Annotated in this window: 39 protein-coding genes and 1 pseudogene (1 of these 40 running past the window's edge); 27 read left to right on the forward strand and 13 right to left on the reverse strand. The window is 51.7% G+C overall.

The features are described 5' to 3' along the window. Positions 1-277: 277 nt before the first annotated feature. Positions 278-1,570: a serine--tRNA ligase gene (gene serS, locus FYJ73_RS07715; protein WP_154534142.1), complete on the reverse strand. Its 1,293-nt coding sequence runs from the start codon at positions 1,568-1,570 to the stop codon at positions 278-280. Positions 1,571-1,768: 198 nt separating this feature from the next. Between serS and FYJ73_RS07720 the strand changes: the two genes are divergently transcribed. Further along, positions 1,769-4,276: a DUF3943 domain-containing protein gene (locus tag FYJ73_RS07720; RefSeq protein ID WP_154534143.1), complete on the forward strand. Its 2,508-nt coding sequence runs from the start codon at positions 1,769-1,771 to the stop codon at positions 4,274-4,276. Between the two features lie 128 nt (positions 4,277-4,404). Here the strand turns inward: FYJ73_RS07720 and FYJ73_RS07725 are convergent, their stop codons facing one another. Next, positions 4,405-5,697: a DUF3078 domain-containing protein gene (locus tag FYJ73_RS07725; RefSeq protein WP_154534144.1), complete on the reverse strand. Its 1,293-nt coding sequence runs from the start codon at positions 5,695-5,697 to the stop codon at positions 4,405-4,407. A 179-nt stretch (positions 5,698-5,876) separates the two neighbouring features. Between FYJ73_RS07725 and FYJ73_RS07730 the strand changes: the two genes are divergently transcribed. The 7 genes from FYJ73_RS07730 (at position 5,877) to FYJ73_RS07760 (ending at position 17,007) form a co-directional block, all read left to right on the forward strand. Next, positions 5,877-7,487 carry a CTP synthase gene (locus FYJ73_RS07730; protein ID WP_262280069.1) on the forward strand — a complete coding sequence of 537 codons (1,611 nt, stop codon included), beginning with the start codon at positions 5,877-5,879 and terminating at the stop codon, positions 7,485-7,487. A gap of 142 nt (positions 7,488-7,629) precedes the next feature. After that, positions 7,630-9,546 (forward strand): membrane protein insertase YidC, encoded by a 1,917-nt coding sequence (yidC, locus tag FYJ73_RS07735; RefSeq protein WP_154534146.1) that lies wholly within the window; start codon positions 7,630-7,632, stop codon positions 9,544-9,546. A gap of 159 nt (positions 9,547-9,705) precedes the next feature. Further along, positions 9,706-11,880 (forward strand): dipeptidyl-peptidase Dpp5, encoded by a 2,175-nt coding sequence (gene dpp5, locus FYJ73_RS07740; protein ID WP_154534147.1) that lies wholly within the window; start codon positions 9,706-9,708, stop codon positions 11,878-11,880. A 91-nt stretch (positions 11,881-11,971) separates the two neighbouring features. After that, on the forward strand, positions 11,972-13,369 hold the full coding sequence (locus FYJ73_RS07745) for an MFS transporter (RefSeq protein ID WP_154534148.1): 1,398 nt from the start codon (positions 11,972-11,974) through the stop codon (positions 13,367-13,369). A 235-nt stretch (positions 13,370-13,604) separates the two neighbouring features. Then, the gene (locus FYJ73_RS07750; protein WP_154534149.1) at positions 13,605-15,149 is read left to right on the forward strand and encodes an ATP-binding protein; all 1,545 of its coding nucleotides are present in this window, start codon (positions 13,605-13,607) and stop codon (positions 15,147-15,149) included. Between the two features lie 54 nt (positions 15,150-15,203). Continuing rightward, the gene (locus tag FYJ73_RS07755) at positions 15,204-16,145 is read left to right on the forward strand and encodes a patatin-like phospholipase family protein (protein WP_154534150.1); all 942 of its coding nucleotides are present in this window, start codon (positions 15,204-15,206) and stop codon (positions 16,143-16,145) included. 46 nt (positions 16,146-16,191) lie between these two features. Next, complete coding sequence (locus FYJ73_RS07760; RefSeq protein ID WP_154534151.1) at positions 16,192-17,007, forward strand: hypothetical protein; 816 nt, start codon at positions 16,192-16,194, stop codon at positions 17,005-17,007. Positions 17,008-17,108: 101 nt separating this feature from the next. Here FYJ73_RS07760 and FYJ73_RS07765 read toward each other — a convergent pair whose 3' ends face one another. The 3 genes from FYJ73_RS07765 to FYJ73_RS07775 all read right to left on the reverse strand — a co-directional run bounded on the left by FYJ73_RS07765 (position 17,109) and on the right by FYJ73_RS07775 (position 18,809). Continuing rightward, positions 17,109-17,558: a DUF4293 domain-containing protein gene (locus tag FYJ73_RS07765; RefSeq protein ID WP_154534152.1), complete on the reverse strand. Its 450-nt coding sequence runs from the start codon at positions 17,556-17,558 to the stop codon at positions 17,109-17,111. Then, positions 17,558-17,914: a DNA-directed RNA polymerase subunit omega gene (locus tag FYJ73_RS07770; protein ID WP_154534153.1), complete on the reverse strand. Its 357-nt coding sequence runs from the start codon at positions 17,912-17,914 to the stop codon at positions 17,558-17,560. Before FYJ73_RS07770 ends, FYJ73_RS07765 begins: the two co-directional genes overlap by 1 nt. Positions 17,915-17,975: 61 nt before the next feature. Then, on the reverse strand, positions 17,976-18,809 hold the full coding sequence (locus FYJ73_RS07775) for an outer membrane protein assembly factor BamD (protein ID WP_154534154.1): 834 nt from the start codon (positions 18,807-18,809) through the stop codon (positions 17,976-17,978). 113 nt (positions 18,810-18,922) lie between these two features. Between FYJ73_RS07775 and uvrB the strand changes: the two genes are divergently transcribed. The 8 genes and pseudogenes from uvrB to FYJ73_RS07815 all read left to right on the forward strand — a co-directional run bounded on the left by uvrB (position 18,923) and on the right by FYJ73_RS07815 (position 30,557). Next, on the forward strand, positions 18,923-20,962 hold the full coding sequence (gene uvrB / locus FYJ73_RS07780) for an excinuclease ABC subunit UvrB (protein ID WP_154534155.1): 2,040 nt from the start codon (positions 18,923-18,925) through the stop codon (positions 20,960-20,962). A gap of 255 nt (positions 20,963-21,217) precedes the next feature. Next, positions 21,218-21,883, forward strand: a complete 666-nt coding sequence (locus FYJ73_RS07785) for a DUF4468 domain-containing protein (protein ID WP_154534156.1) — start codon at positions 21,218-21,220, stop codon at positions 21,881-21,883. Between the two features lie 87 nt (positions 21,884-21,970). Beyond that, positions 21,971-22,192 carry a hypothetical protein gene (locus FYJ73_RS07790; RefSeq protein ID WP_154534157.1) on the forward strand — a complete coding sequence of 74 codons (222 nt, stop codon included), beginning with the start codon at positions 21,971-21,973 and terminating at the stop codon, positions 22,190-22,192. Beyond that, a complete protein-coding gene (locus FYJ73_RS07795) occupies positions 22,189-24,519 on the forward strand; it encodes a putative porin (protein WP_154534158.1) in 2,331 nt (776 codons plus the stop codon). Before FYJ73_RS07790 ends, FYJ73_RS07795 begins: the two co-directional genes overlap by 4 nt. 789 nt (positions 24,520-25,308) lie before the next feature. After that, positions 25,309-29,310, forward strand: coding sequence for a hybrid sensor histidine kinase/response regulator transcription factor (locus tag FYJ73_RS07800; RefSeq protein ID WP_154534159.1), 4,002 nt, complete (start codon positions 25,309-25,311; stop codon positions 29,308-29,310). Between the two features lie 211 nt (positions 29,311-29,521). After that, positions 29,522-29,710 (forward strand): hypothetical protein, encoded by a 189-nt coding sequence (locus FYJ73_RS07805; RefSeq protein WP_154534160.1) that lies wholly within the window; start codon positions 29,522-29,524, stop codon positions 29,708-29,710. Positions 29,711-29,728: 18 nt separating this feature from the next. Beyond that, positions 29,729-30,251 (forward strand): annotated as a pseudogene (locus tag FYJ73_RS07810) (IS110 family transposase); the annotation flags it as partial. Between the two features lie 126 nt (positions 30,252-30,377). Continuing rightward, positions 30,378-30,557, forward strand: a complete 180-nt coding sequence (locus FYJ73_RS07815) for a hypothetical protein (RefSeq protein ID WP_154534161.1) — start codon at positions 30,378-30,380, stop codon at positions 30,555-30,557. A gap of 121 nt (positions 30,558-30,678) precedes the next feature. Here the strand turns inward: FYJ73_RS07815 and FYJ73_RS07820 are convergent, their stop codons facing one another. After that, the gene (locus FYJ73_RS07820; RefSeq protein WP_154534162.1) at positions 30,679-32,295 is read right to left on the reverse strand and encodes a glycoside hydrolase family 43 protein; all 1,617 of its coding nucleotides are present in this window, start codon (positions 32,293-32,295) and stop codon (positions 30,679-30,681) included. Between the two features lie 236 nt (positions 32,296-32,531). Here FYJ73_RS07820 and FYJ73_RS07825 point away from each other — a divergent pair, with 236 nt between their 5' ends. Then, positions 32,532-33,809, forward strand: coding sequence for an IS1380 family transposase (locus FYJ73_RS07825; RefSeq protein ID WP_336509589.1), 1,278 nt, complete (start codon positions 32,532-32,534; stop codon positions 33,807-33,809). 380 nt (positions 33,810-34,189) lie between these two features. Here FYJ73_RS07825 and trxA read toward each other — a convergent pair whose 3' ends face one another. From trxA to dnaE, 3 genes are all read right to left on the reverse strand, one after another. Continuing rightward, complete coding sequence (gene trxA / locus FYJ73_RS07830; RefSeq protein ID WP_154534163.1) at positions 34,190-34,510, reverse strand: thioredoxin; 321 nt, start codon at positions 34,508-34,510, stop codon at positions 34,190-34,192. 259 nt (positions 34,511-34,769) lie between these two features. Then, positions 34,770-35,183, reverse strand: coding sequence for a tRNA (adenosine(37)-N6)-threonylcarbamoyltransferase complex ATPase subunit type 1 TsaE (gene tsaE / locus FYJ73_RS07835; protein ID WP_154534164.1), 414 nt, complete (start codon positions 35,181-35,183; stop codon positions 34,770-34,772). A 142-nt stretch (positions 35,184-35,325) separates the two neighbouring features. Next, positions 35,326-39,045: a DNA polymerase III subunit alpha gene (gene dnaE / locus FYJ73_RS07840; protein ID WP_154534165.1), complete on the reverse strand. Its 3,720-nt coding sequence runs from the start codon at positions 39,043-39,045 to the stop codon at positions 35,326-35,328. Between the two features lie 174 nt (positions 39,046-39,219). Between dnaE and FYJ73_RS07845 the strand changes: the two genes are divergently transcribed. The 9 genes from FYJ73_RS07845 to rbr all read left to right on the forward strand — a co-directional run bounded on the left by FYJ73_RS07845 (position 39,220) and on the right by rbr (position 47,738). Beyond that, on the forward strand, positions 39,220-39,912 hold the full coding sequence (locus FYJ73_RS07845; RefSeq protein ID WP_154534166.1) for a phosphatidylserine decarboxylase family protein: 693 nt from the start codon (positions 39,220-39,222) through the stop codon (positions 39,910-39,912). Between the two features lie 177 nt (positions 39,913-40,089). Further along, positions 40,090-40,806 (forward strand): CDP-alcohol phosphatidyltransferase family protein, encoded by a 717-nt coding sequence (locus FYJ73_RS07850; RefSeq protein ID WP_154534167.1) that lies wholly within the window; start codon positions 40,090-40,092, stop codon positions 40,804-40,806. A 12-nt stretch (positions 40,807-40,818) separates the two neighbouring features. After that, positions 40,819-41,190, forward strand: a complete 372-nt coding sequence (locus FYJ73_RS07855) for a DMT family protein (RefSeq protein WP_262280943.1) — start codon at positions 40,819-40,821, stop codon at positions 41,188-41,190. 48 nt (positions 41,191-41,238) lie between these two features. Next, complete coding sequence (locus FYJ73_RS07860) at positions 41,239-41,697, forward strand: peroxiredoxin (protein WP_154534169.1); 459 nt, start codon at positions 41,239-41,241, stop codon at positions 41,695-41,697. Between the two features lie 69 nt (positions 41,698-41,766). Beyond that, positions 41,767-42,309 (forward strand): hypothetical protein, encoded by a 543-nt coding sequence (locus FYJ73_RS07865; protein WP_154534170.1) that lies wholly within the window; start codon positions 41,767-41,769, stop codon positions 42,307-42,309. Between the two features lie 73 nt (positions 42,310-42,382). Then, the gene (locus FYJ73_RS07870; RefSeq protein WP_154534171.1) at positions 42,383-43,813 is read left to right on the forward strand and encodes a Na+/H+ antiporter NhaC family protein; all 1,431 of its coding nucleotides are present in this window, start codon (positions 42,383-42,385) and stop codon (positions 43,811-43,813) included. A gap of 63 nt (positions 43,814-43,876) precedes the next feature. Then, complete coding sequence (locus FYJ73_RS07875) at positions 43,877-44,842, forward strand: hypothetical protein (RefSeq protein WP_154534172.1); 966 nt, start codon at positions 43,877-43,879, stop codon at positions 44,840-44,842. Beyond that, positions 44,820-47,054, forward strand: coding sequence for a hypothetical protein (locus FYJ73_RS07880; protein ID WP_154534173.1), 2,235 nt, complete (start codon positions 44,820-44,822; stop codon positions 47,052-47,054). Before FYJ73_RS07875 ends, FYJ73_RS07880 begins: the two co-directional genes overlap by 23 nt. Before the next feature lie 141 nt (positions 47,055-47,195). Next, on the forward strand, positions 47,196-47,738 hold the full coding sequence (rbr, locus tag FYJ73_RS07885) for a rubrerythrin (RefSeq protein WP_154534174.1): 543 nt from the start codon (positions 47,196-47,198) through the stop codon (positions 47,736-47,738). A gap of 303 nt (positions 47,739-48,041) precedes the next feature. On the opposite strand, the gene ald is transcribed toward rbr, so the two are convergent. Beyond that, positions 48,042-49,145, reverse strand: coding sequence for an alanine dehydrogenase (ald, locus tag FYJ73_RS07890; protein ID WP_154534183.1), 1,104 nt, complete (start codon positions 49,143-49,145; stop codon positions 48,042-48,044). A gap of 818 nt (positions 49,146-49,963) precedes the next feature. Next, a complete protein-coding gene (locus tag FYJ73_RS07895) occupies positions 49,964-50,134 on the reverse strand; it encodes a hypothetical protein (protein ID WP_336509588.1) in 171 nt (56 codons plus the stop codon). Positions 50,135-50,958: 824 nt separating this feature from the next. Between FYJ73_RS07895 and FYJ73_RS07900 the strand changes: the two genes are divergently transcribed. After that, a complete protein-coding gene (locus tag FYJ73_RS07900; RefSeq protein ID WP_154534176.1) occupies positions 50,959-53,505 on the forward strand; it encodes a mechanosensitive ion channel family protein in 2,547 nt (848 codons plus the stop codon). A gap of 176 nt (positions 53,506-53,681) precedes the next feature. On the opposite strand, the gene FYJ73_RS07905 is transcribed toward FYJ73_RS07900, so the two are convergent. Both FYJ73_RS07905 and FYJ73_RS07910 read right to left on the reverse strand, forming a co-directional pair. Next, a complete protein-coding gene (locus FYJ73_RS07905; protein WP_154534177.1) occupies positions 53,682-56,630 on the reverse strand; it encodes a TIM-barrel domain-containing protein in 2,949 nt (982 codons plus the stop codon). Between the two features lie 49 nt (positions 56,631-56,679). Continuing rightward, positions 56,680-57,671: the 3' portion of a cellulase family glycosylhydrolase gene (locus tag FYJ73_RS07910; protein WP_154534178.1), read on the reverse strand. The gene runs 457 nt beyond the window's last position; 992 of the gene's 1,449 nt are visible here — the last part of the coding sequence; the start codon falls outside the window, past its right edge; the stop codon is at positions 56,680-56,682.

Below are 57,671 nucleotides of genomic sequence, written 5' to 3' on the forward strand. Positions count from 1 at the left end.
CGTTTCTTGTGTACGAACATGATGCAAAGATAGCTTGCGCCACCCAAAAATCCAAATACAAAGTGTCACTTTATTGATTTTTAATGATTTACGGCCGTTAACGGCTATTAACGTGGAAAACAGGAAAAAGATGACAGTGTAGGGGCGAGCCGTCCCTACACTGTCATCTACAAAACGGGTGTATTAGAATTGTTTATCCAGCATTTCACTCCCCCTCTCCCCTTGGAGAGGGGGTGAGGGGGGTGAGGCTGTAGTGTAAGCTGGTGAGCCTGTTCTTTTACTCGAAGTTCTTATCGTCGAGCATCTCAAAGCCGCAGTAAGGCACGAGTGCTTTCGGCACGCGGATGCCCTCGGGCGTCTGATTGTTCTCAATGATGGCGGCAACGATACGCGGCAGTGCCAAAGCAGAACCGTTGAGCGTGTGGCAGAGCTCCGTCTTCTTGGTGTCGGCACGACGGAAACGGCAGTGCAGACGGTTGGCCTGATAGCTCTCGAAGTTTGAAACAGAGCTGACCTCGAGCCAACGCTTCTGTGCGCCACTCCATACTTCAAAGTCGTAGCAGATAGAGGAAGTGAAACTCATGTCACCACCGCACAGGCGGAGGATGTGATAAGGCAGTTCGAGTTTCTGTACAAGACCCTCGACATGAGCGAGCATCTCGTCAAGACTCTGGTAAGAGTGCTCCGGCGTGTCGATGCGAACGATCTCAACCTTGTCGAACTGATGCAGGCGGTTCAAGCCACGAACATCCTTGCCATAGGAGCCAGCCTCACGGCGGAAGCAGGCAGAATAAGCGCAACGCTTGATAGGCAGATCCTTTTCGTCGAGGATCTCATCGCGGAAGATGTTGGTCACAGGCACTTCGGCAGTAGGAATGAGATAGAGGTTGTCGAGATTGCAGTGGTACATCTGTCCCTCCTTATCAGGCAGCTGACCCGTGCCGTAACCGGATGCCTCGTTGACAACATACGGCGGCTGGACCTCGAGATAGCCGGCCTTGCGGGCCTCATCGAGGAAGAAAGCCTCCAAAGCACGCTGGAAGCGGGCCATCTTGCCCACATAGATCGGGAAGCCGGCACCCGTGATCTTCACACCCATGTCGAAGTCTACAAGGTGATATTTCTTGAGCAGATCCCAGTGGCACAGTGCGTCGTCGCCGAGATTTGGCATTGGACCGCCCTCCTTGACGACAACATTGTCGTTGGCATCCTTGCCTTCAGGTACAAGATCGTTGGGGATATTTGGGATCTGGAGCAGTTCGTTGGTCATGTCGGCCTGAGCCTTGTCCATGATCTCCTGCAGTGCCTTGTCGGCAGCCTTGAGCTCAGCCACCTCTGCTTTGACCTTCTCGGCCTCGTCCTTCTTGCCTTCCATCATCAGGCCGCCGATCTGCTTTGACAGCTGATTCTGGTGCTGCTTGTTGCTGTCCAGCTTCTGCTGGCTCTCGCGGCGCAGCTTGTCATACTCCAATACTTTTTCAATAGCTTCGCGGGCTCCGGCGAAATGTTTCTTCTCCAAGCCCTTGATCACGCGTTCAGTTTCCTCACTGATGAGTTTAAGTGTAAGCATATAGCTGTTTATTGATTATATTTCCTTATTTGGGGCAAAAGTACAAAAAAAAACGCTCACGGCAAAATTTATACGAGAAAACGCTTGCAACACCCGTTGATTACAACAAAAAAACGTATCTTTGCAATGATACAATATTGAATATGGTAAGATTTGATGGTTTCGACATTTGTATTATAAGATAAAAGAATATAAGAGATGGATTACGGAAAAGAGAAAAAGCAACTGGTCCACCATGCGTTATGGGGACTTTTGTTGGCCATCGGATGGGTCTGGATCTGTCCCTCACAGGCTCAGACGCCCAAAGGTCACCGGCTGCCTAACGTGGCTGTCGGCATTCACCACCATCATCCCGACTCTACACTCTGCTCCCCGCTGAATATAGGACTTCTCAGCGAGGTCGACACGCTTCACGGTTTCCAATACGGCATGTTTCTCGGTGCTGTGCGCGGGCGGGCCGACGGTTTCATGCTCGCAACCCTTGCCAATGTGGCTCACGCCTTCAATGGGGTACAGATCGCCAGTTTCAACAACATCGTCTTCACGCCGATGAAAGGCATTCAGATCAGCCCCATCACCAACATCGCCATGGGCGTCAGACAAGGAATGCAGTTCTCTTCCATCGCAAACATCAGCTCCGGAAAGATGAGAGGACTGCAACTCAGCACCTATAACTATGCCGACACGCTGCGGGGAACGCAAATCGGTATCCTCAACGTGGCGCAGAGCCATCCGAGGGGCGTACAGATAGGACTGTTCAACTACACGCGAGACCCGGAAGCACGCAAGATCGGACTCATCAACATCAACCCACAGACACGCATCGACGTGATGCCGTATGTCGGAACCTCCACCCGTCTGAACCTCGCCCTGCGCTTCCGCAATCCCCACACCTACACGATGGTCGGCATAGGCTCTCACTTCCTGGGACTCGACGAGGACTTCTCGGGCGAGCTCTTCTACCGCATGGGACGATACTGGGGCATTGCACCACGATGGACACTCGGTGGAGACATAGGATTCGGACACGTGGAAACTTTTCAAAACAAAGGCGACACGCCACGGCGTATGTACTCGCTACAGGCACGCCTGACGGCCGACTATGCCATCAACGACAATCTCGGTGCCTTTGTCGCCGCCGGATACGGCACCACAAGACACTATGGATCGCACACCAACTTCCGTTCACGCCCGATCATCGAGGCAGGACTGGCACTGCGCTATCACCACGATCCCGACCATCAGGCTCTTTGGGACGAGGAAAGAAAGCGCGACCGGGAGTTTATGCTCGGCAAGCTGGCACTGACACCGGAAGACAGCCTCTACCGATGGAGCGACCCTGACTATACCAAGAAAAGATGGCTGCGCGCGGCGGCAGAGGCGGTTGGCATCAACGTCTTCGTGCATTGCTTCGACCGATTCGTCATGGACGAAGACTTTGCGCAGGTTACTTTCAAAAGCATCGCACACAACTGGCACCACGCCTTCGTGTGGGACAACGATCAGTTCTCGACGAACCTCTTTGCACATCCTTACCACGGCAACCTCTATTTCAACTCGGCTCGCAGCAACGGACTGAACTTCTGGCAGAGTGCGCCTTACGCTCTTGGAGGAAGTCTGATGTGGGAGTTCTGCGGTGAAGTGGAGCCACCGGCCATCAACGATGTGCTGGCTACCACCTTCGGCGGCATTTGCATCGGTGAAGTCATGCACCGCGTATCGGCACTCGTACTCAACGATCGCTCACGTGGCTTCCGTCGCTTCCTACGAGAGGCGGTTGCTTTCGTCACCAACCCCATGCAAGGGCTCAACAGAATCATCGACGGTGACGCGTGGAACGTGCGGCAGGACAAGTACATGTACCACGACTTCAGCCGCATCCCCGTGGAGTTTGCCATGACCGTCGGCGACCGCTATCTCGCTGACCAAGGCGGTATCTTCCGAGGAGAAAACCAGCCTTACCTGATGTTCGACCTGCACTATGGCGATGCCTTCGACGACAGCAACACGCAGCCCTACGACTTCTTCACCCTGAACGCCTGCGCGGGATTCACCGGCAATCAGCCGCTCATCAACAACCTTCACCTGCTCGGTAAACTCTGGAGCCACACCGTATATGACGGAAAACAAGGAAAGACGATCGTCGGAATATTTCAGCACTTCAACTATTACGACTCGAAACCCGTAAAAAACGGCAGCGACAAGACCCCTTACCGCATATCAGAAGCAGCTTCCTTCGGTCCCGGTATGATGTGGCAATTCCCGCAAGTGGGTAATCTCAAGCGGTTGGAACAGGCTGTCTTTGCCGATCTCATCCTACTCGGCGGTACGAAGAGCGACTACTACAACGTGATCGACCGCGACTATAACATGGGATCGGGATTCAGTCTCAAGTCCAAGACCCAAATGGTCTTCCCTCGCCTCGGCTACTTCTCGCTGCTTGTGGACTATTACCACATCTATACATGGAAAGGATATGAGGGTAAAGACCTGGAGCACACCAATCCTCTCTACCTCAACGCGCAAGGCGACAAAGGCGACGCGCAGTTGCTGGTCTTCAACCCTCGCTTTGTATTCCAACTGAGAAACAACTTCGGCATCGAGTGGCAAGGGGCTTACTATGGCAGATATACCTATTATAGCTATCACCCCAGCGTCAGGGCTCATACCTTCGAAACCAGACTGGGACTGCTCTACAGATTTTAGCAGAAGAGCAAAGGCCTGAAAACAAACATCGGGTGAGCCGCCATCATTGCTGCTCACCCGATGCTTATTGATAACGAAAGGGTAAAAGCCGACTGCTGCTTCAGCAAAGCATCCTTTCGATAAATCGATTAGAAATCATAGGAAAAGCCGAAGGACACAAACTCGTTGAGCATCCAATAGCCAAAACTCTTGTCGCGATTCACACCGTCGTCGAAGCGGGGATAGGCATAGACCTTGGCCGAGATATAGCGGTTGAACGAGAAGGTGAACGTGTTCTCCCACTCCAGCTCTGAACGCTTATACGTGGTATAGCCGTAGAGACGGGTCTGCCACATGAAGTTGTCCCAAATCTTCCACTTCAAGTCACACGTAAACTGCGAGCCATAGTCGTGAAGAGTGTGGTGCCCTTCCTCAAGTCCATTGGCCTGGGCAAGGCTTTGGCGACCTACATACTTGAGGTTATAAGCGATTGGAGCCAAGTGGATGGAACCCGTCAGACGGTTCTTCAAAGCACTGACATTATAGTCCATACCGAGCGAGACATTGAAGTTGAAAGGACTCATAAAGTCAGATTTCACCCTCGGAGAATTGGTATCGTACTTCCGCAGAAACTGTGTTGTGGCGATCACTTGGAAAGTATAGTACCAGTGCTTCGTGGCTTGCAAGCCGAGCTTACCGGTATATCGAAGAAGATCCTCTGTACTCTTGGCCTTGTGGAGCGAGTCTCCTTTAGTCGTCTGTATACCTAACTTCATCTCCAACTTATTGTCCCAACGCAACTTCTGCTTGTTGTCGTAATGTGCCTCAAGCGTCAGTGAGCCCACAGCGGAATAGTTTCCCTCGCCCCCTTTATACCAGTTGGGTGAGATATAGCTCTGAAGAAACTGTAAGTAATAATCGCCGCCGAAAGTCCAGAAATTGGGTTTAAACACCACCATATCCATGGGCACATACTCCGGTTCCTCCGGTTTGGTAGGCTTGACAACAGTTGCCGGATGCTCCGTAATCGTCGTGGGTCTGAGCACGGGACCTGTTTTTTCCAAGTCGCGCTGCGTTGTCTTCACCGCTCCCGGACGATGAAGATAAACCCAGAGCAGCGACGCGTCGGTAGGCGTCAGCGTCCCGTCGAGAGAGAAAGCGCGATGAGCAACACCTCGATAGAATGTCATCGGGAGAAACAACGGTGCAGTGGTGCTCTCATACAAGGGCCGCGAAGCCTTCACACTGTCGCGAAAGAGTGAGTCAGAAAACAAACGCAAAGAGTCCATATAGACCGTCACCAACTTGCCTCGACCCTGCAACAGCGCATGACGATAGGCCACTGAACGCGCAGCCGCCGGCATGGCAGACGACAGTATCAGAGCGATTATCAACAAGCAAACCGCCGGGCGGAACAGATTATGACTTTCTCTATGCGACATCGTTTCTTCAACTCCTTCTTTCTTTAATGATTCGTTATATTGTCTTAACGTTGCAAAGATAACAATAATTTTTGTTTTTGTTGTACATCTCATAAAAATATGCTAACTTTGCAACATCTTTTATAGATCGAGTAACTCTTTCGTATTCAACAATTAAATCCAACAAAATATTGACAATGGTGGCAGAAACAAAGTACATCTTCGTCACAGGCGGTGTGGTTTCCTCGTTAGGAAAAGGCATCATCTCGTCTTCAATAGGTAAGCTTCTACAAGCAAGAGGCTACAACATCACCATCCAGAAATTCGATCCTTACATCAACATCGACCCAGGTACGCTCAATCCCTATGAGCACGGCGAATGCTATGTGACTGTCGACGGTATGGAGACCGACCTCGACCTTGGACACTATGAGCGATTCACAGGCATTCAGACTACCAAGGCCAACTCTCTGACAACAGGGCGCATCTATAAGAGCGTCATCGACAAGGAGCGCCGCGGCGACTATCTTGGCAAAACCATCCAGGTCGTGCCACATATCACTGACGAGATCAAGCGCAATGTAAAGCTCCTCGGACAGAAAAACCACTACGACTTCGTCATTACCGAAATCGGAGGTACCATTGGTGACATCGAGAGCGCGCCATTCATGGAGGCTATCCGACAGTTGAAATGGGAACTCGGCAAGCGTGCCGTCTGCGTGCACCTTACTTACGTGCCCTACCTCAAAGCCGCCGGCGAGTTGAAGACCAAGCCGACACAGCACTCCGTCAAGGAACTCCAGAGCGTAGGTATCCAGCCCGACATCCTCGTGCTGCGCACTGAGAAACATCTGCCTGACCAGGTTCGCAAAAAGGTGGCTGCTTTTTGCAACGTCGACCTCGACTGCGTCATCCAGAGCGAAGATCTCCCCAGCATCTACGAGGTGCCGGTGAACATGCAGAACCAAGGCCTCGACGCTGCCATCCTGCGCAAAGTCGGTGAGCCCATCGGCGAGAAACCAGGACTCGGTCCCTGGCGTTCCTTCCTCGAGCGACGCAAGAAGGCCACAGAGGAAGTGCACATCGGACTCGTCGGAAAGTATGACTTGCAGGATGCTTATAAGAGTATCCGCGAGAGCCTATCACAGGCCGGTACCTACAACGACCATAAGACGGTCATCACCTTCATCAATTCGGAGTATATCACTTCCGACAATGTCGCTGAGAAACTGGCAGGACAGGACGGCATCGTCATCTGCCCGGGATTCGGACAGCGTGGTATTGAGGGTAAGATCGTGGCTGCCAAATACTGCCGTACCCATGATGTGCCGACATTCGGCATCTGCCTGGGTATGCAGATGATGGTCATCGAGTTTGCACGCAACGTGCTCGGCTATGCCGACGCCAACTCGCGCGAGATGGACGAAAAGACACCGCACAACGTCATTGACATCATGGAGGAGCAGAAAAACATCACCAATATGGGTGGTACTATGCGTCTCGGTGCCTACGACTGCGTGCTCCGCAAAGACTCGAAAGTATACTCTATCTACAAGCAGGAGAATATACGTGAGCGTCACCGCCACCGCTATGAGTTCAACAACGACTATCAGAAGGAATACGAAGACAAGGGAATGATGTGCGTGGGCCGTAACCCGGACAGCGATCTCGTCGAGATCGTGGAAATACCTAAGTTGAAATGGTATATCGGCACCCAGTTCCACCCCGAGTATCAGAGCACTGTGCTCAAGCCACATCCGCTCTTTGTCGACTTCGTCAAGACGGCCATCGCCAACCAAAAGAAGAAATAAGTACTGAGAAGAAGTGCGTGTAACACTTCATACATCAAGAATTAGAGAAGGAGAGAATCAGAAGATGGTTCTATAATTCTCTAATTCTTGATCTCCTTTTGAACTAAACATGATTCGGGTCAAAACCCGAGAGAATAGATTTATGGATAAGAACAACATTATCGGCTTCGTGCTCATCGCGCTTGTGCTTATCGGCTACAGCTGGTACGCGAAGCCATCTAAAGAGCAGGAGCGTGCACAATTTGTGCAAGACTCCATCGCACAGGCCAAGCGACAGCAGGCTGAGCAGAACGCCAAGACGGCTGCCTTCAACCGCCAGCAGGCTGCCAAGCAGAAGATCGCGGCGGACACCACAGCCCTCTTCCACGCTGCCCTGACCGGACAAGCCAAGGACATCGTGCTGAAAAACAGCAAAGTCGCTGTCACGCTGTCTACCAAAGGTGCCACTGTCACCAAGGCGATCATCAACAACTATAAGGACAACATCACTGAGGCAAACCACGTCACCCTCTTCCAGGGCAAGGATCAGAGCCTCACCTACACCATGGCTGCCAAGGAGATCAACATCTCCACTGCCGACCTCTACTTCGTGCCTTCCAATGTGACAGACTCTACTGTCACCTTCACAGCTACCGCTGCTCCAGGCAAGACCGTCACGCTGGCATACCGCCTCGGCAAAGACTATATGCTCCACATGCAGATGGCTGTCAAAGGCATGGAGGGACTCTTCGCGCCAGGCACCAGCACAATGGACGTGAACTGGAAAGACAAGTGCCGTCAGCAGGAGAAAGGCTTCAACTTCGAGAACCGCTACGCTACCCTCACCTACCATAATGTGGAAGGTGGTACCGACAAGCTGAGCGAGACATCGCAGAAGATCGACGAGGACATCGAGGACAGCATAGACTGGGTGGCCTTTAAAAATCAGTTCTTCTCCGCCGTGATGATTGCCAAGAACAACTTCCAGGGTCACTCCCTGATGACGTCCATCCCGCAGGAGAAAGGCTCTGGATACCTCAAGCAATACGAGGCTAAGATGAAGACTTTCTTCGACCCGAGTGGTAAGACACCGTCGGAGTTCGAGTTTTACTTCGGTCCTAACGACTTCCGCCTGCTGCAAAAGGTGGAGAAGGAAAGTACTTTTGGCCACGATCTGCAGATGCAGCGTCTCGTCTACTTGGGATGGCCGCTCTTCCGGATCATCAACCGCTGGTTCACAATCTACGTGTTCAGCTGGCTGAGCAAATGGTTCCCCATGGGCGTAGTGCTGATTCTCATCACCCTGCTCCTGAAGGTGATCACCTATCCGATGGTGAAAAAGAGCTATATGAGTTCCGCCAAGATGCGCGTGCTCAAGCCGAAGCTCGACGAGGCAACCAAGCAATACGATAAGCCCGAGGATGCTATGCAGAAGCAACAGGCTATGATGGCAGAGTACGCCAAGTACGGTGTATCCCCACTCTCCGGCTGTCTGCCGATGCTCATACAGATGCCGATCTGGATTGCAATGTTCAACTTTGTGCCTAACGCCATAGAGTTGCGTGGTCAGAGCTTCCTTTGGATGCACGACCTCTCGACGTATGACCCGATCATCCAATGGCACAGCAACATTTGGCTCATCGGCGATCACCTGAGTCTGACCTGTATTCTCTTCTGCGGTGCCCAGATCATCTACTCTTGGTTTACCATGCAGTTGCAGAAAGATCAGATGGTCGGTCAGCAAGCCGAACAGATGAAGGCCATGCAATGGATGATGTATCTCATGCCACTGATGTTCTTCTTTATGTTCAACGACTACTCTTCAGGTCTGAACTTCTACTATTTCGTCTCGCTGATCATGTCGGCCGGCATCATGTTCGTGCTGCGCAAGACCACCAACGACGAGAAGCTGCTGGCTATCCTTGAGGCTCGCTACAAAGAGAACCAGGCTAACCCACAGAAGAAGATGAAGGGTATGATGGCACGTATGCAGGCTCTCCAGGAAATGCAGCAAAAGCAGATGGAGGAGAACCGCCGCCGCCAGGAAGAACTGAAAAACAAAAGAAACGGAAAGAAATAGTGCCGCTATATATAATAATGAGTAACGAAGAAGATCCCGGCATGAGGCCGGCGTCCGATATCGTTACTCATTTTTCACGAAGCAGCCTGCTGCTTGGAAATCATATACTGACTTGAGAAAAGCAGGAAACTACTTCTTTCCTACATACAACTTACTCCCATGAATAAAGCAATAGCAATGGTGCTGGGTGCCATGCTTCTTGGTACCCCAACGATGAAAGCACAGACGATGATTGAGAAAAACAACATCACGCTCGCCAGCGACCAGATGACGCCAGAGGCCCTGTGGGCCATGGGGCGCATCGGTGCCTATGCTGTCTCGCCCGACGGCAAGACGCTGGTCTACCAGGTGAGCTACTATAGTGTCAAGGAAAACAAAAGCCATACGATGCTCTTCGTGCAGCCGCTGAAAGCCGGCAAGAGGATTGCCAAGGCAACAGCCCTGACCAAGGACAGCAAAAGCGAGACAGACGCCGCATGGATTGAGGGCGGAAAGAAGATCGCCTTCCTTCGCGACGGACAGCTGTGGAAGATGAACGCCGACGGTACCGACCGCGTGAAGATGACCGACAGCAAGATCGACATCGAGGGATTCCTTTTCTCGCCCGACGGCAGCAAGGTGATCCTCATCAAGAGTCTCCCTTATCACGGCAGCATCCAGAAGAATCCTGATGACCTGCCAAAGGCTACCGGGCGTCTCGTCACGGATCTGAACTATCGTCACTGGGATCACTACGTCGAGAGCATGCCGCATCCGTTCGTAGCCAACGTCAATGGCGACAAGGCTGACGACGGTGTTGACATCCTTGAGGGGCAGCCCTACGAGTGCCCAATGGCTCCTTTCGGCGGTATCGAGCAGTTGGCATGGAGCCCCGACTCCAAGCAGGTGGCCTACACCTGCCGTAAGAAAGAGGGTGTGGAATACGCCATCTCTACCGATGCCGACATATACCTATATAATATAGATACGCGCGCGACCCGCAACCTCTGCAAGCCGGAAGGATACAAAGAACCGAAGATCGACCCGACAAAGACCATGCGCAACCAAGCCGTCAACCATCAGACTGGTGATATGCAGGTAGGTTACGATGTCAACCCGAAGTTCTCTCCCGACGGCAAATACATTGCCTGGCAGAGCATGAAAAACGACGGCTATGAGAGCGACCGCAACCGTCTCTGTGTCATGGAACTTGCCACAGGCAAGAAAAGCTACGTCACGGAGAAGTTCGACTCCAATGTCGATGACTATATCTGGAACAGCGACAGCCGCACGCTCTACTTCCTGGGCTGCTGGCACGCCTGCGTGAATATCTATCAGACCGATCTCGGTGGCAACGTCAAGCAGCTCACTGACGGCTGGCACGACTTCGGCTCACTGAAACTCTTGGCTCCTGGTAAGCTCATCGCTACGCGTCACTCCATGGCAGACCCTGACGACATCTATCAGGTCAACATCAACAAGACTGAAAAGAAGAGCGTTGCGATCCGTCTCACTGCTGAGAACGATCACATCCTCGACCAGCTTGCCAAACCGACCATACAGCAGCGCTGGGTGAAGACAACCGACGGCAAACAGGAACTCGTTTGGATTATCCTGCCGCCACACTTCGACGCTACCAAGAAATATCCTACCCTGCTCTACTGCGAGGGCGGTCCTCAGAGTCCCGTCTCACAGTTCTGGAGCTATCGCTGGAACTTCTCCATTATGGCCGCTCACGGCTATGTCGTCGTAGCACCTAACCGCCGTGGCCTTCCCGGCTTCGGTTCTGAGTGGAACGAAGAGATTAGCGGCGACTGGACAGGCCAGTGTATGAACGACTATCTCAGCGCCATCGACGACGCAACAGCCAACTTGCCTTATGTCGACAAAGACCGTCTGGGCTGTGTAGGCGCCTCTTTCGGTGGCTTCTCCGTGTACTATCTTGCCGGTCATCACGACAAGCGCTTCAAGTGCTTCATCGCTCACGACGGTGCTTTCAACCTCGAGTCGATGTACACCGACACAGAGGAAGACTGGTTCTCCAACTGGGAGTATGACGACGCTTACTGGAATAAGGACATGACTGCCAACGCTAAGCGCACCTACGAAAACAGTCCGCATAAGTTCGTCGACAAGTGGGACACGCCGATTCTCTGCATCCATGGCGAGAAGGACTACCGCATCAATGCCAACCAAGGCATGGGAGCCTTCAACGCCGCACGCATGCGTGGCATTCCCGCCGAGCTACTCATCTTCCCCGACGAGAACCACTGGGTACTCAAACCACAGAATGGTATTTTGTGGCAACGCACCTTCTTCAACTGGCTCGACCGCTGGCTGAAAGACAAGAAATAAATCGCAATCAATTAAAAGACATATCAAACGACATCCGTGAGAGAAGCAAGGAGGGTTCTCTCACGGATTCAGAAACAGAGAGAATTCTATTATGACAGAGAAAATTCAACGTATCCTCAGCGACAGCAAGGGCGCCCGGTGGACAGCCCTGTTCATTGTCGCATTCACCATGATGACCGGTTACTTCATCACCGACGTGATGTCGCCACTGGAAGTACTTCTTGACAAGCCCGTAGCAGCCGGTGGTCTGGGATGGACCTCAGACGACTATGGCTTCTTCGCCGGCAGTTACGGTCTCATCAACGTATTCCTGCTCATGCTGTTCTTCGGCGGAATCATCCTTGACAAGATGGGTATCCGCTTCACAGGAATCATGGCTTGCGGTCTGATGGTGATTGGTGTTTTCATCAAATACTATGGTGTGACGGGTGACTTCGGCGACAGTCGCTTCACCCTGAGCTTTGTCAACTTCTCCCTGCCCATGTCTGCGGCAGTAGCCTCTCTGGGCTTTGCCATCTTTGGCGTGGGCTGCGAGATCTGCGGTATCACCGTGTCGAAGATCATCACCAAGTGGTTCACCGGTCACGAGCTTGCGCTCGCCATGGGCATTCAAGTAGCCCTCGCCCGATTGGGAACGGCGGGTGCCATGATGGGCGCACTGCCCTTTGCCAAAGCTTTCGGCGGTAAGGTTGGTGCTCCGGTGCTCCTCGGCCTAGTGCTGCTGGTGATCGGCTTCCTGTCCTTCATCGTTTACACGGTCATGGACAAGAAGCTTGACAAGAGCGTAGAGGAAGCCAAAGGTGAAAAAGAGTTCGAGAAAGAGAAAGAAACACTCGACGAGGAGACTGACGACGACTTCCACTTCCGCGATCTGAAGTACATCTTCTCCAACCCAGGCTTCTGGTGCATCTGTCTCCTCTGCCTGCTGTTCTACAGCGGTGTCTTCCCCTTCTTGAAGTTCGCAACCAAACTGATGATTGCCAACTACGGTGTTTCTGAGGATATGGCCGGTAGTATCCCGAGTCTGATTCCCTTCGGTACCCTCTTGCTTACACCGCTCTTCGGCTCACTCTACGACCGTATTGGCAAGGGCGCCACGCTGATGCTCATCGGCTCGGCCATGTTGGCTGCCGTGCACTTTATCTTTGCTATCCACATCCTGCCCTATGGTTGGTTTGCCGTGATCATCATGATCATCTTGGGTGTCGCCTTCTCCTTGGTGCCATCTGCCATGTGGCCGAGCGTGCCAAAGATCATCCCGATGAAGCTTTTGGGGTCTGCCTACGCCATCATCTTCTACATTCAGAACATTGGATTGGCTCTCGTACCTATGTTCATCGGTAAGGTCAACGGCGCAGATCCGAGCTACACCACGAGTATGAGCATCTTCTGCGGTTTCGGTGTGGCAGCTGTCGTCATCTCGCTCCTGCTGATCGCCGTAGACAAGAAGAAGCACTACGGACTACAGGACGCCAACATCAAGAAATAAACTTCGACCACACTCTATAAGGAGTCGTAAGTCATTCTATTAGAAGCATGGGACTTGCTGTCATCTGCAAGTTCCATGCTTTTTTATTCTCCGCTTATTCTTTTGGTGTATTTCATATTTGCCATCATTACTTTTATTATTCTAAAAGCAGTACGAAACGTTTGCTACATAAAATATTTTTTGTAGCTTTGCAAGGACGAGAATGTCTTGAGTCATCAACAAAGAGATTTAAACCATGAAATATCCCATAGGAATACAAGACTTTGAAAGCCTACGAAACAATGGATATGAGTATGTCGACAAGACAGAACTCATATACAAGCTCGTGCAAGAGGGGACTTATTATTTTCTAAGCCGTCCTCGCCGATTCGGGAAATCACTGCTCATGTCCACACTTGCAGCCTACTTTAGCGGCAAGCGGGAGTTGTTTCATGGTTTAGCTATCGATAAACTTGAGAAGGACTGGACGGTTTATCCTGTGCTGCATCTTGATCTCAACACCGACAAATATGATTCACAGGAAGTATTGGAAAGCCGTTTGAACCTCTTCCTCTCGCATTGGGAACAGCAATATGGAAGAAATCCCAATGAGGTCACGTTTGCCCAGCGCTTTGAAGGCATCATCAGCCGAGTAGCCACAAAAGAGGGGAAAGCAGTCGTGATCCTTGTCGATGAATATGACAAGCCTATGTTGCAGGCTATCAACAACGACAAGTTACAAACAGCCTATCGCAATACCTTGAAAGCCTTCTATGGCGCGCTGAAGACGCAGGACAGATACATCCGTTTCGCTCTTCTGACCGGAGTGACGAAGTTCGGAAAGGTCAGCGTGTTCTCAGACTTGAACAATCTGACCGACATCTCCATGGACGAGAGCTACGACACGCTCTGCGGAATCACCGAGGAAGAGATGCACCGCTATTTCGAAGAGGGCATTCAGAAGCTCGCCGACCGCTACGACATCAGCTACGAGGAGGCTTGCGCACGACTGAAAAAACGCTATGACGGCTATCATTTCGTAGAATATGGCACGGGCGTCTACAATCCCTTCAGTCTTCTGAGTACCTTCCGCGCCAATAAATTCGGCAGCTTTTGGTTTGAGACAGGCACGCCGACATTCCTCGTACAACTGTTGCAACGAGAGAATTTCTATCTTCCTGACCTCACGCAGCAACAGGTATCTGCGGACATGCTCAACTCCATCGATGCCATGGACCGCAATCCGATTCCAGTCATCTACCAAAGCGGCTACCTGACGATCAAGGATTACGACGAGGAGTTCAAGGTCTATACGCTCGGCTTTCCCAATGAAGAGGTGGAAGAGGGCTTCGCCAACTATCTCCTACCTTACTATGCTCATACCGGCAGCGAGGGAGCACCGATGTATGTCCGCAACTTTGTGCTTGCTCTGCGCAACGGCAAGCCTGAAGAATTTATGAAGCGCATGCAGGTGCTCTTCGCCGACACGGACTACAAGATCGTAGGCAACGCTGAACTGTATTTCCAAAATGCGTTCTACATCGTCACGAAGTTACTTGGCTTCTACACCGTGGTGGAGCGCACGATTTCCGACGGTCGCATCGACATGATCGTGAAAACAAAGGACTATATCTACATCTTCGAGTTCAAATACGACCAAAGTGCGGACACCGCCTTACAGCAGATTGAGGACAAAGGCTACGCCAAGCCCTTTGCCACCGATGGCCGCAAGATCGTGAAGATCGGTGTCAACTTCTCACGGGAGCACCGCTGTATCGATGAGTGGAAGATCAAGGAATAGAGTCAAACAAATGATTTGGGCACCATAAAGCCCCAAGAAGAAACAACAGAAAGCATGACAGAGAGTACAGAAAGCAGCAACCTGCTCAATTTATTCACAGAAGTGAAGGATACCGTCATCCGCCGCATACGTGGCCGGAAGAAGGATGTGGCACTTGTGCTCTCCAGTGGAGGCGCACGAGGACTGGCTCATATCGGTGCCATCGAAGAGCTTCTTGACCGCGGATACCACATCCGCTCCATTGCCGGGACGTCGATGGGTGCTCTCGTCGCCGGCATGTATGCGACCGGAAACCTCGAGACCTTCAGGGAATGGATGAAGAGTATAGACAAGCGGAAGATTCGGGAATTGACAGACTACTCCCCCAGCCTGGATCATCTGGTCAAAGGCAAACGCATCATCGACACGCTTAAAACCATTGTTCCCGACACCGACATCGACACACTGCCCATTCCTTATGCCGCCATCTCCACAGACTGGGAAAGCGGCCATGAGGTGGTCTTCCGCCACGGCTCCCTCTATGAGGCCATCCGTGCAAGCATCTCTCTGCCTGCTTATTTCGAGCCCATGCACCTTGGCAACAAGTTGCTCATCGACGGAGGCACGACCAATCCTCTGCCTCTCAACCGCGTGGAGCGACATAAAAGCGACCTGCTCGTGGCCGTCAACGTCTGCGGACATGACTATGAAGGGGAATTGGAACTGAAGCGCACCGCCGAACGCCAGCGCATGGCATCCTCCCGTACACTGCAACTGCTCAACCGTATCGTACCAGGAGGCTTGAAACTCGACTTCAACTACTTTACATTGTTGAACCGTACCGCCAGCATCATGATTCACCAAAACGCACAGCTCATGCTCAGACTTTGTCCGCCTGATATTCTCCTGGACATCCCCATGCGCAGGTTCAGCGGCTCCGACTATGACAAATCCGAGCGTCTCATCGCCATCGGACGTGCAAGGATGAAGAAGGTACTTGATGACTACGAGGAATAGCGAGTCTTAAACATAAAATACTAATCACTTTTCAACCATCAAAATCATGAAAAAGAACATTATGTTAGTCATGGCCGTAGCTGCAATGCTGTTTGCCAGCTGCGGAGGAAGCAAGACAAAGTCTGCTGCCGAGGCTACAGACTCAACGGCAACAGCCGACAGCACGGAACAGATAGACACCACAGCTCTTGCTCCTGAGATCAAGTCCACACTCAACGCGCTGACCGCTCAGGCCACAAGCGCCATTGAGAAGAAAGATCCCAAACAGGTGACCACAGCACTGGCAGACCTGGCTACCACCTATAAGACACTGGTCAACGCCGGCAAACTCGATGAAGCAAAGACTTACGGTGCCGCCATCAAGAAATTCGTCAAGGACAATGAGCAGACGCTGAAGAGCGTAGCCACTAACAACACCACCATCGCCGACCTGATCAACAACATCGAGAACCTGCCGACGACAGCAGCCACTACCGCTGACGAAGCCAAGAAGGCTGTCGCCCAAGATGTCGTGAACCTCGCTTCTCCATACCTGCAGAAGGGCGCTGCCGCTGCTGCCACCGCTGAAGCTGCCGCCGCCGTGTTGAAGAATGCACCCGCCGCTGCCAAAGCCGCTATCGAGGCTGCTCCCGCCACTGCCAAGGCTGCCGCTGAGCAGGCTGCCAACCAAGCCGTCAACAACGCCAAGACGGCTGCCGAGAACAAAGTCAACGAAGAGGCTAACAAAGCAGCTTCCAAAGCCAATGAAGCTGTGACAAAAGCACAGAACAAGGCTGCTGAAAAGGTCAACAAAGCGGCGTCTAAGGCTAATGATGCCGTCAACAAGGCTGCAGGAAAGGCTCTGAAAGGACTGGGGCTGTAATCATTGCTCCATCTTTACGCGCCACAGAACCGACAAGCCCCCTTTCCGCAACCATGCGGCAAGGGGGCTTGTTGGTTATATATATAATAATGTGTCGTCGCTTATCGGATTCTGTCCATCGAACGGACAAGATCCTCGTCAGCCTTAATGCCTCGATAAGCCAGAACGAAAAGAATCAAAGCCACAAACGGCAGACATCCGGCAAAGCGCGGATGGAACGTGCCCATACCCTTGAAAAGGTGAAGGACACAGAAAGCGTAATAGCCATACCACACCAATGTCAGCACGATGTTGGCCACGCAAATCTTCATCTGCATCTTACGTTTCTTAAACAGAGGGATGCAAGCCAGTGTCAGCGCACCCGTGATCACCAAGTCGACGAAAAGAAGCGGATGAATCTGATAGCCACCGTTGGCGTAAAGTCCTACATTATAGAACAGTGCAGGAACGCCCATACCCTTAGGCTCGATGGCTCCCAACGGCAGGCAGAGGCAGACAATGATGGCTGCCAATGCCAACAGCAGGAAAACAGTTTGCTTGCGTTGTATCATCAGATCAGATCATCTTTACGCTCGCTGTCGGCGGGCACCTCGTCAGCTGGATTTCTCCAGTAGATCTTACCTTCGATAAACTCCTGTGTTGCCAGCAACGACGGCTTGGGCAACTTCTCGTAATAGCGGCTGATTTCAATCTGCTCGCGGTTCTCAAAGACCTCCTCCAAAGAATCGTTGTAGGAAGCGAACTCCGAGAGCTTCTTGCTCAGGTCTTCCTTGATCTGAACAGAAATCTGGTTGGCACGCTTCGAAATGATGACCACACTCTCGTAGATGTTACCAGTCTCTTTGCACAAGTCCATCACATTGCGGGTGACGGTGTTAACCGGAGCATTTGATTTTCTATAATCCATTCTATCTATTGTATTATCTTTAGTTGATTATCTTGTATTGACGTCAATAGGCGGACGGGCTTCAGTCCTTCGCCGTACTGGTTATCTTCTTGCACTTGGCAATATATTCTTCTGCCAGCTTGCGATCCTTCGAATCGGGATACTCGTTGACAAAGCCGTAGGCTTCATCTTCTGCATCCTGGAAACGCTCCATCTTCTTCGCCTCCACGCTCTGCTGTGCCAGCTCGTACTTGCTCTTCATGATCAGCAGGGCGAAGTCCTCGCGCCGCTTGGTATAAGGATAGTCCTTCAAGGCGTTCTCTGCCGTGACGATACAAGCCTCGTAGTTGTTGCCTCCGTCGGAGCAGTTGCCGAAATAGGTTCCGAGGTTGTAATACAGCCGGGCAGAATAGAACTCCTTCTCCACCAGCTTATCCTGCAAGTCGAAGAGGCGTTTCTGAGCTGTCTCCTTCATCTTGGCGTCGGGAAAGAGATCGAGATAGGTCTGAAAAGCCGATATGGCCTGCACCGTCTGGCTCTGGTCGAGACGGGGCTCGGGCGTAGACATGTAGAGACTTTGACCGACGTAGAAGTAAGCCATCTCGGCAAAGTAGCCACGGGGATAGCTCTTGGTGTACTTGCTGAATGTCTCAGACGCAGTCACGTAGTCACGGCTGCAATACTCAGCCATGCCCAACATATAGAGACATTCCTGAGCGTCGCGGCTACCCTTTTCCGGGACGATGAGATCCTGGAGAAGTGTCGTGGCACGCATGTACTTGCCCTCAGCAAAGCACTCCTTGGCGTATTCGTACTTATAGCGATAGTCTGTTGACTTATACACTCGGTTGAACTCTTGCGCGCAACTGGTGAACAACAAGGCAAAACCCAATGTCAGGAGACACGTTTTCTTCATATCTACACTTTTGAACTGCAAATTTACATATAAATATTTTATTCACAAAGGCATAGAACATTTTTTAGCATAAAATGTACGTCCTATGCTATAAAAGTCGTATATTTGCACTTATGAACTTCCAACTAACTTCAAAATACAAGCCAACAGGCGATCAGCCTCAGGCCATACGCCAACTGACAGAGGGCATCGAGCACGGCGATCCCGCACAAGTGTTGCTCGGCGTCACCGGGTCAGGCAAGACTTTCACTGTCGCCAACGTCATCGCCAACGTCAACAAGCCCACGCTGGTGCTCAGCCACAACAAGACGCTGGCCGCACAACTCTATGAGGAGATGAAAGGATTCTTCCCCAACAATGCCGTGGACTACTATGTCTCGTACTACGACTACTACCAGCCCGAGGCTTACCTTCCGGCTACGGATCTGTATATCGAGAAGGATCTGGCCATCAACGAGGAAATCGACAAGTTGCGCCTCGCCGCTGTCAGTGATCTGCTCTCGGGTCGTCAGGATGTCATCGTGGTGTCGTCGGTGTCGTGTATCTATGGCATGGGCGGTCCCGTCGCCATGCAGGAAAGCATCATCGACATCAAAAAAGGACAGAAAATCGACCGAAACGTGTTTCTGCGCAAGCTCGTCACCGCACTCTATGTCCGCAACGATATCGACCTGCAGCGTGGTTGCTTCTCGGTGAAGGGCGACACGGTAAACATCGCCATGGCCTATAGCGACAACATCCTGCGCGTGACTTGGTGGGACGACGAGATCGACAGCATCGAAGAATGCGACGCTGTGACCATGCACACGCTTCAGCGCTTCGAAGACTATCACATCTATCCCGCCAACCTCTTTGTCACCACGCAGGAGCAAACCAACAGTGCCGTGAGTCATATCCAGGACGATCTCGCCAAGCAGGTCGACTACTTCAAGGAGATGGGCGATGATCTGAAGGCGCAACGCATCAAGGAACGCGTGGAGTACGACCTGGAGATGATCAAGGAACTCGGGCATTGCTCGGGCATCGAGAACTATTCCCGCTACTTCGACGGCCGTGAACCGGGACAGCGTCCTTACTGTCTGCTCGACTTCTTCCCCAAAGACTATCTGATGGTCATCGACGAGAGTCACGTCAGCGTACCGCAGATCAGTGCGATGTACGGCGGCGACCGTGCCCGCAAGCAAAACCTCGTGCAATATGGTTTCCGCCTTCCGGCAGCCTTCGACAACCGTCCGCTGCGCTTCGAGGAGTTCCACGAGATGATCCACCAGGTCATCTATGTCTCTGCCACACCGGCCGACTATGAACTTCAGGAGGCTGACGGCGTCGTCGTGGAACAGCTCATCCGACCCACGGGACTGCTCGACCCAGAGATAGAGGTACGCCCCTCGGAAAACCAAATCGACGATCTGCTCGACGAGATCCTTACACGCAGCCACCGCGACGAGCGCGTGCTCGTCACCACACTGACCAAACGCATGGCCGAGGAACTCACCGAATACCTGCTCAACCACGGCGTGAAGGCCAACTACATCCATAGCGACGTGGCCACGCTCGACCGTGTGCAGATCATGAACGACCTGCGCGCCGGTGTCTATGACGTACTTGTCGGCGTGAACCTTCTGCGTGAAGGTCTCGACCTGCCGGAGGTTTCTCTTGTCGCCATCCTCGATGCCGACAAGGAAGGATTCCTGCGTTCCCACCGCTCACTGACGCAGACTGCCGGTCGTGCCGCACGTAATGTCAACGGCAAGGTGATCATGTATGCCGACACCATCACCGAAAGCATGCAGAAAACCATCGACGAGACAGCTCGAAGAAGAAGCATCCAGCTCAAATACAACGAGGAACATCACATCACGCCCAAGCAGATCGTCAAGGCCATCAAAAGCTCCATGCCACAGGCCAAGAGCGAGGAGACGAGCATGCGCCGAGCCACAGACAAGCCGATTGCGTACAGCGGACCGGAAGAAACCACTGAAGTGGCTGCCGACCCAATCATCCTGCGCATGACAAGACCGGAGTTGGAGAAGAGCATCGCCAACACCAAGGCGCTCATGGAGCAGGCTGCCAAAGATCTCGACTTCATACAAGCCGCACAATATCGCGACGAGATCGTAAGGCTCGAAAAGGAGTTGGAGCTGAAAAAATAATGAGAGAGACAGGGGCTAAAACGCCCTGTCGCTTCTCTCAAACGCCCTATCCTCTCTATAAATTCTATGACTTCTAATGCTTCTATCATCGGGGATAAGATCATGGAAACATCCGAGGCCCTATAACTTCTATGGCATCTATAGCTTCTTTCATCTCTCTTTCTTCTATACCAAACAAACGTTAAAACCCACACCCCGGCTTTGTAATACCACATTATTTCGTAACTTTGCAATAATATAGACAAACATTGGATTATGAAAAAAATCATCATAGCGTTGTTGGCCTTCCTGCCCCTGACTTGCATGGCCCAAAACACGTGGGAAGCCCCTACTGTAGACTCTACACAGATCAAGGCTGAGCAAGCCCAAAAGGCAAAGGCTGAAGCACAGAAGAAATTGGAAAATGCCAAATATCTCGCCGGGGCCGTACCCGAAACAGACGGGAAAGTAGTCTTCACCCTCGACCGCGATGTGCCCGGAAAGACCGCTGACCAAATCTATTCCGCCGTCTTTGCTGCCCTGCAGGCACTCACACAAGAGCAATGCGAGTTCCCCAACAGCAAGATATCCGTGGTCAACAAAGGCGAGCACACCATTGCAGCACGATACAAGGAGTGGCTGGTGTTTCAGAGTACCTTCCTCTCGCTCGACCGCACCGTGTTTAACTATACGATCATCGCCAAGGCTACCGACGGCCACATTCACTGCACGCTGGAGCGCATCTCCTATCAGTATGAGATGGACCGCGGTGATTCCGAGGGCATGTCGGTCAAGGCTGAAGACTGGATCACGGACAAATATGCGCTGAACAAGAAAAAGACCAAACTGCTCAAAGGCAGCGGCAAGTTCCGCCGAAAGACCATCGACCGCAAGGACAACATCTTCGGAAAGCTCTGCCAAGCCCTGCAGATCAAATACTGATCCCTCCTCACCCAATATACCCGCGCGTCACCCCCCATGCCACTTACCCTTCCACAGGTTGGCAACCATAAAACAAAAGATTGACAGATGGACGACAACTCACAAATCGAACACCGCAGCAGGCTCGAACCTATCAAACAAAAGGGACAATATCCCGTGTTGCGCAACTGGCTCAACGCCATCTTTATGATTGGCGCAATTATCGGCGTTGCCGTGTTCTATTGGTCCGACGATACCGTCGGCACGATCATCATTCTCGCTTCCATGGTTTTCAAAATCATCGAATGCGGTTTAAGATTCCTGAAATGAAGAAGATACTCTCGCTGCTCTTCCTTCTCGCTATCCATTTCTCACTGTCTATGGCGCAAAACACCTTAGACAATGACAACTTCAACCAAATCAACGAGAACGGAGACATCAGCCGCAGAAGCGGAAGAAACAACACCGACTCGCTCGGATCGGACAAAGAGATTCCAAAGGGAATCTATGTCTGGACCATTGACGAACGCTTTGGCGACCGCACGCCCGCACCCCTCGACACCATGTCGCACATGTTTCCAAACACTGTCTTCGCCACGGGACTTCGTGGTGAATACAACACCACGGGCAACCTCGGATCGGCACGGCAGGCACGCATCTTCATCGACCGAAACAGCCAGGGACAGTTTATCTTCACCCAACCCTACGACTATTTTGTAAAGCCCGTCAGCGAGTTTCACTTCACCAACACGCTTTCTCCCTTCACCAACCTGACGTACAACAATTGCGGCGACCGCACCAATGGTGAAGATCACTTCACGGCGAAGTTCGGCGTCAACGCTGGCAAGAAACTCGGCGTCGGATTCAACTTCGACTATATCTACGCGCGTGGCTATTACGACAGTCAGGCGGCATCGCATTTCAACTATACCATGTACGGCTCCTACCTTGGAGAGCGATACCAGGCCCACCTTCTCGCTTCTACCAACCACGAGAAGGTGACTGAGAACGGCGGTATCACCAACGACGACTATATCACGCATCCCGAGGCCTTCACCGACAACTATGCCGAAAACGAGATCCCGACGATGCTCACGCAAAACTGGAACCGCAACGACAACCAGCACGTCTTCTTCTCCCAGCGCTACAGCATCGGATTCAACCGCAAAGTGCCTATGACCGCCGAAGAGATTAAGGCGAAGAAGTTTGCCATGGCGTCCAAGAAAGAAGAACAGGAAAAGAAGGACAAGGAAAAACTCGAGAAAGAGGCCGCAAAACGTGGCGCAAAACTCTCTGAGAAGGATCTCAAGAACAAGAAGACGTTTGCCGGAAGACCCGACGACGCCAAGATCGCTGAAGGTCCTGCCAAGAACGACTCCATCGCCAAAGGCGGACGCATCAGCGTCAGCAGCAAGGCAGTTGCCGACAGCCTCATCGCTGCCGAGAAAAAAGCCAAGGCCGACACCTCGTGGCTCAAAAACGAATACGTGCCGGTCACCAGCTTCATCCATACCATCGCCTTTGACAACTACCGACGCATCTACGAGGCTTATCAGACTCCCGGAAACTATTATCTCGACAAATACACAGTAGCCGAGAAGCTCTCCGGCGACTCTATCTATGACCAGACCAAGAGTTGGACATTGCGCAACACATTTGCCATCTCGCTGCTCGAAGGGTTCAACAAATGGGTCAAGACGGGGGCAAAGATCTTTGCCGAGCACGAGCTGCGCCATTTCACGCTTCCCGACTCAGCCGGCGTCAGTTCTTGGAACGAGAACGCACTGAGCATTGGCGCGCAACTCAGCAAGACGCAGGGACAGACGCTCCACTACAACGTGACCGGACAGCTCGGCGTGGCAGGTATCAACGCCGGTGAGATACACATCAACGGCGGCGTGGACCTCAACTTCCCGCTTTTCAAGGACACGATGACGCTCGCCGCCTCAGGATTCTACGCCCACGAGAAACCCTCATTCTACTATCGCCACTATCAGAGTCGACACTACTGGTGGGACGATGAGGACATGAGCATGATCGATCACCTCCATCTGCAAGGACTGCTCAACTACCAGAAGACACGCACGCAACTGCGCTTTGCCTTCGACGAGCTACACAACTACACCTATTTCTCCACGGGTTACACCACCGAGAACGATCAACGCATATATAATAAGATGTCGGTCAACCAAGCCAGCTCGCCCATCAGCGTGTTCACAGCCGAAGCACGACAGAACATCACCTTTGGACTCCTCAACTGGGAAACCGTGGCCACCGTGCAGAAATCGACGGATGAAGACGCACTGCCCCTGCCATTGCTGAATGTCTACACCAATCTCTATCTGAAGTTCAAGATTGCCCACGTGCTGAAATGCGACTTAGGCGGTGACCTCCGCTACTTCACCGAGTACAACGCACCGGAATATGTGCCGGGCATCGGACAGTACGCCGTACAGGCCAACGACAGCAAGGTGAAAATCGGCAACTGCCCGATCATCAACGTCTATGCCAATTTCCACCTCCAGCACACCCGTTTCTTCGTGATGATGAGCCACGTCAATGCCAGCATAGGCAAGAAAAACTATTTCTTCGCTCCCCACTATCCGCTCAACGGCAGCGTGCTCCGCTTTGGCATCAGCTGGAACTTCTTCAACTAACAGTGAAGTAAAGCAAGATTAAAGATATTGACAAAAACACATCACCGCGTAGTTTCATTCTAGAGAAGTCCCTACGCACTGTACACGGGAAAATCGGCTTCATCCAAGCAAAAAAACGATTTTCCTTTGTCAGAACACTGGTTTGACCTTGTCATCTCGGTTGTTTGACCAGATGAAACAACTGAGATGAGCGGGTCAAACAACTGAGATGACAGCAAGAAAAAGGTACTTTGACGCGAATTCTATATGAGAATTCCATCGTCAAAGTACTTTTTTTCATGGTAGAGAAATACAAAGTATGTATAACTTGCTACAAATCAAGGCTTTACAGAAAACTGTCTAAAAATCGCGCAAATCAGAGCAAGGTATGGTTTGCTTCAGAAAATCGCAGCCACGCAGGCGGAAAATTGTCAGTTTATACAACAATCCATACCATCCGACTTCATTTGGATCAGGTGATCGCTTTTGTCCAAGTTTTCCCCAACCTTTCCTTTTCGTAACGATTCACCGAATTCTTTTCGGTTGATAGCATCCACTTTGTTTTGGTGGTATTACCTTGTTAACAGTACCGTATGCGGTGAGACCGTTGGAGCAGACAATGTCACGACCACTGGAGAAGTCCGTAAGTAGTTATTCGTTAGAAGTAAACTTTTGCAGCGTTGTCTTTTTATTTTTCTGTCTTTCGAAACAAAATTGTTGAATAGCTACTCTTTTTCGTCTCGTTCACCAGTATAGATTTTGTCAATTCCATTTATTTTTGTAACTTTACAAACGTAAAGATCCCATTACATGAACTGTTACCAACAACTGAGAACTATATGGATTTTAACGCTATTGCTGGCCGGCTTCCTCACTGCGCACGCGCAGGACGAGGTGCCACACTTCTTCCGACTGACCTACAACAACGGACTGTCGGACAACAAGGTCAACTGTATCATTAAAAGTCACGAAGGATACATTTGGGCAGGCACGCCACAAGGCCTCAACCGCTATGACGGCTTTCGCATACGAGTCTTTTACGCCAACCCCCGTGCACCCCATACGCTACCCGACAACAACATTCTCAACCTCTACGAGGATGCTGAGGGGCAACTGTGGGTCAACACGCCAGCAGGACACTGCCGCTTCAATCCTAAGACAGAACAAGTCAACAGAAACACTGACCAATGGTTGCATCAGCACCATGTCAGCGGGCATTTGCTGATGATGGACACTGACAAAAAACATAATCTCTGGATTTTGGCGGTCAGTCCTAACAAGCTCTACTACTATGATTTTCAGCGCCGTCACGCGACAGTGATGAAGGTGAGCCCACGACAGCTCAACAATGTCACCTCCATCCATGCCGAGGAGAAAGGACTATGTCTGGTCTACAACCGCGGCGCCATGGCGTGGGTCGACCGCAATAGCGGCACGATAGCGTGGACTGACCACTACATTCCCAACCACGACGCCACACCCAACCAGCATTATCACACCATCATCGACCGGCAGGGCAACCGATGGGCTTGGGCAGAAAACAAGGCCTACTGCTATCAGCGCAGCATCCACGCCTGGCGGCTCATCTACGACAGACCAGTCAACGACGTGGCCTTGGACCACGGGGGGCATGTGCTGCTCGCCACAGACCACAACGGACTGGTCATGCTCGACAAGAAGGGAAAGGAGCTGAATCATTGGCTCAACCTCCCTACCGACTCCCGCTCGTTGTCGGACAACACGCTGCAATGCCTCTATGTCGACGATCACGACGCCCTGTGGATCGGCTTCTACCGCATGGGCATGGCCGTGCGCGCCACACAGCACAGTCTCTTTAAACTCATTCCCCTGGGCGACATCTGCACGATGACACAGGGACGCGACGGATATATCTGGCTCGGCACCAACGACAACGGCATCTGGAGATATGATCTGAAGAAAAACCTCCGGCACATCTCTCCCGCACAAAGCGGACTCTCATCCGAGGTCATCGTCGCAGCCCTGACTGACAAGGACGGCAGCCTATGGTTCGGATCCTATCAGGGCGGACTCGCCCACCTCAAAGACGGCAGATGGACCACCTACCGGCAACACAACTCCCAGCTTGCCATCAACAGCGTATGGGCGCTGGCACAACTGCATGATGGAAGTATCGCCATCGCCACACTCGGTGGCGGACTACAGATCCTGGACTGCCAAAGCGGTAAGTTCACCACCTACAACACCCGCAACAGCAACATCACCTCTGACTACCTCTCCAGTCTGTCGGTGGCTGCCGACGGCACCCTGGCCATCGGACACTCACAGGGCATCTCGCTGCTCCGCCCGGGAAAGCACAGATTTCAGAACATTGGACAGTCTGGAGACCCGAAAGGCAACAAACTCACAAGTCTGTCTGTCAACCAAGTACTCTACGACACCCATGCCCGACTGTGGATTGCCAACACTTCCGGACTGAACGTCCTTGAGCCCAACGGACAACAGCTCAACGAGGTGAACCTGCAAAACCAAAATTCCCATACCGAGGTCTGTGCACTCGCCGAGGACCACTACCATAACATCTGGGCCAGCACGAGTAACGGCCTCATGCGCATCTCGGTCCAACAAAGTAAAGACGGCAGCCGGTACCTTGTCACACCTTACGGTCATGCAGGTGGCTTGCAAAACCGATTGTTCAACAAACGGTCAATTCTCTGCCTGCGCGACGGCCGCGTACTTGTGGGTGGCATCGACGGCATCAACATCGTACTGCCCTGGAAAGCCCGACAGCAACAAAGCAAAGCGCATCTGATCTTCAGTGGTCTGACGCTCTTTGACCATGTAGTGGGCGTGGGTGACTCAATCAATGGACACGTAGTCCTCACGCAGTCGCTCAACAGCCTGCGCAAGCTGGTACTCAACCACGACGAAAACACATTTACCATACAACTGGCCACGACGCTCGCAGGACAGCAGACTCAGCCACAGATACTCTATCGCCTTCGTGGTGAGGAAAAACAGTGGTCTGTCGCATCCGGCAATGATCCCTGTGTGCATCTGACCAATCTCTCTCCAGGAAAATACACCTTGGAAGTCAGACTGACCGATGCCAACGGCCTGCCCTCACAGCAGATTGAACAGATGAGCATTGTGATCCGACAACCATTTTACCTGCAGCCATGGGCACTGCTCATCTATCTGACGTTGGCAGCCTTGGCTGTTTGGAACGGACGCAGAAGGTGGAGACTACGCAGAACGAATGAGTTGGAGAAAATGGAACTCAAGAAGCAAAAAGAGATCGAAGAGGCCAAGATGGTCTTCTTCACCAATATCAGCCACGAGCTGCGCACTCCACTGACTCTCATCATTGCGCCCATAGAGAGCATGATGAAGCAAAACTACGACACGGCAACGCTCCATAAGCTTCACCTCATCAACCGCAATGCACACCAACTGCTGATGATGGTCAACAAAATGCTGGACCTCAGACGCATCATGCGAGGAAAAGAAAAGATTGCTCTCAGCACGGGCGACCTGATCACTTTCGTGCATGAGCTGTGCGAACCGTTTGCCTCGCTGTCAGAGAAAGCCATCACGCTGACGTTCCATACCGACGTGGCCCGACTCACACTGGCATTTGACAAAGGTAAAGTAGACAGGATGGTCACCAACCTGCTGTCAAATGCCTATAAGTTCACACCACAAGGTGGGCGCGTCGACGTCACCGTCAGCCTTGAGGACCATCGCCAGGTGCTCATCAGCGTGGCGGACAACGGGCCGGGAATCAGCGACCAGGACAAGGCTCATCTCTTTGAGCGCTTCTATCAAGGAGAGGACGGCAAGGAACAGATGGGTAGCGGCATCGGACTCAACCTGTCATGGGAATATGCCAAAATGCTTGGCGGAACCATCAAGGTAGAGGACAACAAGGGAGGGGGCGCACGCTTCACCATCGTGCTGCCGGCAAAAGATTTGCAAGTGGAGGGAGACGGATATGTCCAGGCCTTGGGCAACGCCGGCATGGCGCAAGACTCTTTTGCTGTTTGCAACACGGCCGACGGTGAACGATCTGACACTAATGAGCATCAGCCCACACTGCTACTCGTCGACGACAATCCCGACTTTCTCAACTTTCTCAAAACAGAACTGCAAGCCTCCTATCGGATTCTCTGCTCAGAAAACGGCAAGCTGGCACTCGATGTCATCCATCATGAGATACCCGACCTGGTGATCACCGATGTGATGATGCCGGAGATGGATGGTAACGAACTGTGCCGGCAAATTAAGGGAAACGACCGGACACATCATCTGCCCGTGATGATGCTCACCGCAAGACTGGCCGATGAGAATGAAATCGAGAGCCGCGAATGCGGGGCCGACGACTATATCAAGAAGCCATTCAGCATGGACCTCTTCAAACTGCACATCGACCAGTTGCTCAAACAAGGACGCATCGTCGACAACGGCAAAGTAGATCCAAAGATCAGCAAACCAACGATCACACCACAGGATGAGGTTTTTATCGACAAGGCGACACTCTACGTCGAGGAACATCTCAGCGACCCGGAACTCACCGTGGAGCAGATGAGTGATGACCTGGCCATGAGCCGTGTGCAACTCTATCGGCGACTGGTCGGCGTGACGGGCAAGACACCAAGCGAATTCATACGCCTCGTACGACTGCGCCATGCTGAACGATTGCTGGTGCAAAGCCAGTTGAGCATCGCTGAGATCAGCTACAAGGTGGGCTTCTCTTCCACCCGCTACTTCTCACGCTGTTTCAAGGATCTCTATGGCTACCTGCCTTCAAAGTACAAAAAGAATGCTGAGTGATCCCATTTACGAGCATACGCTGTCTTGGAGTTTAAAGCTCCGCTACGCAAAATAAAGAAGAACCAACGAATATAACCTTAATTCCGCAACACTATTACAAATATAACTTTTTAAGTACCTGAGCAACAAAAAGTTGCTCAGGATTTTGCCATGTCAGATTTTTCACTTATCTTAGTGCTGCAAAACAAACAAGATAAAAATCTGCATTGACATGGCAAATTTAGATAAAAACTTCGGTTTACACAACAACGTAGATAAAAAACGAAGAAATTGTCTATCCACCGCACCCATTCGGGGTGTTTTTGCAATGAGTCAAGGCCCACATACGCTCAATCCTGCCAGAAACGTGCTCTATGTCACAATTGTTTTGTATATTTGGGGCGATATTTTAATTGTTTAACCCTTAAATTGCAGGCTTATGAGAGCAGTATGCGGCCTTGACGTGCACAAAGATAGCGTATTTCTTTGTATCCTCCGCGAAAATGGAGAAAAAAATTGAGAAAGTGTTCGGAGTTTTAACACCAGAGCTTGACGCCATGCGCGATATGATGGTTTCACATGACGTTGGCGAGGTAGCAATGGAAAGCACGAGCTTGTATTGGATACCTGTGAGGAGAGTGCTTGAGGCAGACTTTGACCTCAAGCTTGTCAATCCCTATTTCATCCGCCAGCTTCCCGGAAGGAAAAGCGACGTGAAGGATGCCCAGTGGATTGCAGAGTGCGTGATGAAGGATCTCATCTCCAAGAGCTTCGTGCCGCCGGAGATAATCCAGCAGCTTCGCCAATACGACAGGCGCATATTTGACCTTGACACGGAAATCGTGCGCAAGCTCTCCAAGCTTGACGGCGTGATGCAGCGGTGTAACATCCGCCTGAGCAATTATGTGTCAAACACGGACAGCGTCAGCTACAAGGAAGTTGTCAGGGCACTTTCAGAGGGACCACTTCCGAATTTGTGCCCAGCAGAGTATCAGGTTAGAATAAAAGCCATCAAGAATCGGTCTGGGGATTGGGGAATTCAAGATAGATTTACAAATATATCATGGAATGTCGTAAATTAGATAAAAATGGAACTCACAGAAGAACAGAAGAAATTGGGCTTGCCACAAGCCTGGTGGGACAATCAGGAAGGATGCAAAAGGGATATAGAGTACTCCAGAGAGCATCCTCTATCGCCAGAAGAACTTCAGGAACAAATAAACAACAGCAAGGCAGCTTTACAAAATCAAGCTTCCTTGAAGAAGTAGAGAAAGCTGCCAGAGAGAAAAATTTCTGGATCAGATGCGATTTTCGTGGAACGGTTCTGCTATCCGCTTCCTGCTACAGGGTGGTCTGTCAATGTGCTTGGTGGGCTGAATCTGATGGCTCTTACCCTTCGTGGTCGATGTGGAACCAGTCGATGTCGATGTAGCCGCCTTTCTGCTTGGTGGCGTAGTTGAAAATGGCAAACTTGGTGCCCATGAAGAATGTGTTCCCGTCGAATATCATCTTCATGTCGCTGCCAATAGGGATGAAATCCTTTCCATCCAGGCTGTAGGCAAATGTTGCGATGTCGCGTCCGTTGGTAAAGTCACCATATACGCGGAGGTAGACAGGCCGTTTTGTTCCTGGAATCCTGACTTTGGCTTTCTGCTCGACTCTTACCTTGCTTACTGTATGCTGCTTGTCCAGTTCGATGTTCTGTACCTCCATGGACAGGACGGACGACTTGCCGTTCCTGGAGATGCAGAGTACTCCGCTGGTTCCGCAGAAAGCTGACAGTCCGCACTTGTCGCCATCTTGCATCTTGCTGATGTCAAGGCATACGGTACCTACACATTTCGGTCCCTCCATGCGTTGTGTGATGGTATTTGGCGCTACGAACAGGTTGTCGACTACGCGGCTGGTCTTCATGCGCAGATATCCATGGCGTTCTGTAAGGCTCCAGGCTTCGTTGACTGGGTTGTGGTTCCACTGCCAGTAGAGCGAGAGTCTGTCGGAACTGAATTCGTCGTTGCCGAGAATGCCTGTCTGGTGGATGTACTTGGCGGAGGTGTCGTCTGGCACTTTTCCTTCAGCATTGCCAAGGACTGGCCACCCGTCTTCCCATCTGCATGGCAGGAGACATGGGGTGCGACCCACTCCGTTCCTGTCCTGAAAGAAGATGCCATACCATTCTCCTGTAGGGGAGTCTACTATACCGCCTTGTGCTACACCTGCGGTGGGAAATGGTGGCAGGGCGTGATTGAGTATTATCTTCTTCTCCCACGGGCCATCGAGGCTCTCTGCGCGATAGCATACTTCACGACGGATATTGTCGCGGGGCCATGAAATCATCAGAAGGTAGTATCTGCCGTTGATTTTCATCATGTTGTTTCCTTCAAGAAGTGCATTTTCTATGCCGTCGCGGACTGGGATGGAGAATCTGCGCAGTACGGCTTCCTGTCCCCATGTCTTGCCTGTCTCGTCGAGGATGGCGCGTGTCAGTTCCACTGCTTCTCCCGAATTGTAGAAGATATACACTCTGCCGTCATCGTCGATGAAGAAACTGCCGTCGTGGAAGTGGGGTGGGCGACTGACGAGTTTCCATGGTCCCTCTGCCTTGTCGGCGGTATAGAGAAATCCCTGGTATGGCTCTCCGTTGGTAGTGAACCAGACGTAGAACTTTCCGAAGTAGTGGCGGAGGCTGGCGGCCCATTGTCCTTGTCCATATACAGTCTTGCCATCTACGAGGTTGTAGCGGTCGCCGTCTTCAATTCGGTCGAACACATAGCTGACTGTCTCCCAGTGTTTCAGGTCCTTGCTTCGCATCATGGGTGCGCCGGGCATGAGGTGCATGGTTGTGGATATCATATAGTAATAGTCTCCAACCCGGCAGATGGTGTTGTCTGGCACGTCGGCATAGATAATCGGATTGCGATAGCCTTGAGCAGACGCTTCGCGAGTGAATAGTGATGGTTCGACAAACACACCAACCAAGTGAATGGCGAACAGTGCCGACAGCATCAGAATCCTTCCTGATGTGCTGCCTTGTGGTCTTGTAGTTTTAGGGAAAAGCATTTTTGGGAAATTGGGAATCCTTAATTCCGCAGCACTATAACATTAAACATATTTTAATATCCGAGCAACAAAAAGTTGCTCAGGATTTTGCCATGTCAGATTTTTCACTTATCTTAGTGCTGCAAAACAAACAAGATAAAAATCTGCATTAACATGGCAAAGATACAAATAAAATCTGAAAGATACAAATAAAATCTGAGAAAATCACACCTTTTGGTGGATTTTTTCCAATTATGGACTCATTTGACCGAGTTTTAAGCGGAGTTGTTGACTCGACTCTCGGTTTAAGAAGCAAACTTATCGGTTATCAATACAGCGAAATCATTCGTTCGCTAATGTGTGTGTACTTCTGTGGCGGCTCATGTATTGAGGATGTAACTACTCATTTGATGAGCCATCTCTCGCTTCACCCGACACTTCGCACCTGTAGTGCCGACACGATTCTCAGAGCCATAAAGGAACTGACTCAAGAAAACATATCATATACATCAGATACAGGCAAGACCTATGACTTCAACACGGCAGACAACCTGAACACGTTGCTCCTGAACTGTCTGTTTGCAACGGGGCAGTTGAAGGAAGGAGAAATGTATGATGTTGACTTCGACCACCAGTTCATAGAGACAGAGAAGTATGATGCAAAGCCTACATACAAGAAGTTCCTTGGCTATCGTCCAGGCGTGGCAGTCGTCGGAGACTTGATTGTCGGCATAGAGAACAGTGACGGCAACACAAACGTGCGTTTCCACCAGAAGGACACGCTGAGCAGATTCTTTGAGAGACTTGAACGGAAAGGGCTGGCCGTCAATCGTTTCAGGGCAGACTGCGGTTCATGCTCGGACGATATTGTGGAAGAAGTTGAAAAACACTGCAAGACCTTCTATATCCGTGCCAACCGCTGCACTTCGCTCTATAATAACATCTTTGCTCTCAGAGGCTGGAAGACGGAGGAGATTAATGGTATTGAGTTTGAACTTAATTCCATTCTTGCAGAGAAGTGGAAAGGGAAGGCGTACCGTCTTGTGATTCAAAGACAGAAGCGAATGGACGGTGTGCTTGACCTTTGGGAAGGCGAATACACCTACCGCTGCATCCTGACTAATGACTACGAGTCTTCCATGCGAGAGATTGTGGAGTTCTACAATCTTCGCGGAGGGAAGGAGCGCATCTTTGACGATATGAACAATGGTTTCGGATGGGACAGGCTCCCTAAATCATTTATGGCGGAGAACACGGTGTTCCTTCTTCTTACAGCACTTATCCGCAACTTCTACAGATTCATCATGGAGAGGCTTGACGTGACGAAGTTCGGGCTAAAGGTAACAAGTCGCATCAAGGCGTTTGTCTTCAGGTTTATTTCTGTACCAGCCAAGTGGATTAAGACATCAAGGCAGTATGTGTTGAATATCTACACATGTAACAACGCTTATGCTGAGGTTTTCCAGACCGACTTCGGATGACACCGACAACTTATGGTCGTGATTTTGCGTATTGCCTCAAGTCGCATGGTGGGGTAAGGGGATTTTATGCGTCTTTGTGGCGATTTTTGCTGCGTTGCACCCTCTTTTGCCACAGTGTCGCTACCTTTTTGACCTCTGTGTCATCTTATGAGGGCGGTTGCGGATTTGAGGTATAAAGAATATATTATAGGTAACTCTCTGTGCGATTCTAAATCTATCAACACTATTCTTTATATTCGATTATATTCTTTAGTCCATCGAAGAAGGAGCGTTATAAGCCCAAGTGATGTTCGTGGACTATACAGGGGATGAACGAAAAGAGGAGAGTAACCCGTGGGCTGCTCTCCTCTATCTCTTTTCTTTGGCTTACCGCCAATCGTTTACTTCTCCAACAGTGCCTTGAACTTCTCCTCGAACTTATCCTTGGAGGCTGCACCGACAAACTTGTCGACGAGCTGACCGCCCTTGAAGAACAGCACGGTAGGGATGTTGCGCACGCCAAACTCCATGGCGATGTCGTCGTTCTCCTCTACGTCGCACTTGCCGACAACAAGCTTGCCGTCGTACTCCTGTGCCAGCTCAGAGATGATCGGAGCCACCATACGGCAGGGACCGCACCATGTTGCCCAGAGATCTACTACCAATGGCAGCTCGCCATTTTTATAAGTCTCGAAATTCTTGGTTGTAATTTCTACTTCCATTGCTTTACCTTTCTATTTTGTAACGTGATTAATTTCTGTTTGCAAAATTAAGCAATAAAGTTGAGAATCCCAAACTTTTCAAACAAAAGATAAAACGGCTCTAAAAACCTTAAAAGGCACATGCGGGCAAAGAATCCGACAGACACTGCACGGAAGAAGACTGACGCGACACGAAAGAAGGCTGACGCGGCAGTGACAGCTGCCATCTCTACGTCCAAGCCCACGCAGAGATGACAGCAGTGGCCGTGCAAGCGCACACTTAGAAGGTGACGAGACGTGAGCCGTCGGGTTGCTCAGCAATCGTGACTTTCACGGCATCGCCGGGCAGGATGTCCTCGATGAGCTCCGGCCACTCCAGGAAGCAGAGCGCACCACTATAGAAGTAATCTTCGTAGCCCATGTCGTAGACCTCCTCCAACTTCTTGATACGGTAGAAGTCGAAATGGTAGATGAGCTCGTCGGTCGTGGAAGAACGATACTCGTTGACAATGGCGAATGTGGGGGAAGTGATGACGTCCTCTACACCCAACTCTTCACAGATGGCTTTGATGAAAGTGGTCTTTCCCGCTCCCATCTTGCCGTAGAAGGCAAACACAGTGTGCTCGCCCATGGCTTTGATAAACTCACGAGCCGCCTCGCGGATCGTGTCCAGTGATTGAATCTTTATCTCCATAATGATAAATCTATGTTCTTTTCTTTGTTATATCATATATATGTATAAGGTATTCCGCATGTATTGATAAGTTACCCGGTATGTATTAGGTATGCGCTAACATTTATACATTATTATTTATACACTCTACATTATACATTCCTCAGTTAAGCACCAGCGTCATGTCCTGCCGCCCGTCGACGTACTCCACGAGTTGCTTGCCCACTTCCACGCGCTTGGTGGTAGCGCGAAGGAGCAACTTGGTGCCCGTCTCCTCGTCGTCGACATTGAAGTAGAGCTCTGTCCTGCCCGGTTTCTCCTCGACCAGCGAGAGCAGGTCGCTGACCGTTGCCTCGTCGAGTGCCTTGCTCTTGACCGAGATCGTCAGCCGGTTGATGCGCGTGTCCTTGACTTTAGCGAGAAACTCCACGCTGATCACGTTGAAACTGTAGTATTGACTTGTCGGGAAACGCTTGAAACACTTGGCAATGACATACACCGGCGAGCCCTCCTTGAACCATCCTTGCCAGCGCGCCCAATCGTCGCCGAAGAGAGCAAGCTCTCCCGGCCCCTCGAAATCTTCTATAGTTACTATGCCGAAAGGCTCGCCACGCTTGTTGTAGCGCGTGTTGACTTTAGTGACCATTCCACCGAAAGTCAGTTCACCCCGCTGTGAGAGTTCCTCACGGTTGTCGCGGTTGCCGACTTCGGCGCAACTGGTATTGCACAGATGGCGCAGTACGATGGCGTACTCATCCAGCGGATGTGCACTGAGATAGATGCCGACGAGCTCCTTCTCCTTGCCCAAGCGCTCGATAGAGCTCCACGGCTCTGCCTTGGGCAACGGCGGCGTGGCCACGGCAATATCGCCGGCCATGGCCCCGAAGAGCGAGTTGGCAGCCTGACTCTTATCCTCCTGGTATTGCTGGCCGAAGCGCACGATGAGGTCGAGGAAAATCTCTCCTTTGGCGTTGGGTGCCAGATACTGCTCACGCTGATTGCCGAAACAGTCGAAGCCACCGCTGAGCGCCAGACTCTCAAAAGCCTTGCGGTTGACATCCTTCAGGCTGACACGCTCGGCAAAGTCGTAGATATCCTTATAAGGTCCGTTGGCTTCCCGTTCCCTGACGATGGCGGCGGCAGCGCCGGCGCCCATGCCCTTGATGGCAGAGAGGCCAAAACGGATCTCACCATTTTTGTTCACACCAAACTGCACATAGCTCTCGTTGACATCAGGTCCCAGCGTCGGGATGTTCATCGACTTGCATTCCTCCATGAGCTTGGTGATCTCGCCGATGTCGCTGTGGCGGCGTGTCATCAGGGCAGCCATGTATTCTGCCGGGTAGTGAGCCTTGAGATAGGCGGTCTGGTAGGCCACCCAGGAGTAGCAGGTAGCGTGAGACTTGTTGAAAGCATAGGAAGCGAACTTCTCCCAATCCGACCATATCTTCTCAAGCACCTTCGGGTCGTGACCGTTCTTCTGACCGCCTTCGAGAAAGAGCGGCTTCATCTGGTCGACGATCTTTTTCTTTTTCTTACCCATGGCCTTACGCAGGGCATCGCTCTGTCCACGCGTGAAGTTGGCCAGCTGACGCGAGAGAAGCATCACCTGCTCCTGATAGACGGTGATACCATAGGTGTCCTTGAGGTATTTCTCCATGCACGGAATGTCGTAGGTGATCGGTTCCTGTCCGTTCTTGCGGGCAATGAACGAGGGGATATAGTCCATTGGTCCCGGACGATAAAGGGCGTTCATAGCGATCAAGTCCTCAAAAACCGTCGGCTTAAGCTCACGCAGGTATTTCTGCATACCTGGCGACTCAAACTGGAAAGTACCGATGGTGCGTCCCTGCTGATAGAGTTTATAGGTGAGATCATCGTCGATCGGGATGTTGTCGAGGTCGATGACATCACCTGTCGTCTGCTTGATGACCTTGCAAGCCTCCTTCAACTCAGAGAGCGTCTTGAGTCCGAGGAAGTCCATCTTGATGAGTCCCGTGGACTCGATGACGTGTCCGTCGTATTGCGTGACGGCACATTTCAGTCCCGGGAAGTCAGGGTCGTCGGCCGTGGACACGGGGACCCAGTCGCTGATCGGGTCCCGGCAGATGATGAAACCACAGGCGTGAAGACCCGTGCCACGGATGGTACCCTCGAGCTGACGGGCATATTTGATGGTGTTGCGCTCACGGGGATCGGGCGAAGCCATTGCCTCGCGCAGCTCCGGCGTGCACTTGATGGCATTCTCGAGGTTCATCTTCATGCCGTCGGGCAGTCGGTCGGGGATAGCTTTCTTCAATGCGTTGGCCTTCTCCAAGGGGAGTTTCTCCACACGCGCCACGTCGGCGAGTGAGTTCTTCGTGGCCATACTGCCATAGGTGATGATGTGGGCACAGTTCTCGTGCCCGTATTTGTCCATGACCCAACGGAGCACCTTGCCACGCCCGTCGTCGTCGAAGTCGGTATCAATATCCGGTAGGTTGACACGATCGGGGTTGAGGAAACGCTCAAACAGCAAGTCGTATTTCAGCGGGTCTATCTTGGTGATACCCAGACAATAGGCGACAACAGAGCCGGCGGCAGAGCCACGTCCCGGTCCCACCCACACGCCGAGCTCGTTGCGGGCGGCATTGATGAAGTCCTGCACGATGAGGAAGTAGCCCGGGAAACCCATCGTCTTCATCACATGCAACTCGAAGTTGATATGCTCCTTGACGTTGTCGGGCAGCGGATCGCCGTAGCGTTTCTTCGCACCGTCGTAGGCGAGCTTGGCCAGATAGTCGGCCTCGAACTTGATGCGGTAGATCTTGTCGTAGCCGCCGAGTCGGTCGATGACGGCCTGCGCCTTGTCGGGAGGCAGAGGATTCTCGCCGTGCTCATCGGTAGTGAACTCTTTGAAGAGTTGCTCCTCGGTGAATTTCTTGTGCCATTCCTCTTCCGTACCGAAGCTCTCAGGGATGGGGAAGAACGGCATGATGGGTCCGTGGTCGATACTGTAGATCTCTACCTTATTGAGAATCTCCTGCGTGTTGCGCAACGCCTCGGGCACATCGCTGAAGATGTCGTTCATCTCCTGCTGTGTCTTAAACCACTCCTGCTTGGTATAGAGCATACGGGTGGGATCATCAAGATCCTTTCCGGTGGCCAGACAGAGCAGGTGGTCGTGGGCCTCAGCGGTGTCTTTGTCCTCGAAGTGACAGTCGTTGGTACATACGAGCTTGATGCCTTCTTCCTTTGCGATCTTCATCAGCACGGCATTGGCACGCTGCTGCAAGGGGAAGGTATCGCGGTTGGCACGGATGTTAGGGTCTTTAACCTCATGGCGCTGCAACTCGAGATAGTAGTCATCACCAAAGACCCGGTGGTACCAGCGGGCAGCTTCCTTGGCCCCCTCGATGTCGCCTTTGAGTATCTTGGCAGGCACCTCGCCGGCAATACACGCCGAGCAGACGATCAGATCCTCGTGGTATTTCTCCAAGTCGTAGCGGTCGGTACGTGGCCGGTAATAGTATCCGTCGGTCCAGGCACGGCTGACGAGCTTGATGAGATTCTTATATCCGTGGTAGTTCTTTGCCAAGACGATGAGGTGATAGCCCGATTTGTCACCAGCCTCCTTGTTCTTGTCCTCCTTGTGATGGTGCGCCACATACATCTCACAGCCAAAGATAGGCTTGAACGGCTCCAGTCCGTCGGCCTTGCGCTGCTTGTTGACACCGGCACAATAGTCCGAGAACTCCTTGATGCCATACATCACGCCGTGGTCGGTAATGGCCATGCCCTTCATGCCGTCCTTGATGGCTTTGTCGACCAGGTGAGGCACCTTGGACTGACCGTCAAGTATAGAATAATGAGTATGTACGTGCAAATGAACGAAATCTTCCATCAATTCTTCTCTTTGAAAGTAAAAAAGCTTATCATGTGCTTAATCCGAGTGTAAAGTTACGCCTAAAAAGCGAGACAGCCAAAAGTAGCGTATAAAAAATTTGTAGGAGTGATAAAAAAGAATTAACTTTGCAAGCAACTGAAAAGAAAAACCGAAAACTCTCTTAGAGCAACCATGGGAAAAAAGATACAGAAACTAAAGAAAATACGCATACACCGTGAGGGCAATGACACATTGCTCTACGGACTCATCTTCATCATTGCCGCCGGTGCCGCCCTGTGGTACGGCTTCGACACGAAATGGCCGTTTTGGCTGTTCATCCTCGTCTTTGGTGTTGTCTATGGCATCGTCTTTAATTTCTACCAGTGTCCGGTGAGATACCTCAACGTGGAAGACACCGACAAGATCGTCGTGGCGCCTGCTGACGGTAAGATCGTGGTGATCGAAGAGGTAGAGGAGAATGAGTATTTCCATGACAAGCGGTTGATGATCAGTATCTTCATGAGCCTCTTCAACGTACACGCCAACTGGTTCCCAGTCGACGGGAAGGTGAAGTTTGTCAAGCATCAGAACGGCAACTACCACAAGGCTTGGCTGCCAAAGGCCAGCGAAGAGAACGAGCGCGCTGACACAATGATCACGACAGAGCACGGTGTCGACGTGCTGTGCCGCCAAATTGCCGGTGCTGTGGCCCGCCGCATCGTCACCTACGCCAAAGAGGGGGAAGACTGCTATATCGACGAGCACTTGGGATTCATCAAGCTCGGCTCACGTGTGGATGTCTTCCTGCCATTGGACAGCAAAGTGATGGTGAAGATGGGACAGAAGACAACGGGCGACCAGACGATCCTCGCGACACTCGCGTAAATAACGAGCCATGCACTGTGTACGAACCATCACGAGGATCGTGCACTCTCTGCCCTTTGCCTGTATGTCGCTGAAAGCCATTGCCTCCATGTATGAAGGTATATGGATCGTGTGCGACACGCTTTGAGCATCGAAAAATATTCAGGAACTTCAATAGGATTATAATCAGTATTCACTATGAATATCAAGAAACATATCCCCAACACGCTGACTTGTTGCAACCTCATCTCGGGCTGCATCGCTACGTGCTTTGCTTTTTTCCACGACCCGGAACTGGCATTGCTGTGGATTATCATCGGGGCCGTTTTTGATTTCTTCGATGGTATGAGCGCGCGTCTGCTGCATGTGCCCTCACCAATCGGTAAGGAGTTGGACTCATTGGCCGACGATGTCACCTTCGGCGTGGCTCCCTCTACGATGCTGTTCTCCCAGTTGCTCGTGATGGACTATCCCTCTTGGCTTCAGCCAGTGAGCGACTATGTGGCTTTCGTGGCTTATGTCATGGCAGCCTTTTCGGCACTTCGTCTCGCCAAGTTCAATCTTGATGAGCGTCAGACCATGGGATTCATCGGACTGCCAACGCCTGCCAACGCTCTCTTCTGGGGGTCGCTGATCCTCAGTGCCAAGTATTGGGAGACGCTGTCGCCTTATATGTCCGTGGCTCTCATCGCCCTCATGCTCGTCAGCTCATGGCTGCTCATCGCCGAGATACCGATGTTCGCACTGAAATTTAAGCACTGGGGATGGAAGGGCAACGAGCTTCGCTACTCTTTCCTCATCACTTGTGTGCCGCTGCTGATCATCTTCCAGGAATACGCTTTCGCCATTATCATCGCATGGTACGTGGTACTCTCTGTCATCAGTGACGCCAAGAGTGCCACAAACAACAAGTAAACGATAAAGAAAGTGTATCGGGGATTATCTACTATCGCATTGCTTTTGTGCAGCAATGTCTTTATGACCTTGGCATGGTATGGCCATCTGAAACTGCAACAGGCACACATCAGTAACCACTGGCCACTGATCGGCGTCATCGTCTTTTCGTGGTGCATCGCCTTCTTCGAGTATTGTTGTCAGGTACCCGCCAACCGTATTGGCTTCCAAGGCGACGGCGGACCTTTCTCGCTCATACAGCTGAAAGTGATCCAGGAGTGTGTCTCGCTGATCGTCTTTGCCGTTATTGCGAACATACTCTTCCAAGGGCAGAGCCTTCACTGGAACCATCTCGCGGCCTTCGCCTGCCTGATAGCGGCGGTGTACTTCGTGTTTATGAAATAACAGACTTCGGTTATGAAGTTTACAATAACACAATAACACATTATTATTATGGAAATAGGAGACAAACTGCCGGAGTTCCTGGGACTTGACCAGGACGGCAACGAAGTGAAGCTGAGCGACTTCCAAGGCAAAAAGCTCGTACTCTATATCTATCCGCGCGACTCCACGCCGGGATGCACCAACGAGGCCTGCAACTTGCGGGACAACTATCAGTCGATGCTCGCAAAAGGCTATGCCGTCGTCGGCGTGAGCATTCAGAGTGCGGAGAGCCACAAGAAGTTCATCGCTAAATATAGCCTGCCCTTCCCCCTCATCGCTGACACGGACAAGAAACTCGTGGAGACGCTCGGTGCCTACGGTGAGAAGAAGATGTACGGAAAAACCACCATGGGTACGTTCCGCACAACTTTCGTGACCGACGAGAACGGTGTGATCACCGAGATCTTCCGGCCGAAGCAAATCAAGGTGAAGGAACATGCACAACAGATCTTAGGCTCTGAAGCCTAAACAAAGCAACGGGAGGGAACTTACCCTCCCGATATTTGTTTCTATACAACAAAGAAAGGTTGCAAGACAATGGAAGAGAACAGAACAAAAGAATTTGAGGATACCTTTCATAAAGACCTCGCCTCGTATCTGGAGGCCCACGATCTCATCGACAAGCACTTTCCCGAAGCTCCGGACATCGAGGCACTGTGGGCTACCATCGGCGAGAGTTATCTGCCCGACGCACTGCGCGAATGGAACCACTACCCCACCGTGGCACTCGGATGGATGATGTATATCGGCATGGCGATTGCCTACTATTGGGACGAGGATTGGGAACGCTACAGCCATGTTCCCGACCTTTACAAGATGATGATCCTCAACACTGACTTTGATCATCTCGACGACTACATCCGCCAGCAGGTTCTTCATCTCACGCCCGAACAAGGCGAGAAGCTACAGCAAACCGTCGGCGAGTGCGCCGCCCGCACCTACAACACGATCAGCCACCTGCATGTGGAGCCCGGCACGCCGGACGCTTTTCGGGTCTTCATTGCCGCGCTCCATGAGATGTACTTGATGGGGGCAGCCATGGAACTGAAGTCTTTGGGCTACCACATGGAGAAATGTTGATGGCAAGCCAACTCTTGATCCTGCACACAGCACTGATGCTATTCATCGTTCACTACAAAACACGCTACACCTTATGAGGTATGTACTCTCTCTTGCCCCCGTTGTCTTCCTGATGGCGTTTCTTGGCATTGTCATTCACGTCTACGGAACAGACGCGCTCTCCGGCGGCAGTCAGCTGGCACTGATACTCTCTACGGGAGTCTGCGGCCTGATCGCAGTATTAGGCTTCCATATTCCATGGAAGACATTGGAGACAGAGATCAACAAGTCCATCGGCAGCGTGGGAACAGCTATCGTCATCCTGCTGCTCATCGGCCTGCTCTCCGGCACATGGACTGTCAGCGGTGTGGTCCCCACGCTGATCTACTGGGGCATGAAGATCATCAATCCCTATGTCTTCCTGCTGTGCTGTTGTGTCATCAGCGGCTTTGTCTCTGTGATGACGGGCAGCTCCTGGACCACCGTGGCAACCATTGGCATTGCTCTCATGGGCATTGGCAAGGCACTTGGATTCAGCGATGGCTGGACTGCCGGAGCCATACTCTCCGGTGCCTATTTCGGTGATAAGATGTCGCCACTCTCCGACACCACTGTGCTGGCATCCAGTGTGGTGGGCACACCACTGTTCACGCATATACGCTACATGACCATTACCACTGTGCCTGCCGTCGTCATCGCGCTGATCGTATATGCCGTCGCCGGACTCTTCGTAGCCGGTCATTCTGCCATCGACACCTCTGCTTTCACCCTGGCCCTGCAAGGCAAATACAATCTCTCGCCATGGCTGCTCATCGTACCTGTAGCCACCGCACTGATGATCGCCCGCAAGCTTCCCGCGATCATCGTGCTCTTTGCCTCCTCTGTTCTGGCCGGACTCTTTGCCATCTTCTTCCAACCTCATATTCTCGCTGAGGTCATCGGTGCCCACGACACCACCGCACTGACACTCTTCAAAGGCGTCATGCTCAGTGGTTTCGGTGCTACTGCCGTACACACCGGCAACTCAGCTTGCGATGCCCTCTTGGCCACTCGCGGCATGCAGGGCATGATGGGCACAGTATGGCTGATCCTCTGTGCCATCTGCTTTGGCGGCGTCTTGAAGGCCAGCGGCATGCTTGCCAACATCATGCACCTGCTCCTGCCCCTAACGCGTACACGTTTCGGACTGGTTGCCTCCACCGTCATCTCGGGTATTTTCTTCAACACCACCGTCGCCGACCAGTATCTCTCTATCATGCTCAGCGCCAGCATGTACAAGAGCATCTATGAGAAAGAGGGCTTCGAGCCGCGGCTGCTCAGCCGCAGTATCGAGGACTCCAGTACGGTGACCTCGGTGCTCGTGCCCTGGAGTACTTGCGGCATGACACAGTCATCGGTGCTCAATGTGCCGACGCTGACCTATCTGCCATACACCGTTTTCTGCTATCTCTGTCCGCTGATGAGCATGACGATCGCTGCCCTCGGCTTTAAGATTTACCGCAACGTTAGCAATACGGAAAAATAAGCTTCGCCATTCTTTGCTAACTCATCTCTTTGTTATATCTTTGCGCCGGTAAAGTAATGATATATGAATGAGAAAAGACAGTCCGGTTTCTGTACGCTTCTGCTTGCGTCGCTTTTGATCGTGATGCTGGCTGGATGCCGACGAGAGGGGCACACAGCACAGCCCCGGCGCTCCGTCTATTGCTGGCAGACGACATTCGCTCCCAACGACTCGACTGTGGCGGCCTTCATCCGTCACCAACGCATCACACATATCTATCTGCGATACTTCGACGTGGTAATGACCAACGGCACGCCGATGCCCAACGCCAGTGTCAATGTGGTGGGGCGCGTGCCCAAAGGAGTGACGGTGACACCGGTGGTCTACATCACCAACGACTGCATGAAGGCAATCGGACAAAACTATACCGAGGCTACGGACTTGGCCAACAAGATCCTCAGACGCGTCGGACAGATGACAAGCACGCTACAGCTCGGACCTGTCAACGAACTGCAGATCGACTGCGACTGGACCATCAGCACACGACGCACCTACTTCGATTTTCTCTCTGTCCTGCGGAACTTGGCACACGAGCAACACTTGCAGCTGTCGACCACCATCCGCTTTCATCAGCTCACACAGCCCGTGCCGCCTGCCGACCGCGGCGTGCTGATGGCATATAACACCGGCGACGTGCGCGACATCAACAACCGATACCCCATCCTCAACATCGCTGATGTGAAGTCCTACCTGCGCTTTCTCGCTACTTATAAGCTGTCTCTGTCCACAGCTTACCCTATCTTCTCCTGGCGTGTGCTCTTCCGTGGCGACCACTTCGTCGGCATTCTCCACAGCGACGACGACTATCCGATATTGCCGGGCGACAAGATCATCACGCGCGACACCGACCTGCGGCACATTCTCGAAGCGCATCAGACGATCAGCGAGCTGCGTCCCGATGCTCACGACGAGATTATACTCTATGATTTGCAAACCAACAACATAAAAAGATTCCAAGTTTCTGATTATGAGAAGATTTATCATCGTTAGCCTCCTGCTGATGACTTTTGGCAGGTCGATGGCTTGCGTGTCGGAGAAACCCACCTATAACTATTACCTCATATGCGTGGAGCCGACACAGCAACAGACTGACAGCAAACAGCTCAAAGCCATCAACGACTTTTGGAAACAGTACACCAACGGACGTGTTGACGGCTATGTCGACGGTTGGGACAGAAAGACCAATACCGACGCGCCCACCTTCATCATGAAGCTGGCACGGCAGAAGAAGGACTATGAGATGGTGCGCTATCTCGGCTGGCTCAATAAATATCTCAAGATCAGCCGTGATCTCGGCGACACCTGGGAATATCCCACCCGCAAGCAACTGCTGCAGCGCAAGCAGGGACTCACGCAGATGCTCGCTGCCGCCAAGGCTTATCGTGGACGCAAATTGCTCGCCCAATACCGTCTGCTCGCCATGCGCGCCAACATGCTCTTGGGCTACAACATCCAGAATATCAACTACTGGAAGACCACGGCCAGCCGCATGCCACAGAGCGTCTACCGCGACATGATGGAGAACATCTATGCACGCGCACTACTCAAGACCGGCAAGCAGCGTGACGCGCTGGAGATCTATGCCCGTCAAAACGACCATCAGAGCATGCGATGGTGCGTGCGCCACTACCGCAATCTCAGTGGTATCAAGGCCATCTATGCCCGCGATGCCAACAGCCGTGTTCTACCCTATCTCGTACAGGACTTTGTCAACAACGTGCAGGAAACGCAGGATGTATATACCCGTCCGTCGGCTTTCATCCCAGATGCCGACAAGGCCCAGTGGACAAAAAAGGAATATACCGAGGCCATCGAGGAAGTCGGTGCCCGCGCGATCTATCAAGATGAGGCACAAGCCTTCATCGCCTTCGCCGCACAAGTACTGAAAGAGGGCAAAACCACTACGCCGGCTCTCTGGCACGAGGCCACCGGAGCACTGCAACTGCTCCTCGGCAACTACAGTGCCGCAAAGACTGCGCTTGCACAGGCCATCACCGCCGAAGGCACACAACGCATGCACGACAACGCCCGCGCCATCGCGGACATCAACAGCGTCTACACCGAGAAGATGGATGAACAGCAGCAAAACCATCTTATCAAAGAAATCGAATGGATGCGCAGCATGAGCAAGCTGACAGAAACAAAGGACGATCAGGGCATCACCTATGTGGCGGATCCCTATTTCGCCAACATGCTGCAACGCATGGTCTACAACCATCTCGTGCCCGAACTGCAAAAGCAGGGCAATGGATTCCTCGCCCTCGCCATGCTCGCCAATATGGACAACCACGACAATGACGGCACGCTGCCGAGCATAAGAAAGCATGTGCCCACTTACTATCAACCGGCTAACAGCTACAACGACCTGCCGGACTGGAGAGGAGATTACTACGATGCTTTGCAACATCTCACCGTCGACTCACTCAAACAGTACGTCGCTTACCTCCACGCAACGCATACCGACAGTCCGCTCGCTGAGGCTGCCTGCAAGAGCAGTTACTTGAATGACGATTACTACAACGATCTCATTGGTACACGTCTCATGGCTGCTGGCCATTTTGAAGAAGCGATACCATATCTTAAAAAGGTAAGCACCGACTTCATCTACAACTCGAATATCTGTGGATACATCGGGCGACGTAACTATCAGCGACCACGCTGGTTCGTGCATCAGATCATCGACAACACGCAGGAAACCGGGCCACGATCTGTCGACATCACCGGTAATCAGAAGCTCAACTTCTGCCAGGACGTCACCAAACTGCAGCACCTCTATCAAAACGCTGGCAGTGACTCGCTGCGTACCCAGGTCGGTTACGTCCTTGCCTCCCTGCTCTATCAGGCCAGCTACGAAGGAGACTGCTGGTATCTCACCCACTACGACTGGAGCTGCGCAGACACGGTGCGCACCGGCGACCGTGACCTGATCCTCGATGCCATCAACTATCTGGACGAGTGCTCACTCAAAGGCGACAAAAATATCCAGTTCAAGAGCCTCTACGCCCTGGCGTTCATCCGTCGAGACAACGCCATAGATGGCTATCCATACGTCTTTTCAGACGAAACCGTCAACTTCCGGAAGGATACGAGACAATACAAGGCATTGGCGAAACTCTACAGATTCCTCACCTTCAATCCTGACTATCAGTCAAACCCTTACGTCTCGCACTGCGATGTGCTGAAGAGGTTTCTCGAGCAGTAACACATAATAGTCATTAACAATAGTTATGAAAGGTTAGTCGCATATTATTTGGCTATTCCGAAAAAGACGCTTAACTTTGCATCGTAACAATATAAACACAACACGTGGCAATGCCACACAACCATTAACATCAAAAACATTATGAAAGAACTGAAAGGAACAAAGACAGAGAAGAACCTCCAGGAGGCTTTTGCTGGTGAGAGCCAGGCACGTAACAAATACACTTACTTCGCATCCAAGGCACGTAAGGATGGCTACGAGCAGATCGCTGCTATCTTCGAGGAGACCGCTCAGAACGAGAAGGAGCACGCTAAGCTGTGGTTCAAGTATCTTGAGGGCGGTGATCTCAAGAGCACACGCGAGAACCTCAAGGCTGCCGCTGACGGCGAGAACTACGAGTGGACTGACATGTACGCCCACATGGCTAAGGAAGCTGAGGAGGAAGGCTTCACAGAGATCGCCTACAAGTTCCGCGCTGTCGCTGCCATCGAGAAGACACACGAGGAGCGCTATCGCAAGCTGTTGAAAAACATCGAGGATGCCCTCGTCTTCAGCCGTGACGGAGACGCTATCTGGGTTTGCCGCAACTGCGGACACGTTGTTGTCGGTCCTAAGGCTCCCGAAGTATGCCCTGTCTGCAAGCATCCGCAGAGCTTCTTCGAGCTCAAGGCTGAGAACTTCTAAGCAATAACAACCTTAGCAAGACCCAAGAGTCTTGATAGGTATTCGCTATAAAGCAGTGATCATCCTTCGATGGTCACTGCTTTTTTATTTATAACAGCAACCAGCGTCAACCGCGTCCGTAAAAAGGAAACACTAAAAAAGGAGCAACGACATCACGTCGTCACTCCTTCTCAATTACTTACTTAAAATTGCTTATTAGGAATTCCTTGCCGACATAACTCTTTATGTCTAAGCACAACTGAAGCCCCCGAAGGAGCAACAGCATAGATTCCTTTCGAAAAATAGGATTATAATTAGTTCCAATTAGGCGAGTTCTTCGTATTTGAGTCCCCACACATCAGCGACAGGTTTAAACACCACCTTGCCTTCAACGATGTTCAAGCCTTTGCGCAGGGCCGGATTGTCTTCGCATGCTTTGCGCCATCCCTTGTCGGCCAGCTGCAAAGCGTATTTCAATGTAGCATTGGTCAGTGCCATTGTCGAGGTGTTTGGCACAGCACCCGGAATGTTTGCCACACAGTAGTGCACGATGCCGTCGACGGTATAAACCGGTTCAGCGTGTGTCGTCGGATGGGAAGTCTCGAAGCAGCCGCCCTGGTCGATGGCCACATCGACCAGCACTGTTCCGGGCTCCATCAGGCTGAGCATGTCGCGCGTAATCAGATGCGGTGTCTTGTCACCGGGGATAAGTACCGAGCCGACAACGATATCCACGTCTGCCAACTCCTGCCGGATGTTGTGCTCTGAGGAGTAGAGCGTCGTCACATTGGCCGGCAGCTCAATGCTCAGCTGCCGCAGTCGGGGCAGAGAGATATCGGTGATCACCACGTCAGCACCCATACCTGCTGCCATGCGAGCGGCTGCCTCACCGACAGTACCACCGCCGAGGACGAGCACCTTTGTCGGTTTCACGCCGGGCACGCCACTGATGAGCTTGCCCTTTCCGCCTTTCGTCTTCTGAAGATAATAGGCTCCGTTGAGAATAGCCATGCGCCCGGCTACCTCACTCATCGGCCGCAGCAACGGCAGACTGTGGTCGGCTTCCTCCACGGTCTCATAGGCCAGGCACACCGCGCCACTCTTGATCATCGCCTCGGTCAACGGCCGGTCGCTGGCAAAATGGAAGTAAGTGTAGACCAACTGATCCTTTCGGATCAGCGCATACTCAGGCTCGATGGGTTCCTTGACCTTGATGATCATCTCCGACTGAGCATAGACCTCCTCTATAGTCGGCAGTATCTCTGCACCCACACGCTCGTAAGCCTCATCGGAAAAGCCACTGCCCTCTCCAGCCGTATGCTGTACGAAGACATGATGACCGTGCTTGATCAACTCAGCGACACCCGCGGGAGTCATGCCTACACGACTCTCGCCCTGCTTAATCTCCTTTGGAATACCAATTCTCATCATAGGACATTAGACTTTAAGGATATTAATGTTGATAACTCATCGACGGTTTTCACCGTTCTTTCTACAAAAATAAGAGATTTACAAATAGGTTGGGTCAATTGCAAACTGCTTTTTAGTATATTTAACGCACAAGATACTGTAAACGAACTAAGTTCCGTTAGCATATCATCTCTTTGAGATGCCAACATGTGGATATATCGCGATAACGCTTAGGTATATAAAAAAAGCTCTCACAAAACCTGTTCCTAATAGAATCGGTTTGTGAGAGGCTCTTTTTCTCTTTTCATACACCATCCCCAAAACAATCTTTGAACTTTATTCTCTCCACCTTTCAGTGGATTGGAGAACAAAAAACGGATGATTCTTCAGACAATGCCTTAGTCTTTTCTCAAGTCATTGATGAAGGTGACTGTCTGCGCAATCATAGCGACAGAAGCCGTCACGACAATCATAATCGTTACCATGTCTTAGTTTTCCTTTCCAATATCTTTTGTTTATTATTTACGCTGCAAAGATATTGCCAAAGAAGGAAAGAATACACATTCTTCGCTTCGTTTTCTATTTTTATCCTTAAAAGTTGATACGCGTCAAGGCGTTGTACACAGATCAACAACTATAACCGACGCATATACCAAAAACACACACCTTCTGACACGTTTTACACTCCTCTATATATACCCATCTTACCATGAGCATACATAACTTGCCCACTCGTCACGCAACCGTTAAGCCAGGTAGACAAAAGACAAAAACAAAAACGCCCGGGGCAAATAGCCTCGGGCGCATTCTCTCATTTTTTCAGTTCGAGCTAACGATTACTTAGCCTGAGGAGCAGCAGTTGTGTCTGCAGGAGCTGCAGCAGAGTCTGTAGCAGCGCTGTCAGCAGTGTCAGCAACAGCTGTTGTGTCAGAGTCAGTTGCAGGAGCAGCGCTCTGATTCTTATTACCACAAGATGCGAAAGACATAGCTGCGATAGCTACGAACATAAAAACTAATTTCTTCATTTTCTTTGCTTTTTAAATCTGTAAAACAATCATTTGTTTATTAACAACGATGCAAAGGTACGCATTTTTTCAATACGTTGTTCTTTTTTTAGCAACTTTTTTATGCTTCTCGTGTAACTTTTTTAAAAACGTCTGATAATCAGTATTTTACGAACTGTAAACAAACGTTAATCTCAGCATTATTCCCTTTTGATGATACCCTCAAAGCCGCATCATTCGTTAGTCTCATCACTCTGTGTCACCAAACTACGGCTTTTCCTCCCTTGTACCTTTCTCCTTTCATTGCTCCAGTATCGTACCACATCTGACACTCGTCTTTATCTACACCTTATATATATAACGCGCGCGCGAAGCGAACGTCCTCTAATGATGTTCACTTCTCCAGTTCCCTGCTTTCGAAAGTTGAATTCTGTAAACTGTAACGTCGTCGCAGCAAGCCCCGTTGCTCCACAGTATTCTCGCATCCAGACCGTCCCTTTGCGGACTCTTTCTTATGCTCTCTTCTCTTTTCCTTAATATGGAGGGAAACAAAAACGGGGGTGGACTGCAAAAGCCACCCCCCTGCCGGCTATTGAGTTATCTGGTTTCCTATTGAAGAATTATGCCGGCATATAGGAATTCCTAATAGGTTGTATATCAAAGAAACATACGTAATCCAGTAAACTCAATTTTAACTTTAATTCTTCGTTTACAAAAATAGAAAAAAATCTCCAATGTTGTCACTTTGTTAACCTTCTTTAACCACATCACACTTCCCCCATACATATACTTTTTATAACTTTGCCACACAATATACACGATCGAAAATGAAGAGATATATCCATTGCCTCATCCTCACATTGCTGTTGCTCACGGCATTGCCAAGTTATGCTGTACTCAAGGAGCGCGACATCAGCAGTTCGCTATCCATCTTGCGCCAAGAGCTCAACACCTATCGCCATGACCTCGACAAACAGCAAAACGACCTGCGAATCCAGCAACAGATGGTCGTCAAAGAGCTGATCACGGTGGGCAACCAAAGTCAGCAAAACGCTCTGATGCTCTATTCCCAAAAGGAGGGCAACATCTTCGACCTCACCTATGCCTGCCATGCCGCAACGGAACAGTATCGGCAGTTTCGCAACAACGCGGCACCCTTCCGCGACTATATCACCAACACCAACACCGAAGTCAGCCGCTACGACAGTTTGATCAGCGACTTGAGCAATATGTACACCGGTGCACTCTCTCCAAAAGCAAAGCTCGACCGCAACGTCTGTCTGACGCTTGCCATCAACATCCGGCGCACTCTGGCCGACAACAACGAACAGATGAAGCAATATATCACATTGTACAACCGTACGGAAGACGGGCTGAAAAACCTCAACGACTATGCCAACATGCGCTACGGCGAGATACAACGGAGCATCTTCAACAATGGGGGCGAGAACTATATCGCTATCCTTCATGACCTTAACAAAGAATACCACCTCACGCTCTCTTCCGTGCTGATGAAATACCGGCCGGTGCATCATGCGCTCTCGGAATGGGACGGAAGGATCATTTTAGGTTTCTTCGTTGCCCTGTTCATTGGCGTGCTGATTGCCACAGGTCTGAACTATCTCATCATCGGTTTCATCTTCACCTACCTTGTCAAGCACGGCAAGATCGACTTTTTATTTCAATGGTTCGATAAACGCAAGGCCAGCATCCAAGCCTCAGCGTCTTCGAGACAAGACGAGAAGCCATCCAAAGAACAGGAAATAGACTTGAGGATGGTTCAGAGCAAGGCTTCCTTTACTGCCAAGCGCCGCACGATCATCGCCACGTCAACGGTGATCACCTTTGCGCTGCTACTGGGCTTGCTACGTCAAACCGTGGCTCAGAACTTCTTTGTCATGGCCACCGGCCTGCTCATGGAGTTTGCATGGCTGATGGCAGCCATCTTGCTTTCCCTGCTCATCCGTCTGGATGGCGTACAGATCAAGAATGGACTGCGCATCTACGCCCCCGTGATGACCGTGTGTTTTCTGGTCATCGCCTTCCGCATCATCCTCATCCCCAACACTCTCGTCAACCTCATCTTCCCCCCGATGCTGCTGGTCTGTGCTGTCTGGCAGTGGCGTGTGGTGAAGCACTATCAGAAGCGGTTGCCCAAGAGCGACGTGTTCTACACCACGATGTCGCTCATCGTATTTGTCTTCAGTGTGATCGCTTCGCTCATCGGCTATACGCTGCTCTCCGTCGAAGCACTGATCTGGTGGACCATGCAGCTGACCTGTATCCTGACCATCACCTGCTTATCATCGATGCTCAAGGGGTTCGGCAACCATCCCAACCGGCGCTACTTTGACAAGGAAACATCGATCACGCGCACATGGCTCTTCCGTTTCTTCTACTATGCCCTGTTGCCTATTTCCGGCGCACTGTCCATCATTCTGTCGATCTATTGGGCTGCCGACGTGTTTAACCTCAGCGACACTACCCTCCAAATCTTCAGCATGCGTCTGATCGACACGAAGAACTTCACCTTCTCCATCTTCAAGGCTGTACAGGTGGTGATTCTCTTCTATCTCTTCTCTTATTTCTGCCACACGTCGCTCAATCTGCTCCATCACCACTTTGCACAGAGTGAGCACGACCACGCCATAGAGGAGAACCGCCGTGAGGACCCACAGGCCGTGGTGAGCCGTACGGCCATGTGGCGCAACGTCATCCAAGTGCTTGTCTGGGGTATCTGGCTGATGATCTCGATGAAGATCTTCAATATCGACAACTCGTGGATCGTGGCGATCTCCGCCGGTTTGTCCACAGGTATCGGTTTCGCTATGAAGGACATTCTGGAGAATATCTACTACGGCATCTCGCTGATGGCAGGACGTATCCGCGTCGGTGACTATGTCAGCATCGACGGCACACGCGGCACCGTACGCAATATCTCCTACACTTCAACGATGATCGAAGCCCTCGACGGCAGCATCATCTCGTTCCAAAACTCACAGCTTTTCACCAAGAACTACAAGAACCTGACAAAGAACCACGGCTATGAGCTTGCCATCATTCCCGTCGGCGTGGCATACGGCAGCAACGTCGCTGAGGTGAAGGAGCTGGCCGCTGCCGCCGTAAAGCGCATCGAACGAAAGAACTATATCAAATATATCAATACGGTCTTTGTCAACTTCGGTGACAACTCCATCGACTTCAAGGTGCTCGCATGGGTTGATTCCCGCAAGCAGATCTACGCTACAGGTGAAATCTACGAGGCACTGTACAACACACTCAACGAGCATCAGATCGAGATACCGTATCCACAGCGCGACGTGCACATCAAAAGCGACAGCACCATGACGCTGAAAGATACCCCGAAAGCGTAACGAAAAGAAGGGAGAGCTACTCAACAGAGCACATCACCACTATATAAATAATGAGGGAGACGACAAACGAATGTCGTCTCCCTCATTTATTTATATACAGCAGGTAAGCTTTCTGGGACACAGCCGAAGCAGACACAGGTCCAACATCGAGGTCCTTTCATTCTAACCTCTGCCCTTTATAGCTTCACCACAACGCGGCTGCCATTGTACTTGACCAGTTTTCCTTTGACCGCATGGTCGATGTCAAGGCCTTGCGCATGTGTCGGACTGACAAGGATGACGTTGAACTTACGGTTCTTCAGCATACCATTGAACGTACCTTTGCGGGCACCGATGGTCAGCGTATGCTGGCGCTCGTTCCATGTCATCGGGATGGTGGCGTAGCGTCCTTTCTCGTAGTTATAGTTAGTATTCTCGTCCTCATAGAGCGTGAAGCTGCCGTCACGACCGGCAAAGACATAGAGATCGATGGTCTCCGCAGGCTTCTCGTCACTCCATTCCATTTCCGGACCCAGTGGCAGCAGGCTACCCTCGGGCACAAAGACCGGTATACGCTCCAGCGGTGCGTCGGCCGTAATGGTCTGTCCGCCATCGTAGTGCTTGCCTGAGAGCAGGTCATACCAACCACGCTGAGCGGGCAGATAGACCTCACGGCTACGTGCCTGGTACTTCGCCACGGGGCAAGCCATGAGCGAGGGACCGAACATCCACTGGTCCTTGACATTGTAGACCTTATCGTCGCCATTGAAGTCCATCACCAGCGCACGCATCATCGTGTAGTCACTGAAGTGCACGGCACCGGCAAGCGAATAGATATAGGGCATCAGACGATAGCGCAGACGGTCGTACCATACAATGGCCTTGTAGGCAGGATGTGACTCCGGGGCTATGTTCCACACCTCACGCAAAGGCCACTGGCCATGCGTGCGGTAGAGCGGAATGAAGCATCCAAACTCATTCCAGCGGGTCTGCAACTCACGCCACTCCTTCAAGTCAGCGTTTTCCTCACCGGTTTTGTCGTAGAGCTGTTGGGCTTTGACATATCGGTTCTCCACCGAGAAGCCACCCTGATCCATGCCCCAGAAGGGCAGTCCAGCCAGGTTGTAGTTCAGTCCGGCTGTCATCTGCGCGCGCATGTCTTCCCACCGTGTGCCGATGTCGCCGCTCCACGTAGCTGTGGAGAATCGCTGTTCACCGGCGAAGCCACTACGTGTGAGCAGGAAGACACGCTGGTTGGGGTTCACCTCGCGCTGTCCGTTGTAGATAGCATCGGCGTTGACGAGCGAGTAAGCGTTGAAATATTCCGTCGTAGAGCCCAAAGCAGTCGATCCGCTCAGAGCCTTGCGGTACCACATCGGCGTGCAGTCGCGCACGTTAGGCTCCGAGGCGTCCATCCACCAGGCATCGATACCGTGGTGATATTTGGTATAGAGATTCTCATCCATCTGCCGCCAGAACATCTTGCGGGCACCTTCGGCATAGGCATCGTAGAACGAGTTCATATAGCCGGGGCCCACCCAGTCACGGATGGAATCAGCGATACTCTGATGATACATCCATCCTTTGGCATCGAGTTCCTGGTAGTTCTTCGTGTTGGGGTAGAACTTTGGCCATACCGAGATCATGAAGCGTCCGTGCATCTGATGTACGCTGTCGAGCATCGCCTGCGGATTGGGATAGCGCGAAGCCTCGAACTGGTGACTGCCCCATTGGTCGTCGGCCCAGTAGTTCCAGTCCTGCACGATGTTGTCAACAGGGATATGGCGGCGACGGAACTCCGCGAGCGTCTGCTCAATGTCGCCGCTGGTCTTGTAGCGCTCGCGGCTCTGCCAGAATCCCAAAGCCCACTTGGGCAGCACCTGCGCCTTACCCGTCAGCGTGCGATAGCCGTGGATGACCTCGTCAACGGTGTTTCCGGCAATGAAGTAATAGTCGAGATCCTTGGCCATCTCGCTCCATACGGTCAACTGCTGCTGGCGTTGCTCACTGCGTGGAGGCGCTACTCTCAGTGCGCAATACGACACATCGCCGTCAGGCAACCAGTCGATGAGCAGCTTCACCTTCTGTCCTGCTCTCATCGGAACGTTGAACCGGCACGCATTGGGGTTCCATGCCTGCCGCCAATGTTCGGGCACTACCTCCTTGCCGTCGATGTACACTTTGGTATATCCGGCGTAGTAGAGATTGAAATGATAGTTGTTATCAACAGGTGCCTCGAGGTATCCTTCATAGGTCACATGGGCGCCGTTGAGCTTGAAACCGGCAGGCAAATGACTCACGTCGCCATCGCTGTTGCGCTTCAATGCCAAGGCAGGCAGGCTCACCTCGTAGCAGATGCTGTCCTCAGCGCGTGTGATGGTCTTGCCGTCGCGGTCGGTGTAGGTACCGGTAAGGTTTCCTGCCACACCATTCTTGTCATAGAGGCGGAAAGCGCGGTTCAGCGGCAGGTTCTCACCGGGGTTGCCGAAGCGGCAATAGCTGTAGCTGTCCCACAGGATGCCATAGCCTTTGTTGCTCACCACAAAGGGCACGCTGACCTTGGTGTTGTACTGATAGAGTTCCTCGTTCAGCCCCTTCATGTTCAGCTCGTTGGCCTGGTGCTGTCCGAGTCCATAGAGTGCTTCGCCTTTGTTGTCGGCGAAGCGCAACAGCCACGTCCATCCATGCTTTTGCACGTCAGTGAGATGGCTGTCCACCCCAATCTCGCGCTCAGGCACCGTATAGGGAAAAAGCTGTTTACCGCCGGTGTCCTCAGCGAGGATCTGCTTGCCGTTCTCGTCGTAGAAACGGACGAGTCCCGTCTGCTTGTCGACTTTCGCCACTACCGCCGACGTGTTGATCTTCACGTCGCGGCTGTCCTCCGATACCGAGTAACTGAAGGCAGGCTGTGGCTGTTTCACGATGATGAGACTCTGCTTCTCAGGGAAAGCCTTTTCGCGGGTAGCCTCCACGCGGATGATCTTCTTGCCGATGACCTGCAGGCGCACCCATTGCGGATCATTAGGACCAGGATGGGCTACCTCCACAGTGACAAAGTTGCCGCTGCGCGTAAACGACGCCGCTGACAAGCCCATGCTGGAGAGCAGCATCAGGGCGGCTATCAGATATTTGTGATGAATGTGCATAATGGTATTTAGATGATGATTGTATTGCTATTGCTCAAGGACAAGCATCTTAGTCCTTGACATATTTCTTACCTTGAAACAAGTAGATGCCCTTCGGCAGACTGGTCTCCCGAAAATTGCTCACATGGCTTTTGACGACACGCCCACAGAGGTCATAGACGGTGCCCTCACTGCTTTTCTCAGCAGAAACAAGGCTGATGGATGTCGTAGACGGTGCCGGATAAGTACCCTCGTAGTCTTCCTTTGCCTCTCTGGCGCCTGCTGTGATGCCGTCCAAATCAAACTGGTCAAAGACAGATCCGTCGCGACGGTTGACGATGGTCATCGTGTTGGAACCCGTGGCGTTGGTATCCCACACAAAGGGGATGACGCCGTCCTGCATAGCCTCAGCGGTGACCAATTGATACCAGTATTGCCGACTCTCGTCGTGGTTGGATTGTGTGCCCTCCGAAGAGGACAACGTACGATGAATGGCACCGTACTCTCCGAGGATGATAGGGTAGCCCTTGTCGACAAAGGCAGCGTTGAGACTGGCGAAACTGTTCTTGATCGACTGTTCCTCCTGCGCGTTGGATATGTGGGAGGCCCGCTTTGGACCGTGTTCCACCCAATAGTAATAGGCCGTCTTCGCATCCGTGTTCTGACAGAAGTTATACGGGTCGTAGCTGTGGATCTCTACCATCAGCCGGTCCTTGGCCGTGTCGTTGATGCGGCTGGCATCGAAGTACTTCACCGTGTGTCCAATATTTGTCATCGGTCCCTGCACCACGAGGACGCGTTTGGCATTGTTGCCGCCCGTAGCACGGACAGCGTCTACAAAGACATTCTCATATTCGATCAGCCGATCTGTGAACTTCTTGAGATCAGCGTCGGACGGACTCCACTGGTTGGTCAGCATCAACTTGCCTTTGGCATCCGAGCTTCCACCGCCCACGCCCGGCTCGTTGAGTCCGGCAAAGATCACCCGCTCGTCATAGTCCTTGAGCGCATTGGCGATGTTGGTCCACAGTTTTCGGAGCTGTTCCTTCTTTGCGCTGACAT

Origin of the sequence: Hallella mizrahii, from assembly GCF_009695775.1 — a bacterium.
Classification (GTDB): domain Bacteria; phylum Bacteroidota; class Bacteroidia; order Bacteroidales; family Bacteroidaceae; genus Prevotella; species Prevotella mizrahii.

Excerpts from the sequence above, each read along its gene's own strand:
- FYJ73_RS07760 (WP_154534151.1), top strand. The coding sequence starts at position 16,192 with ATGAAAAAGAACATTATGTTAGTCATGGCCGTAGCTGCAATGCTGTTT.
- FYJ73_RS07895 (WP_336509588.1), bottom strand. The coding sequence starts at position 50,134 with ATGTTCGTAGCTATCGCAGCTATGTCTTTCGCATCTTGTGGTAATAAG.
- FYJ73_RS07845 (WP_154534166.1), top strand. The coding sequence starts at position 39,220 with ATGGGAAAAAAGATACAGAAACTAAAGAAAATACGCATACACCGTGAG.
- FYJ73_RS07805 (WP_154534160.1), top strand. The coding sequence starts at position 29,522 with ATGGCAAATTTAGATAAAAACTTCGGTTTACACAACAACGTAGATAAA.
- FYJ73_RS07850 (WP_154534167.1), top strand. The coding sequence starts at position 40,090 with ATGAATATCAAGAAACATATCCCCAACACGCTGACTTGTTGCAACCTC.
- FYJ73_RS07800 (WP_154534159.1), top strand. The coding sequence starts at position 25,309 with ATGAACTGTTACCAACAACTGAGAACTATATGGATTTTAACGCTATTG.
- FYJ73_RS07865 (WP_154534170.1), top strand. The coding sequence starts at position 41,767 with ATGGAAGAGAACAGAACAAAAGAATTTGAGGATACCTTTCATAAAGAC.
- FYJ73_RS07790 (WP_154534157.1), top strand. The coding sequence starts at position 21,971 with ATGGACGACAACTCACAAATCGAACACCGCAGCAGGCTCGAACCTATC.
- trxA (WP_154534163.1), bottom strand. The coding sequence starts at position 34,510 with ATGGAAGTAGAAATTACAACCAAGAATTTCGAGACTTATAAAAATGGC.
- rbr (WP_154534174.1), top strand. The coding sequence starts at position 47,196 with ATGAAAGAACTGAAAGGAACAAAGACAGAGAAGAACCTCCAGGAGGCT.
- dnaE (WP_154534165.1), bottom strand. The coding sequence starts at position 39,045 with ATGGAAGATTTCGTTCATTTGCACGTACATACTCATTATTCTATACTT.
- tsaE (WP_154534164.1), bottom strand. The coding sequence starts at position 35,183 with ATGGAGATAAAGATTCAATCACTGGACACGATCCGCGAGGCGGCTCGT.
- FYJ73_RS07750 (WP_154534149.1), top strand. The coding sequence starts at position 13,605 with ATGAAATATCCCATAGGAATACAAGACTTTGAAAGCCTACGAAACAAT.
- FYJ73_RS07775 (WP_154534154.1), bottom strand. The coding sequence starts at position 18,809 with ATGAAGAAAACGTGTCTCCTGACATTGGGTTTTGCCTTGTTGTTCACC.
- ald (WP_154534183.1), bottom strand. The coding sequence starts at position 49,145 with ATGAGAATTGGTATTCCAAAGGAGATTAAGCAGGGCGAGAGTCGTGTA.
- FYJ73_RS07905 (WP_154534177.1), bottom strand. The coding sequence starts at position 56,630 with ATGCACATTCATCACAAATATCTGATAGCCGCCCTGATGCTGCTCTCC.
- FYJ73_RS07900 (WP_154534176.1), top strand. The coding sequence starts at position 50,959 with ATGAAGAGATATATCCATTGCCTCATCCTCACATTGCTGTTGCTCACG.
- FYJ73_RS07745 (WP_154534148.1), top strand. The coding sequence starts at position 11,972 with ATGACAGAGAAAATTCAACGTATCCTCAGCGACAGCAAGGGCGCCCGG.
- FYJ73_RS07875 (WP_154534172.1), top strand. The coding sequence starts at position 43,877 with ATGAATGAGAAAAGACAGTCCGGTTTCTGTACGCTTCTGCTTGCGTCG.
- FYJ73_RS07755 (WP_154534150.1), top strand. The coding sequence starts at position 15,204 with ATGACAGAGAGTACAGAAAGCAGCAACCTGCTCAATTTATTCACAGAA.
- serS (WP_154534142.1), bottom strand. The coding sequence starts at position 1,570 with ATGCTTACACTTAAACTCATCAGTGAGGAAACTGAACGCGTGATCAAG.
- FYJ73_RS07720 (WP_154534143.1), top strand. The coding sequence starts at position 1,769 with ATGGATTACGGAAAAGAGAAAAAGCAACTGGTCCACCATGCGTTATGG.
- FYJ73_RS07765 (WP_154534152.1), bottom strand. The coding sequence starts at position 17,558 with ATGATACAACGCAAGCAAACTGTTTTCCTGCTGTTGGCATTGGCAGCC.
- FYJ73_RS07815 (WP_154534161.1), top strand. The coding sequence starts at position 30,378 with ATGGAACTCACAGAAGAACAGAAGAAATTGGGCTTGCCACAAGCCTGG.
- yidC (WP_154534146.1), top strand. The coding sequence starts at position 7,630 with ATGGATAAGAACAACATTATCGGCTTCGTGCTCATCGCGCTTGTGCTT.
- FYJ73_RS07860 (WP_154534169.1), top strand. The coding sequence starts at position 41,239 with ATGGAAATAGGAGACAAACTGCCGGAGTTCCTGGGACTTGACCAGGAC.
- FYJ73_RS07725 (WP_154534144.1), bottom strand. The coding sequence starts at position 5,697 with ATGTCGCATAGAGAAAGTCATAATCTGTTCCGCCCGGCGGTTTGCTTG.
- FYJ73_RS07795 (WP_154534158.1), top strand. The coding sequence starts at position 22,189 with ATGAAGAAGATACTCTCGCTGCTCTTCCTTCTCGCTATCCATTTCTCA.
- uvrB (WP_154534155.1), top strand. The coding sequence starts at position 18,923 with ATGAACTTCCAACTAACTTCAAAATACAAGCCAACAGGCGATCAGCCT.
- FYJ73_RS07870 (WP_154534171.1), top strand. The coding sequence starts at position 42,383 with ATGAGGTATGTACTCTCTCTTGCCCCCGTTGTCTTCCTGATGGCGTTT.
- FYJ73_RS07785 (WP_154534156.1), top strand. The coding sequence starts at position 21,218 with ATGAAAAAAATCATCATAGCGTTGTTGGCCTTCCTGCCCCTGACTTGC.
- dpp5 (WP_154534147.1), top strand. The coding sequence starts at position 9,706 with ATGAATAAAGCAATAGCAATGGTGCTGGGTGCCATGCTTCTTGGTACC.
- FYJ73_RS07880 (WP_154534173.1), top strand. The coding sequence starts at position 44,820 with ATGAGAAGATTTATCATCGTTAGCCTCCTGCTGATGACTTTTGGCAGG.
- FYJ73_RS07770 (WP_154534153.1), bottom strand. The coding sequence starts at position 17,914 with ATGGATTATAGAAAATCAAATGCTCCGGTTAACACCGTCACCCGCAAT.
- FYJ73_RS07820 (WP_154534162.1), bottom strand. The coding sequence starts at position 32,295 with ATGCTGTCGGCACTGTTCGCCATTCACTTGGTTGGTGTGTTTGTCGAA.